Source organism: Streptococcus sp. M143 (assembly GCF_000162495.1).
Lineage (GTDB): Bacteria > Bacillota > Bacilli > Lactobacillales > Streptococcaceae > Streptococcus > Streptococcus dentisani.
The window spans coordinates 908350-966020 of the sequence record NZ_GG730097.1 but is presented as its reverse complement, the minus strand read 5'-3'; the positions used below and the strand labels follow the sequence as shown (position 1 = coordinate 966020).

The 57671-nt window shown below is 40.9% G+C and carries 57 protein-coding genes and 3 pseudogenes (2 of these 60 only partly in view); 33 read left to right on the top strand and 27 right to left on the bottom strand.

The features are described from left to right. The 12 genes from tet(M) to HMPREF0850_RS11300 all read right to left on the bottom strand — a co-directional run. A protein-coding gene (gene tet(M) / locus HMPREF0850_RS11355) for a tetracycline resistance ribosomal protection protein Tet(M) (protein ID WP_000691727.1) crosses the window boundary here: on the bottom strand, positions 1-736 show its start. Its footprint begins 1184 nt before the window's first position; 736 of the gene's 1920 nt are visible here — the first part of the coding sequence; the start codon lies at positions 734-736; its stop codon lies beyond the left edge, outside the window. Positions 737-1111: 375 nt separating this feature from the next. Next, the gene (locus tag HMPREF0850_RS11350) at positions 1112-2044 is read right to left on the bottom strand and encodes a conjugal transfer protein (RefSeq protein WP_001224319.1); all 933 of its coding nucleotides are present in this window, start codon (positions 2042-2044) and stop codon (positions 1112-1114) included. After that, the gene (locus HMPREF0850_RS11345; protein WP_000769868.1) at positions 2041-3042 is read right to left on the bottom strand and encodes a bifunctional lytic transglycosylase/C40 family peptidase; all 1002 of its coding nucleotides are present in this window, start codon (positions 3040-3042) and stop codon (positions 2041-2043) included. The genes HMPREF0850_RS11350 and HMPREF0850_RS11345 overlap by 4 nt, the downstream gene beginning before the upstream one ends. Beyond that, positions 3039-5216 (bottom strand): CD3337/EF1877 family mobilome membrane protein, encoded by a 2178-nt coding sequence (locus HMPREF0850_RS11340; RefSeq protein ID WP_009014083.1) that lies wholly within the window; start codon positions 5214-5216, stop codon positions 3039-3041. Before HMPREF0850_RS11340 ends, HMPREF0850_RS11345 begins: the two co-directional genes overlap by 4 nt. A 2-nt stretch (positions 5217-5218) precedes the next feature. Further along, positions 5219-7666, bottom strand: coding sequence for an ATP-binding protein (locus tag HMPREF0850_RS11335; protein WP_000331160.1), 2448 nt, complete (start codon positions 7664-7666; stop codon positions 5219-5221). Continuing rightward, complete coding sequence (locus tag HMPREF0850_RS11330; protein ID WP_000723888.1) at positions 7650-8042, bottom strand: conjugal transfer protein; 393 nt, start codon at positions 8040-8042, stop codon at positions 7650-7652. The genes HMPREF0850_RS11335 and HMPREF0850_RS11330 overlap by 17 nt, the downstream gene beginning before the upstream one ends. Before the next feature lie 88 nt (positions 8043-8130). After that, positions 8131-8628, bottom strand: a complete 498-nt coding sequence (locus HMPREF0850_RS11325; protein WP_000342539.1) for an antirestriction protein ArdA — start codon at positions 8626-8628, stop codon at positions 8131-8133. A 116-nt stretch (positions 8629-8744) separates the two neighbouring features. Beyond that, the gene (locus HMPREF0850_RS11320; RefSeq protein ID WP_001009056.1) at positions 8745-8966 is read right to left on the bottom strand and encodes a hypothetical protein; all 222 of its coding nucleotides are present in this window, start codon (positions 8964-8966) and stop codon (positions 8745-8747) included. A gap of 42 nt (positions 8967-9008) precedes the next feature. After that, positions 9009-10214, bottom strand: a complete 1206-nt coding sequence (gene mobT / locus HMPREF0850_RS11315) for a MobT family relaxase (RefSeq protein WP_000398284.1) — start codon at positions 10212-10214, stop codon at positions 9009-9011. 177 nt (positions 10215-10391) lie between these two features. Then, positions 10392-11777, bottom strand: a complete 1386-nt coding sequence (locus HMPREF0850_RS11310) for an FtsK/SpoIIIE domain-containing protein (protein ID WP_000813488.1) — start codon at positions 11775-11777, stop codon at positions 10392-10394. A 28-nt stretch (positions 11778-11805) separates the two neighbouring features. After that, on the bottom strand, positions 11806-12192 hold the full coding sequence (locus tag HMPREF0850_RS11305) for a YdcP family protein (RefSeq protein ID WP_000985015.1): 387 nt from the start codon (positions 12190-12192) through the stop codon (positions 11806-11808). Between the two features lie 15 nt (positions 12193-12207). After that, positions 12208-12522, bottom strand: coding sequence for a YdcP family protein (locus HMPREF0850_RS11300; RefSeq protein WP_000420682.1), 315 nt, complete (start codon positions 12520-12522; stop codon positions 12208-12210). A gap of 356 nt (positions 12523-12878) precedes the next feature. On the opposite strand from HMPREF0850_RS11300, the gene HMPREF0850_RS0103445 reads away from it, so the two are divergent. The 20 genes from HMPREF0850_RS0103445 (at position 12879) to dtd (ending at position 33986) form a co-directional block, all read left to right on the top strand. After that, positions 12879-13160, top strand: coding sequence for a hypothetical protein (locus HMPREF0850_RS0103445; protein ID WP_025168407.1), 282 nt, complete (start codon positions 12879-12881; stop codon positions 13158-13160). A gap of 474 nt (positions 13161-13634) precedes the next feature. After that, positions 13635-14672, top strand: coding sequence for a hypothetical protein (locus HMPREF0850_RS11295; protein ID WP_000524474.1), 1038 nt, complete (start codon positions 13635-13637; stop codon positions 14670-14672). Beyond that, the gene (locus HMPREF0850_RS11290; RefSeq protein WP_000042199.1) at positions 14665-15816 is read left to right on the top strand and encodes a restriction endonuclease subunit S; all 1152 of its coding nucleotides are present in this window, start codon (positions 14665-14667) and stop codon (positions 15814-15816) included. Before HMPREF0850_RS11295 ends, HMPREF0850_RS11290 begins: the two co-directional genes overlap by 8 nt. A gap of 53 nt (positions 15817-15869) precedes the next feature. Further along, on the top strand, positions 15870-17471 hold the full coding sequence (locus HMPREF0850_RS11285; protein ID WP_000450450.1) for a type I restriction-modification system subunit M: 1602 nt from the start codon (positions 15870-15872) through the stop codon (positions 17469-17471). Between the two features lie 80 nt (positions 17472-17551). Next, a complete protein-coding gene (locus HMPREF0850_RS11280; protein WP_000438473.1) occupies positions 17552-17956 on the top strand; it encodes a YbgA family protein in 405 nt (134 codons plus the stop codon). After that, a complete protein-coding gene (locus HMPREF0850_RS11275; protein ID WP_001241808.1) occupies positions 17940-18305 on the top strand; it encodes a TIGR02328 family protein in 366 nt (121 codons plus the stop codon). Before HMPREF0850_RS11280 ends, HMPREF0850_RS11275 begins: the two co-directional genes overlap by 17 nt. A 156-nt stretch (positions 18306-18461) precedes the next feature. Beyond that, positions 18462-18785 carry a type II toxin-antitoxin system RelE/ParE family toxin gene (locus tag HMPREF0850_RS11270; RefSeq protein WP_000556947.1) on the top strand — a complete coding sequence of 108 codons (324 nt, stop codon included), beginning with the start codon at positions 18462-18464 and terminating at the stop codon, positions 18783-18785. A gap of 31 nt (positions 18786-18816) precedes the next feature. Then, positions 18817-19110: a helix-turn-helix domain-containing protein gene (locus HMPREF0850_RS11265; protein ID WP_000797738.1), complete on the top strand. Its 294-nt coding sequence runs from the start codon at positions 18817-18819 to the stop codon at positions 19108-19110. A 352-nt stretch (positions 19111-19462) separates the two neighbouring features. Continuing rightward, positions 19463-21712 (top strand): 5-methyltetrahydropteroyltriglutamate--homocysteine S-methyltransferase, encoded by a 2250-nt coding sequence (gene metE, locus HMPREF0850_RS11260; protein ID WP_000108239.1) that lies wholly within the window; start codon positions 19463-19465, stop codon positions 21710-21712. 94 nt (positions 21713-21806) lie between these two features. Continuing rightward, a complete protein-coding gene (gene metF / locus HMPREF0850_RS11255; RefSeq protein WP_000089959.1) occupies positions 21807-22673 on the top strand; it encodes a methylenetetrahydrofolate reductase [NAD(P)H] in 867 nt (288 codons plus the stop codon). A gap of 366 nt (positions 22674-23039) precedes the next feature. Continuing rightward, on the top strand, positions 23040-25253 hold the full coding sequence (gene pnp, locus HMPREF0850_RS11250; protein ID WP_000166436.1) for a polyribonucleotide nucleotidyltransferase: 2214 nt from the start codon (positions 23040-23042) through the stop codon (positions 25251-25253). Positions 25254-25268: 15 nt separating this feature from the next. Continuing rightward, positions 25269-25886, top strand: a complete 618-nt coding sequence (gene cysE, locus HMPREF0850_RS11245) for a serine O-acetyltransferase (RefSeq protein WP_000539963.1) — start codon at positions 25269-25271, stop codon at positions 25884-25886. Positions 25887-26011: 125 nt separating this feature from the next. Then, positions 26012-26776, top strand: coding sequence for a nucleoside phosphorylase (locus HMPREF0850_RS11240; protein ID WP_000923411.1), 765 nt, complete (start codon positions 26012-26014; stop codon positions 26774-26776). Positions 26777-26784: 8 nt separating this feature from the next. Further along, positions 26785-27306: a dihydrofolate reductase family protein gene (locus HMPREF0850_RS11235; RefSeq protein ID WP_000301973.1), complete on the top strand. Its 522-nt coding sequence runs from the start codon at positions 26785-26787 to the stop codon at positions 27304-27306. Positions 27307-27323: 17 nt separating this feature from the next. Further along, positions 27324-28667 (top strand): cysteine--tRNA ligase, encoded by a 1344-nt coding sequence (gene cysS, locus HMPREF0850_RS11230; RefSeq protein WP_000591086.1) that lies wholly within the window; start codon positions 27324-27326, stop codon positions 28665-28667. Then, positions 28660-29046 (top strand): Mini-ribonuclease 3, encoded by a 387-nt coding sequence (locus tag HMPREF0850_RS11225; protein WP_000567902.1) that lies wholly within the window; start codon positions 28660-28662, stop codon positions 29044-29046. Before cysS ends, HMPREF0850_RS11225 begins: the two co-directional genes overlap by 8 nt. A gap of 3 nt (positions 29047-29049) precedes the next feature. Next, positions 29050-29919 (top strand): helix-turn-helix domain-containing protein, encoded by an 870-nt coding sequence (locus HMPREF0850_RS11220; protein ID WP_000560746.1) that lies wholly within the window; start codon positions 29050-29052, stop codon positions 29917-29919. A gap of 113 nt (positions 29920-30032) precedes the next feature. Beyond that, positions 30033-31163, top strand: coding sequence for an ABC transporter ATP-binding protein (locus HMPREF0850_RS11215; RefSeq protein WP_000229944.1), 1131 nt, complete (start codon positions 30033-30035; stop codon positions 31161-31163). 144 nt (positions 31164-31307) lie between these two features. After that, the gene (locus tag HMPREF0850_RS11210; protein WP_001123767.1) at positions 31308-33524 is read left to right on the top strand and encodes a RelA/SpoT family protein; all 2217 of its coding nucleotides are present in this window, start codon (positions 31308-31310) and stop codon (positions 33522-33524) included. 18 nt (positions 33525-33542) lie between these two features. Next, positions 33543-33986: a D-aminoacyl-tRNA deacylase gene (gene dtd, locus HMPREF0850_RS11205; RefSeq protein ID WP_000707053.1), complete on the top strand. Its 444-nt coding sequence runs from the start codon at positions 33543-33545 to the stop codon at positions 33984-33986. Between the two features lie 30 nt (positions 33987-34016). Here dtd and HMPREF0850_RS13200 read toward each other — a convergent pair whose 3' ends face one another. The 6 genes from HMPREF0850_RS13200 to HMPREF0850_RS11175 form a co-directional block, all read right to left on the bottom strand. Continuing rightward, entirely contained in the window at positions 34017-34430 is a 414-nt protein-coding gene (locus tag HMPREF0850_RS13200; RefSeq protein WP_000732780.1) for a hypothetical protein, read from the bottom strand. Between the two features lie 107 nt (positions 34431-34537). Then, a complete protein-coding gene (locus HMPREF0850_RS11195) occupies positions 34538-35188 on the bottom strand; it encodes a metal-dependent transcriptional regulator (RefSeq protein WP_000188535.1) in 651 nt (216 codons plus the stop codon). 83 nt (positions 35189-35271) lie between these two features. Beyond that, complete coding sequence (gene tpx, locus HMPREF0850_RS11190) at positions 35272-35766, bottom strand: thiol peroxidase (protein ID WP_000206536.1); 495 nt, start codon at positions 35764-35766, stop codon at positions 35272-35274. Positions 35767-35888: 122 nt separating this feature from the next. Continuing rightward, positions 35889-36821: a metal ABC transporter substrate-binding protein gene (locus tag HMPREF0850_RS11185; RefSeq protein ID WP_000733066.1), complete on the bottom strand. Its 933-nt coding sequence runs from the start codon at positions 36819-36821 to the stop codon at positions 35889-35891. A 27-nt stretch (positions 36822-36848) separates the two neighbouring features. Then, positions 36849-37697, bottom strand: a complete 849-nt coding sequence (locus HMPREF0850_RS11180) for a metal ABC transporter permease (protein ID WP_000559794.1) — start codon at positions 37695-37697, stop codon at positions 36849-36851. Further along, positions 37694-38416: a metal ABC transporter ATP-binding protein gene (locus HMPREF0850_RS11175; RefSeq protein ID WP_000618101.1), complete on the bottom strand. Its 723-nt coding sequence runs from the start codon at positions 38414-38416 to the stop codon at positions 37694-37696. The genes HMPREF0850_RS11180 and HMPREF0850_RS11175 overlap by 4 nt, the downstream gene beginning before the upstream one ends. A gap of 178 nt (positions 38417-38594) precedes the next feature. Here HMPREF0850_RS11175 and HMPREF0850_RS11170 point away from each other — a divergent pair, with 178 nt between their 5' ends. Continuing rightward, complete coding sequence (locus HMPREF0850_RS11170; RefSeq protein WP_000199233.1) at positions 38595-40487, top strand: M13 family metallopeptidase; 1893 nt, start codon at positions 38595-38597, stop codon at positions 40485-40487. Positions 40488-40523: 36 nt separating this feature from the next. Here HMPREF0850_RS11170 and HMPREF0850_RS11165 read toward each other — a convergent pair whose 3' ends face one another. The 4 genes from HMPREF0850_RS11165 to HMPREF0850_RS11155 all read right to left on the bottom strand — a co-directional run bounded on the left by HMPREF0850_RS11165 (position 40524) and on the right by HMPREF0850_RS11155 (position 43870). After that, a complete protein-coding gene (locus HMPREF0850_RS11165; RefSeq protein WP_000690826.1) occupies positions 40524-41153 on the bottom strand; it encodes an MBL fold metallo-hydrolase in 630 nt (209 codons plus the stop codon). An 83-nt stretch (positions 41154-41236) separates the two neighbouring features. Beyond that, complete coding sequence (locus HMPREF0850_RS11160; protein ID WP_001273843.1) at positions 41237-42310, bottom strand: DUF2974 domain-containing protein; 1074 nt, start codon at positions 42308-42310, stop codon at positions 41237-41239. Positions 42311-42436: 126 nt separating this feature from the next. After that, positions 42437-43213, bottom strand: coding sequence for a hypothetical protein (locus tag HMPREF0850_RS0103435; protein WP_000820262.1), 777 nt, complete (start codon positions 43211-43213; stop codon positions 42437-42439). Between the two features lie 87 nt (positions 43214-43300). Then, positions 43301-43870 carry a TetR/AcrR family transcriptional regulator gene (locus HMPREF0850_RS11155; protein WP_095045752.1) on the bottom strand — a complete coding sequence of 190 codons (570 nt, stop codon included), beginning with the start codon at positions 43868-43870 and terminating at the stop codon, positions 43301-43303. A 321-nt stretch (positions 43871-44191) separates the two neighbouring features. On the opposite strand from HMPREF0850_RS11155, the gene HMPREF0850_RS11150 reads away from it, so the two are divergent. The 5 genes and pseudogenes from HMPREF0850_RS11150 to HMPREF0850_RS11140 all read left to right on the top strand — a co-directional run bounded on the left by HMPREF0850_RS11150 (position 44192) and on the right by HMPREF0850_RS11140 (position 47627). Continuing rightward, the gene (locus HMPREF0850_RS11150) at positions 44192-44869 is read left to right on the top strand and encodes a response regulator transcription factor (protein ID WP_000548977.1); all 678 of its coding nucleotides are present in this window, start codon (positions 44192-44194) and stop codon (positions 44867-44869) included. Then, entirely contained in the window at positions 44862-45836 is a 975-nt protein-coding gene (locus HMPREF0850_RS11145; RefSeq protein ID WP_000887946.1) for a sensor histidine kinase, read from the top strand. Before HMPREF0850_RS11150 ends, HMPREF0850_RS11145 begins: the two co-directional genes overlap by 8 nt. 6 nt (positions 45837-45842) lie before the next feature. Beyond that, positions 45843-45941 (top strand): annotated as a pseudogene (locus HMPREF0850_RS13305) (peptide ABC transporter); the annotation flags it as partial. Between the two features lie 55 nt (positions 45942-45996). Continuing rightward, a pseudogene (locus HMPREF0850_RS12875) lies at positions 45997-46298 on the top strand (DUF898 family protein). A 279-nt stretch (positions 46299-46577) separates the two neighbouring features. After that, positions 46578-47627, top strand: a complete 1050-nt coding sequence (locus tag HMPREF0850_RS11140; protein ID WP_000147509.1) for a DUF389 domain-containing protein — start codon at positions 46578-46580, stop codon at positions 47625-47627. Between the two features lie 212 nt (positions 47628-47839). Here the strand turns inward: HMPREF0850_RS11140 and thrS are convergent, their stop codons facing one another. From thrS to HMPREF0850_RS13050, 3 genes are all read right to left on the bottom strand, one after another. Next, positions 47840-49783 (bottom strand): threonine--tRNA ligase, encoded by a 1944-nt coding sequence (gene thrS, locus HMPREF0850_RS11135; RefSeq protein ID WP_000591030.1) that lies wholly within the window; start codon positions 49781-49783, stop codon positions 47840-47842. Continuing rightward, positions 49776-50420 carry an ATPase AAA gene (locus HMPREF0850_RS11130; RefSeq protein ID WP_009014075.1) on the bottom strand — a complete coding sequence of 215 codons (645 nt, stop codon included), beginning with the start codon at positions 50418-50420 and terminating at the stop codon, positions 49776-49778. Before HMPREF0850_RS11130 ends, thrS begins: the two co-directional genes overlap by 8 nt. A 257-nt stretch (positions 50421-50677) precedes the next feature. After that, positions 50678-51052, bottom strand: a complete 375-nt coding sequence (locus HMPREF0850_RS13050) for a hypothetical protein (protein WP_001233901.1) — start codon at positions 51050-51052, stop codon at positions 50678-50680. 196 nt (positions 51053-51248) lie between these two features. Here HMPREF0850_RS13050 and HMPREF0850_RS11120 point away from each other — a divergent pair, with 196 nt between their 5' ends. The 3 genes from HMPREF0850_RS11120 to HMPREF0850_RS11110 all read left to right on the top strand — a co-directional run bounded on the left by HMPREF0850_RS11120 (position 51249) and on the right by HMPREF0850_RS11110 (position 53675). Further along, positions 51249-52091: a metallophosphoesterase family protein gene (locus HMPREF0850_RS11120; RefSeq protein ID WP_000161103.1), complete on the top strand. Its 843-nt coding sequence runs from the start codon at positions 51249-51251 to the stop codon at positions 52089-52091. 56 nt (positions 52092-52147) lie between these two features. Continuing rightward, entirely contained in the window at positions 52148-52585 is a 438-nt protein-coding gene (locus HMPREF0850_RS11115; RefSeq protein WP_001167385.1) for an Rrf2 family transcriptional regulator, read from the top strand. Between the two features lie 67 nt (positions 52586-52652). Then, positions 52653-53675, top strand: coding sequence for a YdcF family protein (locus HMPREF0850_RS11110; RefSeq protein ID WP_000273628.1), 1023 nt, complete (start codon positions 52653-52655; stop codon positions 53673-53675). A 285-nt stretch (positions 53676-53960) separates the two neighbouring features. Here the strand turns inward: HMPREF0850_RS11110 and HMPREF0850_RS11105 are convergent. After that, positions 53961-54662 (bottom strand): annotated as a pseudogene (locus HMPREF0850_RS11105) (DUF4037 domain-containing protein); the annotation flags it as partial. Between the two features lie 209 nt (positions 54663-54871). Here HMPREF0850_RS11105 and HMPREF0850_RS11100 point away from each other — a divergent pair. From HMPREF0850_RS11100 to HMPREF0850_RS13045, 4 genes are all read left to right on the top strand, one after another. Continuing rightward, positions 54872-55084: an AbrB/MazE/SpoVT family DNA-binding domain-containing protein gene (locus tag HMPREF0850_RS11100; RefSeq protein WP_000646904.1), complete on the top strand. Its 213-nt coding sequence runs from the start codon at positions 54872-54874 to the stop codon at positions 55082-55084. 1 nt (position 55085) lies between these two features. Further along, the gene (locus HMPREF0850_RS11095) at positions 55086-55820 is read left to right on the top strand and encodes an ABC transporter ATP-binding protein (RefSeq protein WP_025168406.1); all 735 of its coding nucleotides are present in this window, start codon (positions 55086-55088) and stop codon (positions 55818-55820) included. After that, entirely contained in the window at positions 55820-56470 is a 651-nt protein-coding gene (locus tag HMPREF0850_RS11090; protein ID WP_001228843.1) for an ABC-2 transporter permease, read from the top strand. Before HMPREF0850_RS11095 ends, HMPREF0850_RS11090 begins: the two co-directional genes overlap by 1 nt. A gap of 280 nt (positions 56471-56750) precedes the next feature. Continuing rightward, on the top strand, positions 56751-56960 hold the full coding sequence (locus HMPREF0850_RS13045; protein WP_198001848.1) for a GNAT family N-acetyltransferase: 210 nt from the start codon (positions 56751-56753) through the stop codon (positions 56958-56960). A 177-nt stretch (positions 56961-57137) separates the two neighbouring features. Here HMPREF0850_RS13045 and HMPREF0850_RS11080 read toward each other — a convergent pair whose 3' ends face one another. After that, positions 57138-57671, bottom strand: partial view of an amino acid ABC transporter permease gene (locus tag HMPREF0850_RS11080; RefSeq protein ID WP_000443856.1) — the 3' portion only. 126 nt of this gene lie beyond the right edge of the window; the window shows 534 of its 660 coding nt (coding positions 127-660); its start codon lies beyond the right edge, outside the window — the gene reads right to left on this strand; it ends in the stop codon at positions 57138-57140.

Below are 57671 nucleotides of genomic sequence, written 5' to 3'. Positions count from 1 at the left end.
GACCTCGATGTGTTGATGAATAAAATTTATTCGTAATCACTTCTATAAGGTTATCAATCCCTATATTGTTTTTTGCACTTCCGTGATAAACAGGGAACAGGGAACAATTATGAAATCTTATGCTTTCCTCTTGTTCGAGTTCCAATGCTTCTAATGATTTACCGGACATATATTTCTCTAAAAGGTCATCGTTTCCCTCTATTACCGTATCCCATTGTTCAGATTCGGTAAAGTTCGTCACACACATATTAGGATACAGTTCTACCTTCTGTTTGATTACAATTTCGGCAGAAAGTTTCTCTTTAATATCCTGATAAACCGTTGATAAATCAATTCCATTTTGGTCAATCTTATTGATAAAAAAGATTGTGGGAATCCCCATTTTCCTAAGTGCATGAAATAATATACGAGTTTGTGCTTGTACGCCATCTTTTGCAGAAATCAGTAGAATTGCCCCATCTAAAACTGATAATGAACGATATACTTCTGCTAAGAAATCCATATGTCCTGGCGTGTCTATGATGTTCACCTTCGTATTTTCCCACTGAAAAGAGGTTATTCCTGTCTGAATTGTAATTCCTCTCTGACGTTCTAAAAGCGTATTATCCGTCCTCGTTGTACCTTTGTCCACGCTTCCTAATTCTGTAATCGCTCCACTGTTATATAATAAGCTTTCTGTTAAGGTAGTTTTTCCTGCATCAACATGAGCTAAAACTCCAATATTAATAATTTTCATGTGATTTTCCTCCATTCAAAAACCCAAAAGGGCATAAAATCCCAGTGATAAATACTTTTATCACTGGGATTTTTATGCATAACCATAGGTATACAAAGCATACAGATATTCTCTGGATACTTTAGAATCACATGATAAAGGTATTCTTAAACTGGGTACAAAAAACTAAGCCCTCCTAAAAAAGGACATCTAATTATTTGTTCCCGCTATCAAATTGACAGTTTATTTAAGAATACCTTGCCGCATATTTATTAACTCCTTTTAAATAGTCACTTAAATAATAGCACGTAAGAGCATATTTGTAAAGGAATCTCCAATTTTTTATCAAAAAGAGTACATGATTACAAAGTATCTGTAATCATGTACCAATATTTGTTATTTTACAATCTTCCAATTACTCCCGTTCTTTTCAAGTACCAAATCAAATTGAGATACCTGCGTTGCTTTGGTCTGCTGGTCGATATACTCCACTGTCAGCGATACCGTGACTTGATTATCCTTACGATTGTGAATAGGATTTACCAGTTCTTGAAAGATGTACTCTTTTCCGATTGGTTTTAATATCCCGTCATTCACATAGTAGGAAAGTTCACTGGCTGTCGCTGTAGGATAGAGCTTGAAGAACGTCGTTAAAAACTCATTGATTTCATTGGTTGTAATGGAATCAACCGTCCCCTCACTTTCAATGGCTTTTGGTTTATAACTTGATTTCTTAGGTATGTTGGTAATGGTCGGATTCTTAACCAGTACCATATTTCCAGAACCATCTACATAGACACTCACTATATAAGCAGAGTGGACGGTCTTTGTATTTTCTCCCTCTGTAATGAGCTGGTCTACACTGTAGGTTACATTAAACTCATTGTCGCCAGTTGGCTCTACCGTCCATATCTGAAATCCTCTTACAGAAGACGATACAGGAATATCTTTGCGTACTGTATCAACATTGAGAGCTTGAAGTTCATCTGTCAGATAGCCTTTTAGACTTTCCATTCGATTATCAATGGACTTATCGGATTGCTCCCATGAATAGTAGACTTTCGCAAAGTTCTCTACAAAATTTTCTACATGATGAGTATCAACGTATTCCTTTTCTATGATAGTTGTTTCGTGAATAGTATGAGTATCTATAGCTGTAAAGTGCTTGAATATCGCAAAGCTGAAACTAAGCCCTAAAAGTACCCACAAGGCAATCACAACCTTTTTATGAGGATTGACCTTATAGACACGAGGTTTCTTTTCCTTTGGTATCTGTTTTTCTTTATTCTGATTTTTTCTAAATTTCATCATTAAATCTTCCTTTCTCATTGTTTGATTCGTCCTGCTCCCACTAAATGCTGTTGCCAGTAGGGGCTTGTTAAGTCGGCATAACCGATTGGGTCGCCTGCATGAAACATACGGTTATTGCCAAGGTATATCCCAACATGAGTAATATAAGAGCCAGCGTTATAGGTAGAATGAAAGAAAACCAAATCGCCAGCTTGTGCTTCCGATAGTGGGATATGCTGGGTCACATCATATTGCTGTTGTGCGGTTCGTGGTAAGTTAATTCCAGCTTTTCCATACGTCCATTGTGTCAGTCCGCTACAATCAAAAGAAGTAGTCGGGGAAGCTCCACCGTAAACGTATCGCCAGCCCTCATATTTCAGTGCTTCGTCCATGATGGCTTGTACCGTATCATCATCAAACTCTGTTGTGACAAGATACTGCGTTACCAGTTGCACATAAAACATATTGCCATAGTTGTATCGCCAGCCCCCATTGATAGGTATGGCTATGGGATTGGGGTAAGACACTTTTTCGCCACCTGAATACTCTTTTGAGAAACTTTGAGCCAGTTCAAAGGTATATTTATTTCCACGATTAGCCACATACCCTAAGAAACCACCACCATAATTGTAGGACTGGATAACCGATTCTAAATCTACACTGAGCCTTTCGCTACTGGCTAATAATTCACTGAAATACTTCACACCTTGCTTAATGGATTCTTCTGTACTCAATGAATTAGGTGGAAGACCGAGGGATTCCGAGGACTGCATAACATCTTCCGCAGTACCGCCCGATTCCACCTGTATAATCGCAAGAAGTATGTTGACATATTCTTCAACGCCATATTCTTTGGCATATTTTTCTACCATAGGCTTATGAGCCAGCACTTCTGCGGAAACATTCACACCTCCATAATGAATATTGGAAATTCCGCTGTCCTGTTCATCTGAAAATAAAATGGCAACAAACAGAAGCAGTGAGAAGACCATCAAGAATAATCCAGAACCACCAATCACTAAAGTTTTCAACTTCATGGTTTCTTACCGACTTTCTTAATGGTGGCGGTTTTGATTGGTGGTCTACTTCTTGTATTTTGTAGTGGTACTCTTTGAACAGTAGACGGACGTTCTTTTGTGATTGGACGTTGTGAAGTTCTATCTGCTGTAGTGGTTGAAGTTGCTGGCTTTTGAACGGTTTTTTCTTGAACGGTATTGCCTTGGCGTTCCACTTTTGGACTTGAAAAATCGGACTTAACTGCTGGACGCTCTTGTTTGGCTTGTTGAGATTCCTTATATGAAGTCTGAATATTAGACTGTTTTGAGGTCTGTTCATCATGATATTGTTCTTGTCTTGTAGTCGGTCTTTCATGAACAGAAGAAGCAGGCTGTTTTTTCTGTTTGACCTGTTCCATTTCAGAGCGACGCTTCGCAATGGTTTTTCGCCTTTGTTCCTGCTGTTCCTTGCGTCCACTGGCTCTGTCCGCTTTGGTTTGAGAAATACTACTGGTTAAATCACGGACATTCTCTTTTACTTTGGATTTTCCTTGATATACTGCATATCTTGCATTGGTCGGCAAATCTTTAACCTGTTCTTTCAAACCACTAGCAGTGTCTACCATTCTGTCTTTGGTATCAGCTACTGTACCGATGGTTTGACCGATACGTTTTCCAAGTGTTGATTTTTCCTTTCCGTCTGGTCGGGAGTGATCTGCTTGTGTCCTTGCAGAACTCCCCGAACCCGACTGTCCTTTTTTACCTGTAACAATGGCAGACCCAGCCCCTAGAGTAGTCATGGAACGTCCAAGTTTCCGCTGTAGACGGTGCATGTGAGCGTGCATAAGCATACGAGGTTTTCTCATCACACGACTTCCCACACTTTGAGAATCGTTACTCTGTAGAGAAAACATACTCATTAAATCGCCCAGCTTGAAGTAGATTCCTGCAAAGATCACAATCTGTAGAAAAGCAATCAAAAAGAACGGATAACCAGCCGATAAGGTATAGAGCATGGTTGAAATACTAAATGCTGTCGTAATAATCAATGTGATTCCAGCTCGTGTCAAAATGGTATTAAAGAGCTTTGTTATGGCTCGTTTTGACATACCATCAAATGATGGAATCATGCTTAAAATAAAGCTCACAGGCAGAAACATAGCATAGATGATAAAAAGTACCTGCGAGAAAATCATGATTCCTGTTAATAGGAATACAAATATGGAAATCCCAATATTGAAGACAAATAGGAAGAAGACTGTACCTAAACGGTTAATGGTCTTTGTAATGGTTAGATTGGTATTGCTTCTGTCTTCAATTTCTTCCGCAACAATTTTTTCTCTGTCTTCGCCATTGTTGGAATCTGGGCTGGTGGAGAGCAGGCTTTCCACACGGTCAATACCGATACTTTCAATGTCTGAACTGTTGTATTGAAGCAGTAGCCACGGTTGCTGAACCTGTATGGAAAACAGGCTATCTCTGATTAAGTCCACGCTGTCCTTGCCTTGACTATCGGAATGGGGCATGACAATCTTCGTGCCAAGTGATAAACTGGCATTACTGATGTCTGATGAAAAGTCATTGATTTTTTTAATGTAGTCGGGAGCGTAGGCAATAAAGGAAGCCGATAGGATAAACACCAGCACAAAATTCATAATGGCATGAATTGCCTTTGTGGTTTCTCTCTTTATCAGTCCCGTATAGGCAACATAAACCCCAAGAACCAAAATCAAGAGTAAGAGGAATCCAACATAGAAACCCTCTGTTGAAAATCCGTTTGCACTCACACCAGCTAAGGTCTGCATATTCTTACCAATGGAATCTGCTGTAGCGGAAATGAAGTCTAAGGAATAGGCTTCCTGTACTAAGTAACCTGTCGCATTGGAAACATACAAACTGATTGTCCAAATAAAATTGGTAATGGCATATAGTCCATACATGACCTGTTTTCCAATCCCGTCCGACCAGTTCCACGGAAGCCAGCCCCAGCTATTATCCACATAAAAATCCAGTTGATAGTTTTCAAGTGGGTATCGGCTGTATTCATTTGCCACATTGACCGTATCATCTACCAAGCCCGCAGCTTGAACCACCGTTCCCAGCATGGCTAAAAGAAAAATGGCAATCACAAGTGTGAAAGCCACTGTCATTGCCACTTTACCTAGACGTTTCAGCGTCCAGTTTGATTTTATTCTGTTTACTATTGATGGTTTCACATTTACACCTCTTTTCGCACAGGTGGTCTGGTATCAAAGGCATGGAGCAGTTCTTCAAATACAGGGTGGAACTGTATCACACCGACACGACCATATAAATCACTGATAAGGCATTGCCCGTTTTCCAAATCACGCAATCGCTTCTGATTGTTTTCGTCCTCTGGGTCTACACCAAAAAAGGCTAAGGTCTTTTTAATCTCGTTAAGGTCAGTGGAACGAAATGCAAATTTTAAGCCGAGGTTATTTTTCAGTTTTTCATCTAAGAGGTCGTCTGTATTTTGGGTCACGAAATATACCCCAGCGTTCATAGCACGACCAGCCCGAACCAGCTTCATAGATAGTGTTTTTCCTTGTGCTACCTGTAAAAAGCTCCATGCTTCGTCTAAATCTACAATCTTGAAAATGCTTCGGTCTGTATGGATAAAGTCTAAAGCAAAGGTACTAATGACAATCAGCATAGCAACGGATAAAAGCTCCATAGTGGTATATTCCTCAAAGGAAGTTTCCTTGTCGGGAAGTACCAAGTCCGCAACCTGTATAATGTTCAGTTGTTTTTCTAAGCTGATAGACTGCTCCACATAACCATTACTGAATAATAAATGTGCAAAGTCATAGTCTGTAAAACTTTCGATATGGTCGGCTATACTGGTACTTAGTGGCGTATTCTCAACCCGTAATTCCTCAATCACTTTCATCAACCCTCGTACTTCACTATTGGTTACTGCACGAATGGCTTTTCTAAGGATTGGGAAGCGTTCCCCATCACGAGAGGAAATCCCCGTAAGGAATGTCAGAATATCAATAGCCAGTGATTCAGAATCTTTGGGATTTTTCATAATCACATAAGGGTCAAGTAAGCCTTTGTTTTTCTCATCAGAAGTCAGAGTGACGATATTGATTTCATGGGAAATCTCTGGCAAGGTTTCTTTCCATCTGCCACGTTCTGCTTTTGGGTCTACAATCACTGCTTGTGCCCCATAAAGCACCGCATAATAGACGATAAGGTTATTCGCAAAGGATTTACCACCACCCAGCGAACCAACAAAAGCCGACGCTAACGCATTGGTTACTGAACCCTTAACCCCTTGACTGGCAAGAGCAGGTTTCAGATAGACATTGCGTCCAGTATCTAAGCTGTAGCCAACATAAATCCCCTCATTTTCCCCCAGCATTTGAGTAGCACCAAAACCTAAACCAGCGAGGAAATCAGAGGTCACGTATTGAATATAATCATTCATATAACGCTTGCTGGCAGGTAAAAATTCTTCATGTAAGCCGAGCATATCCCCAAATGGTCGTACCAGTTTTACGCTTAAATCGTCATAAAAATCTTTCACTTCATTACAACGACGTTTGAGTTCGTCAAGATCATTTGCTGATACCCTTACCACATAAGACAGCTTGTACATAGATTCCTTGCTTTGGTCTAAATTGGTTTCCAGCTCATTCACACTTTCCAGAGCTTCCGCCACATTGGAGCTGGTTTCATTATCACTTTGCCAAGCGTGGTTATCCAAGTCTTTCAGTTCTTTCTTTTTATTGCGGACAGTAGATAGGGCTTTACGATTCGCTACAATTTCCACATTCATTGACGTATCAATCGGGAATGTAAATTGCTGTTGCTGGTAGTAGAAGATTTCAGAGGACGGGAAGTCCAGTTCTCCGACAATGCTGTTAATGGTAAAGTAAGCTACATAGACGGTTTCATCTTCCTGCTGGATTTTCAAATATCGCTGTTTTTCTTCCACCAAACAGCGAGTAGGCTTAATCAAGTCATAGTATTTAATCAGCGTTTCATTATCCAGCTTTTTCTTTGATAGATGGTACTCATACTCTTCATAGGCAGTGCCTGTCTGTCCGTAAAGGTGTTCAATCAGATAGCCGAAGTCGTCCTTATCTAACCTGCGGATTTTGAAACGACGAGAGATTTTATTTTCTAAGAGCTTTTCCATCTTCTGAAAACGCAGGATTTCATCATTACTCATACTAACAAAATCGCCCATCAGCTTATGGTTCACATCATAGACAAAATCAGACAAAGCATTTTTTGCTTCAACGGTAAGACTTTTCATAGAAAACTCCTGATCGTTGAGAAGCAACTTAAAGCCGATAAAGAAACGGTAGTTCACTTGATTTTCGCCAATCATGGATATTAAAGCGTCTGTCTGTTGGTCGATTTTGTCATAGGCAACCGCTTTGAGCTTGCCAGTGACTTCATTTTTGGAACGCTCTTGTGCAGAACGTATGCTGGATTCTGTACTGATTTGTAAAGCATGAATTTTGCCATCACGATTTTGTGCGATAAGCTGTCTGAAAGAATCATGCACTTGTATTTTCTGTTCTGGACTTAGAAATGAGTAATTGTAAGGAACAAGCTCATAGTAAGCATAACATTCCCCGTCTTTATTCCAGACGAGATTGTTTTCAATGTATTTAATTGGATATGCCATAAAATTCACTCCTAACTGCTGTAATGGCTTCTTGTGGCTGGTTTCTGCCAAGCGTTACTTTTTTTCCTGCATAGGTCAGCTTTGGTCGCAGTGCATAAGCAATGACAGACTTCAAAAATCCATAAGGCTTTTTACCATCAAAAGTTTTTGTAGACATAAACCATGTGAAAGCCACAGGAATCCCAAAGTATTTGAGAAATGCTCCCTCTATCATGGAAAGAGGGGGCAAGTTGCCAAGTATCATCACTGCAAAGAGTGACACGACAAACCATGTCATTTGCGTAAAGGTTATGGGAAACGGAAGTCTAAAATCATTGATAGAATACAGTACCTTTTCCACAGACCAGATACTGGTATAGCTTCGTATTTTCTTCATGTAATCAATCCTTTCATAAAAAATAGGGGTAGCTGATTGAGCCACCCCGTAAAATAGAAAATCTGCCAGTAGTAATGTACCGACAGATTTAATAGACGATTTCAAAAATCCCATGATTGGTTGAGATAAACGTTCCTGAAAGGTCTAAATCCCGACCATAGGCTTGATAATCAATATAGTTTTGAAGACTAGCTGGTACTTCGCCTAAAGCACCCGTTTCTTCAATGTAGTAGCGTGCCACGTCATACATATCATCACAATCGGAATGAATGATAATATCCTCTTGATGTTCGCTTAGTTCTTCAATGCTTGAAAAATGAGTGAGCAGAGCAGATAGCTCCGATTGTAATTCTTCGGGTAATTCCGATACCATTTCCCATAGTCGATTGAGTTCGCCAATGGAAGTGTATTCGTCAACCGTAAAGGGTAACTCGTAGTCATGAATGGCGTATTCCTCATATTCATCATTCAAGCCGATTTTCTCTTTGACTTCCTCAAAGTCAATGGGAAAGGTAAACCACGCACCGACCAATTCGCCCTCATTGTATTTGCCTAAATTCGCAATATAGACTTGCATATCGTCCATATATTCACGTCCTTTCTTTGTAGAGATTCAAAAATCCCTACCGCACTTCGTTTGGTGTACCATTCCTTTGCGGAACATAAGAAAACCACTTATATTCCACAAAAGAACGGTTTTATTTAAGCACCAATAATGCGATTGAATAGCTCTAGTAAAATGTCTTTTACTCCAGCAGCGTTGAAGACTAAGCCAACCGCAATAATCGCAATAATTAAAAAGCCAATCAGTTTGCTAAACTCACGCTTGAAGCCAAGATACAAGCCAATCACAACGATTGCTAAAAGCACCAGTGATTGAGCGTTTGATAGAAACCAGTTATAAAGGTTTTGTCCAAAATTCATAAAAATGTTCTCCTCTCTATATTCAATGAATTTGTATTTGAGTTATTTTTTTGTTGTTATCACGTCCTGTTCTTTTACTGACTGTTGCTTCAAAATCTGCTTGTGTCGGTCTGTCAGTTTCGCATGGTCGAGAATGTCTTTTACAACCTGCGTCTGGTTGATTTCATCAAGTTTAATCGCAACCTTTAAGGTCGGGGCAACTTGATGAGATAGCCAGTTCAGCGTCCTTTGGAAGGAGTAAGGCTCTGGTTTTGTGGTTAGTTTTAATCGTTCACGATTGTTCCCAATAAACCAAGCCCATTCTTCATTCAGTTTCCAATCAGAACGAGGTTTGGAATCGTCTTTATCTACAAAACGGATATACCGATTGATAATTTTAAAGGCGGTATGCTCTGGATTGTCATAGACGAGTAAATCACGGACTGCATAATAGGCACGCTCATTTTTCAATCGAATCTCAAAACGGTTTTTTACTTCTGCGTCTTCAATGGGAATATCATTTTTCTTGTACTGCTCGTAGTCCTTTTCATAGATACAGAAATAAACTTCACTTTGTAATGAACCGATATAGAGGGTGTTTCCCATACATTCCTTTTCCTCTTTGCGTACCAGTTCGCCACTGCGATAGCTTTTAAAACTGCGGAAGACGGAGATACATTCTTCCTGTTGGCACTTTTCAGTGAGTACAGGGATATTTAAAATCCCTGTCTTATCGTTAATGGCAAGGTCAAGGCGTTTCATCACACCGCCAGCCACCAAAACGTCCATAAAGAACTCATACCAGCTTCTTTGTTGTGCCAGAAGATAGCTTTCAAATTGTCTGCACCCACGACCTTTCAATTCCACCAGAACTCCTTTGTCCAGTTCATGGGAGCAAAGGACGAATATGTCGCCTAAAGCATAATGCTCTGAATAAGAATAGAAACCATAGTCCTCATGAAGAAAATAGGACAGTTTCAGTTGTAAGATGTTTTCGACCACCTGCTGTACGTCTGTTGTCGGAAAGCGAATTCTTACATAATCAAACAGCATTTCAAGGGGAGCGTCGGGATTGAAGCGTTCCAGAGCTTCCCAAAGGGACTGCTGTAAATCCTCTGATGGCTTGACTTTTCCTGTTTCAATATCGCTTAGATACTGCCTTGTAATACCAGTCGCAACAGCTAAACGGTTTTGAGATAGTCCATAAGCCAAGCGTTTTTCTTTTAAATGCTGTAACCAAGTTTGTTCATTCAGTAAAAATCCCTCCAATCAAAAAGGCGTATGTCAACTTTTAAAGCCCATTTGACATACGCTGAAATTTTGTAAATCCCTTGTAACCAAAGGATTTTCTAATGTTTTTTTGACTGTTTCCTGTCGATTTGTACCCCCCTGTTAGATACGGGGGGTTAAGTGCTGGCGTGGCTATTGCCACACCAGCCAGCAAGATCAGTCCACACCTGCGACTTCCGCTTCGCACGTCGCCTGCGTGGACTGTCTGCTGTTGGATAACTTTTTAATTTCCTCCAAGAAATCATATCCTTTTGGTACAAGGGGAGTATAAAACTCTGATATGACACTTGTTCCTACATCAACATAGCCACGACCTTTGATTCGCTTTAAGAAGAAATCCTTTTGTACGTCACTGCCAAACATCATGCCATAGCCCATTTCAGACATACGACCTAAAGCCACTCTGAAATTAAACTGATCACGGATTCCGTCGCCTAAATATTTTGCGTCTGGACGTTGACAAGCCAGTATTAGAAAGAAGCCAGCTTGACGACCTAACATGACAATCTGTTTCAGCTTATTCATAACTGCGGTGTTTTCTTTTGTTCCCAGCATTTCCATGAAAGCGACGTATTCATCAAAGATTAAGAAGTGTGCCGGGAGACCTAAGTAAGCATAATTTTTGCCAGTCTTATAGTTCTTCATCTGCTTCATTTCCTCACTACGTTTCATCATTTCTTCATAGAATGTTTCAATGCAAGAAAGCAAGTCTTCTTTTCTATAGTAGACATTTGCCATCACAGAACCTAAGTCCGCAAGATCAGCATTTTTCGGGTCAAGAATATACAGTTTTGAATCTGTATGAAGCAAGGCTTCAATCAGTGTCAGTATAAAGTAAGTTTTACCGCCACCTGTACCACCAGCAATCAACATATGAGGGAGCTTATCATATTCCCACCATACGTTTTTCATTAAGCGAAGTTTACCATCTTTAGCTTCTACTTCATCAATAGAAATACGACTGGCTATGGTGTCATAGAGCAAAGTATATTCCACATAGGAATCCTTTAACTCTTTATCCGTCAGCTCACAGTACAAGCCACTCTCTAATTTCTTTTCCAAGTGTAAGAGTTGGTCTTGATATTTTCCCAGCGTGATTTCCACCCGTATCTGTATCAAGCCATTTTTAAGTCGATAATACATTTTAGGGAAGTAGGTTATCTTTTCCTTTGTACGACCAGCACTATCTTTAAAGAAACCCTCTGTTTTGACCTGTTCAGATTCATACCACTTGTTTTCAAGTATCATCTTTGCCAGTTTTTGACGGTGGTAAAGTTGTTTAACCGTATCATAGCGAACCCGTTTGAATACAAACGCTACCAGCAAGCAGATAAGAATTGCGACACTGAAACTGATAATTAAATAGGGAATGTCAATCTTATCTGCTTGTGATAGGTTAAAATCCTGCCAGTTGATCTGCTGGATTGTCTTCACATGAAACAGTCCGACAACCAGCAGGAAAACAGGCAGGAGTGACGCTATCGTAAAATGAAAGACTAAATCTTTACCAGATGGGCGAATCCTTTTACCACGCTGTTTCATGCGAAAAAGTCTCCTTTCTACCTAGCGACTATTTGTCTTGTGTCGGTTCTTTCTTTGCTTGTGGTTGAGCTTTGAATGAACTAGAATCCTTTGTCAGCACAATATCGTCTGCCTTGATATACCAGTCAACATCTGCTCCTTGATAGGTGGCAGTAGCAACGGTGTCCGCAATGGGATTGATAAGTTCCACCCGTGCGTTATAATCAAACTCTTTCAAAGGCACGCTGGCAGGAATACTTACTTGAATCATGCGTCCTTGTCCTTTGGATTTTAAGTCATAGGTACGTTCCTTGATTTCATCTGAAACCGACCCGTCTTCATTTTGGATTCTCACTTCACGACGTAGAGCAGAGAATTTCAATTCTCCAAAAGTCGTGTCTTTATCTAATACAATGCCATTTGCTAATCTCATCATTTTTCCTCTCTTTCTTTATTCTTTTATCATGTCGTCAGCATGTAAAAGGTAATTTGTAAAACCACGAGTGCCGATTTTGTAGCCCTCTGCGGTAATACGTGGATTGACTAACTTCACACGTTCCTCAAAGCCGAAATGTTTTTCGCCAGCTTCAGCAGGAAGCACCACCACAATATCATCTGCTCTTTGAACATCAGAATAGAGATTATAGCTTCTTGATAAGACAGTTAGCCGTCCGTTGATTCTTCGCTGAACGACTTTATCCTCGCCAGCAAATTCTAAATTGCCGAATGTTTTTTCCATGTTGGGAATCACAAATTTAAGTTCCATATTTTTACCTATCCTTTCTTTTTTATTGGCTGAATGAATGTTTGATGGTCTTAAAGAGTGGGGAACGACCTTTTGATTCTTGATTTTTTGTTTTCATAAGTTCACTTCCTTTCAAAATCGGGTAAAAAAATAGACACCTCATTTTTTGAAGTGTCTACCTATTAAATATTCAAATTTTATTGGAAGTATCTTTATATCTTCACTTTTCAAGGATAAATCGTCGTATCAAAGCTCATTCATAAGTAGTAAATTAGTAGTAAATTGAGTGGTTTTGACCTTGATAAAGTGTGATAAGTCCAGTTTTTATGCGGATAACTAGATTTTTATGCTATTTTTGAAATAAAAATAAGAAAATTTTGTTTGTTCAAACAGCATGGAGTAATATAAACCTTCAACGTCTCAATTATTATAGTCAGTCTTATTTTGAGAATATGCTTGAAGAAATAATAAAAAATGGAAAAAATATTTTGTATAAATCAAAATTAATTTATAAAACAAAAATTGATAAAATACCTATAGGTATTCAAATTCAAGCTATCTCTATTGATGAAGAACTGTCCATTAATGTTTTTATTCCAAATGTTTCTCCAGGAATATCAATTGATTATACAGAAGGTAAGATAACGAGGTTAGAATGATAATACAAGCAGATTTTCCAAGTATTATTTTTTCAAGATTCAATGAAGATTCGTCATGGAAATCAAAAAAATTTAAAGAATTATTAGACCCAACGGAGAGAATTAGACGAGATCCATTTGGTAGTGCTTTAAAAAAGAATATTTTGTTCAAGTGGCGAGTAAGTTGTTTATGAAGAGTAAAGTGGGACTTACTGCCTCTTTATGCGTTTATGCGCTACTGCGGAAGACTATCTTGAAAAGAAATAGTGACTCAACTACTCAATGACCTCAATAGCATTCGAGATAGCAAGTACCGTCTCATTTCTAGTAAGCAAGAAAGAAAAAGGTCAAACCAGAAGAATCAGCCCAGTATAAGGATATGGACAAACCCCTTAGAAAGGAATTGCTAAGGGGATTTTTGCTGGTTTCGTGGTATAATTTTAGTATGTAGAATTATTCTTAAAAAAAATAGAGTTTTAATTTAGAGAGGTTGAAATGGGTTTATCTAATATTGAAATAAAAAAGGAGTTATCTAGGCGGTTCCAAGAAGCTAGAAAGAAGTCTAGACCTCAGACATGTTTACTATGCAAGAAGCCACTTACTAAACTTTGCAACTCACATTCAGTTCCTCAATTTGTCTTAAAACATTTGGCTGAGAATGGAAAAATTATGCAGTCAAGTTCACTAATGTCTTTTGAAGATATAGATTTATTTGAAATTGAAAAAGGAGTGAACAATTCTGGAATCTTTAAATTTATATGTCATTCTTGTGATAATGAATTCTTTAATGACTATGAATCTGAAGAAGCATTGTTAGGGGAAATTTCAGATAAAATGTTAGCTGAAATTGCTCTGAAAAATGGATTGATGAATGTTTCAAAGCGAAGCCAAGAAGTAAAATTATATAGTTCTCTTCCAGAAAGAATAATTGGTATTGACGATATGATAGATTTGTATAGTTTAGATTTAAGAGATTTTCTTCAAGAAGTGGAAGTTCATAAGCGAGAAATTTTAAATAATACAAAAGGTGCATATCAAATCGTGTTTAAAGAGATTCTCCCATTTGTGGTTCCTATTGCTACACAAGTAGCTATTACACTACAAGATGATATGTATGGGTATCCCGTAAATGATGTTTTTAATCCTGATCCAAAAGTCAGTATGCAAGATCTGCATCTGGTCATTTTCCCTTTTAAAAAATCATCTCTTGTTTTAGCTTTTTATCATAAAAAAGACAAAAATTATAGAACTCTAAGACATCAGTTTAATAGCGAAAATTCTAAAAAAACCAAAGAATTTTTAAATTATCTTGTATTTGCCTACACAGAAAATTTTTTTATTTCAAAAACAATTTATGAAAAAATTCAAAATAATAAAAAACTAATCCAGCTAAGTCGTGAATTGTATCAGAAACCTAATCTTGGAAATTTAAGTATGTATGATTTTTTTAATTTGAAATATGAACCGGTAAAGCCAGACGAAATTCCCAATTTCTTAACAAAAGACTGGGCACTAGGAGAAAATAATGAGTAAAAACAGTATTCCCAAAATTAGGTTTAACAATTTTAAAGCTTTTTGGGTAGAAAAAAAAATTGCAGATATAGTCAAAATATCTGCTGGTGGTGATGTAGATAAAGAAAGATTGAAGCAAAGTGGAAAATATCCTGTTATTGCAAATGCTTTGACAAACAAAGGAATCGTTGGCTTTTATGACGATTATAAAGTGAAAGCTCCTGCAGTGACTGTTACAGGTCGTGGGGATGTTGGATATGCTGTAGCAAGACATGAAAATTTTACACCAGTTGTTAGACTTCTAACTCTTCAATCAGATAGTATTGATATGGACTATCTTGAAAATCAGATTAATTCTATGAAAATTTTAAATGAGTCTACGGGTGTTCCTCAATTGACAGCTCCTCAACTTGGGAACTATAAAGTGTATCGTCCTGAAATTGACGAACAATCCGCCATAGGTTCTCTTTTCCGCACCCTCGACGACCTTCTAGCGAGTTACAAGGACAATCTCACCAACTACCAATCTCTCAAGGCAACCATGCTCTCCAAGATGTTTCCCAAAGCTGGGCAGACTATTCCTGAGATTCGTTTAGATGGATTTGAAAGAAAATGGGAGAAAAAAAAGTTAATAGACTTAGTATCGCCAGTGTCCAGAAAAGTAAAAAAACCCTCCGATCCTTACTATAGGTTATCGATTCGCTCACATGCTAAAGGTACCTTTAAACAATTTGTTGATGATCCTAAGAAAATTGCAATGGATAATTTATTCGAAGTTAAAGAGAATGATTTGGTTGTAAATATTACATTTGCTTGGGAACATGCGATTGCTGTAGCTAGTAAAGAAGATGATGGTTTATTGGTTTCTCATAGGTTTCCGACATTTGTAATTGATAAATCTGATAAGAATTTCATTAATATTTATATTAAGAGAGAAGAGTTTAGACAAAAGTTGGATTTGCTATCACCGGGTGGAGCAGGACGAAACAGAGTTTTAAATGTAAAAGATTTTATTAAGATTCAAATGATAGTTCCAGAATTGGAAGAACAACAAGCCATCGGCTCCTATTTCTCAAACCTAGATAACCTCATCAACTCTTGCCAAGAAAAAATCACTCAGCTAGAAACTTTGAAAAAGAAACTCTTGCAGGATATGTTTATCTAGATGATTAGTGATAACTTTTAACAATTATATTTAAAAACTTAGAAAGAAACATTATGGAAACAACACAAACTTCCCAGTCGCTCTATCAAGCCCTGTGGAACTCAGCGGATGTTCTCCGCTCTAAGATGGATGCTAATGACTATAAGTCCTATCTTTTGGGTATGGTCTTTTATAAGTATCTGTCAGACAAGATGCTCTTTTTCGTGGCGGAGACTATGGAAGAGGGGAGTGAGAGCCTAGAGGCTGCCCTTGTGGTCTATCGCAACTACTATGAGGATGCGGACACCCACGAGGATCTTCTTGCAGTTATGAAGGACGAACTCAACTATAGTATCAAGCCTGACTTGACCTTTACGGCTCTTGTAGCACGTGTCAATGAGGGGACTTTCCAGCTGGAAGATTTGGCTCAGGGTTTTCGAGATATTGAGCAGAGTGACGAACTCTATGAAAATCTCTTTGAAGATATCGACCTCTACTCTAAAAAGCTAGGGGCAACTCCGCAAAAGCAAAACCAAACGGTGGCGGCGGTCATGAAAGAGTTGGCAGTGCTGGATGTGGCTGGTCATGCAGGCGATATGCTGGGGGATGCTTATGAGTATCTGATCGGTCAGTTTGCGACTGACTCGGGTAAGAAGGCTGGAGAGTTCTATACGCCGCAGCCTGTTGCCAAACTCATGACTCAGATTGCCTTTTTGGGTCGTGAGGACCAGCAAGGCTTTACCATCTATGATGCGACCATGGGATCTGGCTCTCTCTTGCTCAATGCCAAGAAATACTCTCATAAACCGCAGACAGTGGTCTACTTCGGTCAGGAGCTCAATACCTCGACCTATAACCTAGCTCGGATGAACATGATTCTACACGGTGTTCCAGTTGAGAATCAATTTCTACACAATGCCGATACACTGGATGAAGACTGGCCGACTCAAGAGCCGACCAACTTTGACGGTGTTCTCATGAACCCGCCGTATTCTGCTAAGTGGTCAGCAAGCTCTGGCTTTATGGCGGACCCTCGTTTCTCTCCTTTTGGGAAACTGGCGCCCCAGTCCAAGGCTGACTTTGCCTTTCTCTTGCATGGGTATTACCACCTCAAGCAGGATAATGGGGTTATGGCTATCGTCCTTCCTCACGGTGTTCTTTTCCGTGGAAATGCGGAGGGCACCATTCGTAAGGCCTTGCTAGAAGAAGGGGCCATTGATACGGTTATCGGTCTACCTGCCAATATCTTCTTTAATACCAGCATTCCGACCACGGTTATCATTCTCAAAAAGAATCGTACCAATCGTGATGTCTACTTTATCGATGCTTCTAAGGAGTTTGATAAAGGGAAAAACCAGAATATCATGACGGATGTTCATATCGAGAAGATTCTGGAAGCCTACAAGTCTCGTGAGGAGATTGATAAGTTTGCCCACCTAGCAAGCTATGAAGATATCGTCGAAAATGACTATAACCTCAATATCCCTCGCTATGTAGATACCTTTGAGGAAGAAGAAGTAGAGCCACTGACAGATATCGTCAGCAAGATTAACGAGACAAATAAAGCTATCGAAAGTCAAACAGCTTCTTTACTTGACATGCTGAACCAACTCCACGGAACCACACCAGAAGCCGATGCTGAACTTAAACAGTTTTTGGAAAAATTTAAAGGGTGATGGCGTAATCGATTCGCTCATTTTTTAGATACAACTTTGTTTCCATATTCCCTGGAAACTGATAGAAAGCAAGGAGAAACATGGAACAAACTAATCAAAAATCCCAGTGCCAACAACTCTGGGCTAGAAACAAATACCTCGTTTTGAGTCATTCCAGCAATATTTACAATGAGATTCGCGAGTATCTAAAGCAAGAAGTGGTGGAGGTGAGTGAAGTTCAAGTGATGATTGACCGTGCCTGCCAGATTCCAGAACACAGGGGTCAGGTTTGCAATGCCTTTCAGCATATTTGGGGCTATTTCAAAAAGAAAGCGACAGATACTGAGCGCAAAGACTACATGCTCTTGCTGGATCGCTACCGCTATGGTCAAGCTTCTAAGGAAGACTTGATCGCTAAAACTCGAGACTTGCTTGAACTCTATCCAAATAGCTACTTGCAACATTCGACTTTACTGAAAGGAGACTCCCATGAGACTTTGGCATGAGGCTTTGATTTCACAACTTCCCCGTCCTCAACTTTTGGGGCAACATCGAGAGTGCTGCGCCCTGCGTGGCAATGGTTGGGGCAGAAAGCATGCGACGGTGAACTATGTCTTTACCCACTCGCCCTATCGTCTCTATGCCTATCATCGCTTGATCATGGGGGAGATGGCTAACCGTGGCTATAATGTCAGTCCAGAGTGGCTGGACAAGAACTACCGTGGCAAGATCTGTCATCCTTATCAAGACTTGCCTGAGGAGAACCTAGGTAATCCCGTCTATAGTGAGCATGATGCAGAATACTATGAGGAGTGTCTGGCTAATCTCCGAGAGAAAGGCATTGAGCTGGAGTAAGAGTCAGGCTTAGCTCCACATTATAACTCTTCTCGTAATTTTTTCGAATAATAAAGATGAGACCTTTAGAGTTTTTCTAAGGTCTTCTTTTTATGGGTATTAGAATTTACTTTTAATAACTTTTGAGTTATAATTTAATTAGAAAGAGGCTACTTGGTGCATACGATTTACTTCTATAAGGACAAAAATGGAAATGAGCCAGTCTTAGATTATATGAGACAATTGGCTAGAAAGAAGAGTAAGGACAGTCGCATCAAACTCAATAAACTAAACGACTATATCGAGTTGCTTAGTCAGCATGGGACTAGAACTGGTGAACCCTATATCAAACATTTGGAAGATGAGATTTGGGAACTACGACCTCTTAAGGATAGGATTTTATTTGTAGCATGGGTTGATGGGAGTTTTGTTCTTTTACATCATTTTGTTAAAAAGACTCAGAAAACTCCTAGGAGAGAGATTGATAAAGCCAAGCGTTAACTGAAGGACATAAAAGAAAGAGGGTTAAGTGATGAAGAATAGTGCCATTGGAAGTAATTGGAAAGATATCCGATCTGAACTCTTTACCAAGGAGGAAATCCTTGAAAGTGATATGCGAGTGGCTATCATGAGCGAGTTGATTGAGGCTAGACGTGAGCAAGGGATCAGTCAGAAAAAACTAGAAGAACTCAGTGGAGTGAGCCAGCCTGTCATAGCTAGGATGGAGACAGGAAAGACTAGTCCTCAGTTGGATACGGTATTGAAAGTTCTAGCCAGTTTAGGAAAGACACTAGCAGTCGTCCCACTAGAACAGGAAAAAAATTGATAGAGATGAGATTATTTTGTTTGCTAAAATCGTCCACAGGATAATTTCACCTCCCGCCCGCACTTTTTAAGGGAAATATCAAAATTACCAAAGGATAACTAACCTATAGTCTTTTCTAATAACAAGCCATAGTCACTTATAAGAATTACTAATAACACGTTTGAGCATTCCAACTAAAACACAGCCTAAAACAAGCAATACAAAGGATTTGAGACGCTGGTCTCAAGTCTTTTTCTGTTGTCTAAAAGAGTGATATAGTTTCAAACTATATCAAAGCCTAATTATTTACAATTATACAGACAGTTTCTTTTCTGTTAAGATAGTTTCAACAACAAATTTTGGAGGACACATCATGTCAACTACGATCATCGGTTTCCCTCGTTTGGGCGAATTCCGCGAATTAAAATTTACAACTGAAAAATACTTTAGAAAAGAAATCTCAGAAGAAGAACTCTTGGCAGCAGCAAAAGAATTGCGCGCGAAACACTGGAACATTGTCAAAGAAAAAGGCATCACTGAAATTCCATCAAACGACTTTTCTCACTATGATAACTTCCTAGATGCAGCTTTCCTTTTCAACGTGGTACCTGCTTCAGTTCAAAACTTGGACTTGTCTGACCTTGAGCGCTACTTTGCTTTGGCGCGTGGGTACCAAGGAGAAAAAGGGGATGTTCGTGCCCTTCCGATGAAGAAATGGTTCAACACCAACTACCACTACATCGTGCCTAAATTTGAAAAAGACACTCAAGTCAAACTTGCAGGTCACAAGATCTTTGATGAGTTCCAAGAAGCCAAAGAACTTGGATTGAACACTCGTCCAGTCCTTGTAGGTCCATTCACTTTCCTTCAATTATCAGACTTTGAAGACGGCGTGAAAGCAGAAGACTTTGTAGACAGCTTAGTAGCTGCTTACCAAGAAGTTTTTGCAAAATTGGCTGAACTTGGTGCGACTCGCATCCAACTCGACGAAGCGGCTCTTGTCAAAGATTTGACAGCTGAAGAAAAGGCTCTTTTCTTGAACCTCTACAACAAACTCTTGGCTGACAAAAAAGGTCTTGAAGTCTTGCTTCAGACATACTTCGGTGACGTTCGTGATGTCTACGCTGACCTTGTGAACTTGCCAGTTGATGCCATTGGTCTTGACTTCGTTGAAGGTAAGAAAACTCTTGAACTCGTTAAAGGTGGTTTCCCAGCTGACAAGACTCTCTATGCAGGTATCGTCAATGGTAAAAACATCTGGCGCAACAACTACGAAAAGAGTTTGGCTGTTCTTGAGCAAATCCCAGCTGAAAACATTGTTTTGACAAGCTCATGCTCACTTCTTCATGTGCCATTTACAACTGCTAACGAAGAATTTGAACCAGCTATCTTGAACCACTTTGCTTTTGCAGTAGAAAAATTGGAAGAACTTCGTGATTTGGATGCTATCCGCAATGGTCAAGGTGCAGAAGCTCTTGCAGCTAACAAAGAACTCTTTGCGACTGAACGTGTTGGTGAAAATGCAGCACTTCGTGCGCGTATCGCTGGATTGACAGACGCTGACTACACTCGTTTGCCAGCCTTTGCTGAACGTGAAGCCATCCAAGAAGAAGCTTTTAAACTTCCAGCCCTTCCAACAACAACTATTGGTTCATTCCCTCAAACTAAGGAAGTTCGTGCCAAACGTTTGGCCTTCCGTAAGGGTGAATTGTCACAAGAAGAGTACGATGCCTTCCTTGCTGAAACTATCGACGAATGGATCAAATGGCAAGAAGAAGTTGGATTTGACGTGCTTGTACACGGTGAGTTCGAGCGTAACGACATGGTTGAGTACTTCGGTCAAAACTTGTCAGGTTACCTCTTCTCTAAGAATGGTTGGGTACAATCATACGGTATGCGTGGGGTGAAACCACCAATCATCTGGGGTGATGTCACTCGTCTCAACCCAATCACTGTTAAATGGTCTAGCTATGCACAAAGCCGTACTGACAAACCTGTTAAAGGTATGTTGACTGGACCGGTTACCATCCTCAACTGGTCATTCCCACGTGAAGACATCTCTATCAAGGACTCAACTCTTCAAATCGCTCTTGCCATCAAGGATGAAGTGCTTGACCTTGAAGCTGCTGGCGTGAAGATCATCCAAATCGACGAGGCTGCTCTCCGTGAGAAATTGCCACTCCGTCGTAGCGACTGGTACGAAGACTACCTTGACTGGGCAATTCCTGCCTTCCGCTTGGTACACTCAACAGTAGCGCCAGATACGCAAATCCACACACATATGTGTTACTCAGAATTTACAGATATCATCCCAGCTATCGACAACATGGATGCGGACGTTATTTCCTTTGAAGCAAGCCGTTCAAACCTTGAAATCTTGGACGAACTCAAAGCGAAAAACTTCCAAACAGAAGTGGGACCTGGGGTTTACGATATCCACTCACCTCGTGTGCCAAATGAAGGCGAAATCGACCACACAATCGATGCTATTCTTGCCAAAGTTCCAAGCAAGAAAGTTTGGATCAACCCTGACTGTGGTTTGAAAACACGTGGTATTCCAGAAACAAAAGAAAGCTTGATCCGCCTTGTCGAAGCAGCAAAAGCTGCGCGTGAGAAATTGTAAGATAGGATTTCTCTCTTGACGCTGACTGATCAAGGGACTGCTTAGCCTTAGCTGGCTCAGCAATCATGAAATCAAAAAGAAAAGGATAAGGACTATGTCACGCCAAACGCCGTCACTTTCATTTGAAGTGTTTCCTCCAAACCCAGCAGTGGGTAATGATAAAATTATTTCAGCCTTGCAGGATATGCGGGAGCTGACACCGCACTTTATTAGTGTGACTGCCAGCAATAATAAATTTAATATCAAGGAAACGACGGTTCGATTGGCTGACTTTATCCAGAATGACTTGGCGATTCCAACTATTGCCCACTTGCCAGCTATCTATCTAACCAAGGAAAAGGTTGCTGAAACCATTGCAGACTTGGACAAGGTAGGTGTACAGAAAATCTTGGCCTTGCGTGGGGATATTATCCCTGATGTGGAGCCACAAAAGGATTTCCGCTACGCAACGGATTTGATCGAGTTCATCAAAGAACAAGCCCCTCACTTTGATATTGTTGGTGCTTGCTACCCAGAGGGGCATCCTGACTCGCCAAACCAGATATTGGATATTCAAAATCTAAAGAAAAAAGTGGATGCAGGTTGCTCAAGTCTCGTAACTCAACTTTTCTTTGATAATGAGCGTTTCTATGATTTCCAAGATAAGTGTACCTTGGCAGGGATTGATGTTCCCATTCATGCGGGAATCATGCCTATTCTTAACCGTAACCAAGCGCTTCGTCTCTTGAAGACTTGTGAGAATATCCACCTTCCACGTAAATTTAAGGCCATCTTAGACAAGTATGAGCATGACCCTGAGTCGCTCAGAGCAGCAGGACTTGCCTATGCAGTGGATCAAATCGTGGACTTGGTAACCCAGGATGTTGCAGGTGTGCATCTCTACACCATGAACAATGCAGAAACAGCTAAATACATCCACCAAGCAACCCATGCCTTGTTTAATCATCAGTCTTTAGGATAATAAAAAGCAAACCATTCTTCTCAGGTGAGGGGAATGGTTCCTTTTTAATAGAAAAGCCCGCACTTTTTAAGAAAAATATGATAAAATAGACTCTGTACGTACTTGATACAAAGATGAGGGTATAAAAAGATTTTTAGCAATTTAAATCTAACAAAAATAGACAGATGCTAGAGAATATTATTCTTAGATGTTTCAAAGTATCTAGATAGTTGAACACGGGCTAAATCCCTAGTGAAAAAGATAGATTTCCCAGTGTGCATCGCACACTGCGTCAATCTCCTATTTTCATACGGGATTCTTTACGCCCTTTGTATCCTGATTTTTGTAGGCAAGGCGTATAATTTCATCAATCCAAAGGGGATTAAAATGACAAAACAAGTGTTTCAAACGACTTTTGCAGGTCGTGAGTTGGTTGTAGAGACTGGCCAGGTTGCTAAGCAAGCAAATGGCTCTGTTGTCGTGCGTTACGGTGAGTCAACTGTCTTGACTGCAGCCGTGATGTCTAAGAAAATGGCAACTGGGGATTTCTTCCCACTCCAAGTCAACTACGAGGAAAAAATGTATGCGGCTGGGAAGTTTCCTGGTGGCTTTATGAAACGTGAAGGACGTCCTTCAACAGATGCGACCTTGACAGCACGTTTGATTGACCGCCCAATCCGTCCTATGTTTGCGGAAGGTTTCCGTAACGAAGTGCAAGTGATCAACACCGTCCTTTCTTATGATGAAAATGCATCTGCACCAATGGCAGCTATGTTTGGTTCATCCTTGGCATTGTCTATCTCAGATATTCCGTTTGACGGACCAATTGCTGGGGTACAAGTGGGTTATGTAGATGGCCAAATCATCATTAACCCAACGCAAGAACAAGCTGAGCAATCGCTTCTTGAATTGACAGTTGCAGGTACCAAGCACGCTATCAACATGGTTGAGTCTGGTGCCAAAGAATTGTCAGAAGAAATCATGTTGGAAGCTCTCCTTAAAGGGCATGAAGCGGTTAAAGAATTGATTGCCTTCCAAGAAGAAATCGTTGCTGCTGTCGGTAAAGAAAAAGCAGAAGTGGAATTGCTTCATGTGGATGCTGAATTGCAGGCTGAAATCATCGCAGCCTACAACAGTGAGCTCCAAAAAGCGGTTCAAGTAGAAGAAAAATTGGCTCGTGAAGCTGCAACTCAAGCAGTTAAGGATCAAGTTACTGCAGTTTATCAAGAAAAATATGCGGACCATGAAGAATGTGACCGTATCATGCGAGATGTGGCTGAAATCTTGGAACAAATGGAACACGCTGAAGTGCGCCGTTTGATCACAGAAGACAAGGTTCGTCCTGATGGTCGTAAGGTTGATGAAATCCGTCCTTTGGATGCACAAGTGGACTATCTTCCTCGTGTGCATGGTTCCGGTCTCTTTACTCGTGGACAAACTCAGGCTCTTTCAGTCTTGACCTTAGCTCCGATGGGAGAAACTCAAATCATCGATGGTTTGGACCCAGAGTATAAGAAACGCTTTATGCATCACTATAACTTCCCTCAATACTCTGTAGGGGAAACAGGTCGTTATGGTGCGCCAGGTCGTCGTGAAATTGGTCACGGTGCTCTCGGTGAGCGTGCTCTTGCTCAAGTATTGCCAAGTTTGGAAGAATTCCCATATGCGATCCGCTTGGTAGCTGAAGTCTTAGAATCAAACGGTTCATCTTCTCAAGCCTCTATCTGTGCGGGAACGCTTGCCCTTATGGCTGGTGGTGTGCCAATCAAGGCGCCAGTAGCTGGTATTGCTATGGGTCTTATCTCAGATGGAAATAACTACACAGTATTGACAGATATCCAAGGTTTGGAAGATCACTTTGGAGACATGGACTTCAAGGTTGCAGGTACTCGTGACGGAATCACAGCCCTTCAAATGGATATCAAGATCCAAGGAATTACTGCAGAAATCTTGACTGAGGCTCTTGCTCAAGCCAAGAAAGCACGTTTTGAAATCCTTGATGTCATCGAAGCGACTATTCCAGAAGTTCGTCCAGAATTGGCTCCAACTGCACCGAAAATTGATACCATCAAGATTGATGTGGACAAGATTAAGATTGTCATCGGTAAAGGTGGAGAAACCATTGACAAGATTATCGCTGAAACAGGCGTTAAGATTGATATCGACGAAGAAGGTAATGTTTCTATCTACTCTAGCGATCAAGATGCCATTAACCGTACCAAAGAAATCATCGCTGGTTTGGTTCGTGAAGCCAAAGTGGATGAAGTCTACCATGCTAAAGTTGTTCGTATCGAGAAATTTGGTGCCTTTGTCAATCTCTTTGACAAGACAGATGCCCTCGTTCACATCTCAGAAATGGCTTGGACTCGTACCAACCGTGTCGAGGACTTGGTAGCTATCGGTGATGAAGTAGACGTTAAGGTTATCAAGATTGATGAAAAAGGCCGTATCGATGCCTCTATGAAAGCTCTTCTTCCTCGTCCGCCAAAACCTGAGCATGATGAAAAAGGCGAAAAGTCTGAGCGACCTCACCGTCCACGTCATCACAAGGACCACAAACCTAAGAAAGAAGTTACAGAAACACCAAAAGATTCAGAATAAGAAAAGGAGAAATGTATGGGATGGTGGCGCGAAACCATTGATATTGTAAAAGAAAATGATCCAGCGGCACGCAACAGTTTGGAAGTTTTGCTGACTTATCCAGGTGTCAAGGCCTTAGCGGCTCACCGTCTCTCGCATTTTCTATGGAAACACGGCTTCAAACTCCTGGCTCGAATGCACAGTCAGTTTTGGCGCTTCTGGACCCAAATCGAGATTCATCCGGGTGCCCAGATTGACTCAGGTGTTTTTATCGACCATGGTTCAGGTCTGGTGATTGGAGAGACGGCGATTGTTGAGACGGGAGTTCTCCTCTATCATGGTGTGACTCTTGGGGGAACAGGGAAAGACTGTGGCAAACGCCATCCGACTGTCCGTCGAGGCGCGCTCATCTCTGCTCATGCTCAAGTTATTGGCCCAGTGGAAATTGGCGAAAATGCCAAAGTTGGAGCGGGGGCAGTCGTCGTGGCGGATGTGCCTAGTGATGTGACCGTAGTTGGAATCCCTGCCAAGATTGTGCGCGTCCACGGTCAGAAAGACGAGCCGACCATCCACGAGGTGGAAGAACAGCGAGAATATTATCTGGACAAGCTGGAGCATGCCCGCGAAGCCAGCCACCATTCGTCGGAGCTCTAAGAAAGACTTGTTTTGAACAGTAACAAGACATCTTACGGAGGTCTTGTCAAGGAATGCTTTAGCAAACTGTAACCCAATAGAAAAGATGAAAGAGGCTTTGCTGAAGTCCTAAAGAAAGAGAAGTTATGTTATTAGAGGAATTCGAAGATGTAGCTGGGGTTGTTGAGCCAACAGATAGGCAGATTATGGACAAGGGTGAGGTTTGTGAAACTATCATCCTGTCCTTTAATGGCGAAATTCTGAAACGTTTGATTGAGTCAGAAAAAGTCTATCAAGGAGGCTATTTAAAAAATCTTAACGGTCAATTCCCTTGGTATGTATATAATTATGATGGAAATCAAGTTGCGGTCATGACTGCGCTTATTGGAGCTCCATCAGTGATTGGCCAACTGGAGGAGTTGGCGGCCAGAGGCTTCAAGAATTTCATCATTCTAGGTTCTTGTGGCGTTTTGGATCGCTCAATTGAGGCGGACAAGATTATCCTGCCGGCTGCTGCTTTGCGAGATGAAGGCACTAGCTACCACTATGCCCCACCGGGTGATGAAGTAGCCTATAACGAATCACTGTTGATTAAGTTGGAAGCCATCTTTGATAAGCACGATATCGAGCATATCCGCACCAAGTCTTGGACTACTGATGCCTTTTATCGAGAAACGCCTGATAAGGTCAAGCGTCGCTTGGCTGCTGGAGCCAAAGTGGTGGACATGGAAGCTTCAGCTATCATGGCTTGGAGTCAATTTCGCAAGAGTAAAGTCTATCAGTTCTTCTACACAGCTGACTATGTGGATCATCATAACCGAACCTGGGATGCCCGCCATGAAGAACGGACAGCTGATGCCATGACTTTTTTCACTATCGCTTTGACAATAGCAAAGGAACTAGAAAGGTAACTACAAGAATGGCAGTATATTTTTACGGCTGTATCACCATGGATGGCTACTTGGCAGACAGCCAGCACAGGATAGACTGGCTGCATCAGCTTGGTTCTGTAGAGGATACAGGCTATGATGACTTTTACAGGCAAATGGATATCACCATCATGGGCAAGCGGACCTTTGAGGAAATCCAAGATTTGCAAGATGTAGAAAGTTTTTATCAAGCTACGGAAAACTATGTCTTTACGCATGATAGGCACCTCCCTGTCAGCAATTACCAGCCAGTAGCTGGGGATGTGGTGGACTTTGTTCACCAGATTGACAAAGGCAAAAATGTCTTTGTGATTGGTGGTAATTCCTTGGTAGGACCGCTCTTGGATGCGGATCTTTTCGACCACCTCATTATTCAGATAGCGCCCCTTATCCTAGGAAAGGGGGTTCCCCTCTTTACCCAAGAGGAAGGGCAGTGCTTTTACCAACTGGATAGCCTCAGACAATTTGGCCCTTTTGCAGAGCTGGTTTTCAGCCGAAAAAGTCAGAAATAGAGAAGGGAGTGGACCGCATGATTAAAATTTACGACACCATGTCTCGTGATTTGCGAGAATTTGTCCCAATCGAGGACGGCAAGATCAAGATGTATGTTTGTGGGCCTACGGTATACAACTATATCCACGTGGGGAATGCCCGTTCAACAGTGGCTTTTGATACCATTCGTCGCTACTTTGAATACCGTGGTTATGAGGTTGCCTATATTTCCAATTTCACAGATGTGGATGATAAGATTATCAACCGTGCCAAGGAAGAAGGCATCACGCCTCAGGAGGTTGCGGACAAGTACATCGCTGCCTTTCGTGAGGATGTGACAGCTTTAGGCGTCAAACCTGCGACTCGCCATCCGCGTGTAGTGGAGTTTATGGCTGATATCATTCGTTTTGTGGAAGACTTAATTGAAAAAGGCTATGCTTATGAGAGTCAAGGGGATGTTTACTTCCGTGTGGAAAAATCCCACAACTATGCTAAATTGGCTAATAAAACCTTGGAAGATTTGGAGCTGGGTGCTTCAGGTCGTACCGATGAAGAAACAGCTCGCAAGGAAAATCCTGTAGACTTTGCTCTATGGAAAACAGCTAAAACAGGTGAGATTTCTTGGGACAGTCCTTGGGGAGCAGGCCGTCCGGGCTGGCATATCGAGTGTTCGGTCATGTCAACAGGGATTTTGGGAGATACCATTGATATTCACGGTGGTGGAGCTGACCTAGAGTTTCCGCATCATACCAACGAAATTGCCCAATCAGAAGCTAAAACAGGCAAGACTTTTGCCAACTACTGGATGCACAATGGCTTTGTCAATATCGACAATGTCAAGATGTCCAAGTCCTTGGGCAACTTTATCACTGTCCATGATGCCCTCAAAACCATCGATGGGCAAGTGCTTCGTTTTTTCTTTGCCACTCAGCATTACCGCAAGCCTATCAACTTTACAGAAAAAGCAGTGCGGGATGCAGAGACTAATCTCAAGTATCTGAAAAATACCTATGAACAACCATTTACTGGGACTGTCGATGCTCAAGAGTTACAAGACTTTAAAGATAAGTTTGTAGCGGCTATGGATGAGGACTTTAACGCTGCCAATGGTATCACAGTAGTCTTTGAAATGGCCAAATGGATTAACTCAGGTAACTATGATGCAAGTGTTAAGGAAGCTCTTGCGGCTATGTTAGAGGTCTTCGGAATTGTCTTTGTTGAGGAAGTTTTGGATGCAGAGATCGAAGCCTTGATCCAAAAACGACAAGAAGCGCGTGCTAATCGTGACTTTGCGACAGCAGACCAAATCCGTGACCAATTGGCTGCTCAAGGAATTAAACTACTGGATACAAAAGATGGAGTGAGGTGGACACGTGATTGATGTCAATCTCATTAACGGGATTGCGCTAGCTTTTGAGGGAGATGCGGTTTATTCCATGTATATCCGTCGCCATCTCATCCTCAAAGGCATGACCAAACCCAACAAGCTCCACCAAGAGGCGACCAAGTATGTCTCAGCCAAGGCTCAGGCTTGCTTGATTGCCCTCATGTTGGAGGAGCAAGTCTTGACGGATAAAGAAGAAGAAATCTACAAACGAGGTCGCAATACCAATAGCCATACAAAGGCTAAAAATGCTGATGTGGTGACCTACCGCATGTCTACAGGTTTTGAAGCAGTGATGGGCTATCTCCATCTGACTGAAAATCTGGAGCGTCTAGAGACCTTAATTTCTTGGTGCATCCAAAAAGTGGAGGAGTAGGATATGATTGCAAAAGAACTACAGGACTGGTTTCCTGAAGCTCAGATTTCAGATCAGCCAGTAGAGAAACCAGGCTATCTTACTCTCCCTTTAGCTTCTCAGCAGTGGATTATGCTGGAGGAAGCTGGGCTCAGCGAGCGTGAAAAGCAGCTGGTTGCCCTTTTGACCCAGCAAGATCAGGCACGTTCGCTCAATCCTTGGTATCCCTATCTGATCGAGGGGAAGGGGCAGGCACCGCAAACATTTAAAAAAATTCAGCTGGTTTATTGCCATCTTTCCTATTTCCAACAGGAAAATCTATCCTCTTGGCTAGATATGATGCAAACTCTCTTTCCCAACTGCCAGACAGTGCTACAGGTCGGTGCTCAGGATTATGTATTTGTGCTTCAACAAGATAAGTACACCTCTGTACGAGCTATTTTAAGTGATACGATTGAAGCAGTGGAGTATGACTTTGGTCTTCGTCTGTCTATCATGTTAGGGCAGGTTTGGTCACAGGCTGGGTATCAGGCTCTGTCAGATTTAATCCAAGCAGAGCGAGACTTGTTTAAGACTTGGTGGCGTCAGGGTCACCAAGGTGTTCATACCTTTTCACAACTCTATCTTTGGAGTATGGGAGAAAGGAGCGTGGACTTGAAGGTAATCAAGGAATGCCTGCACCAGATGATTTTGGAGCAGGATCAGATTCAGGAAATCATTCTCTCTCTTTGGGAAAATAGTGCCGTTCTCACTAAAACAGCCCAGCAACTCTATCTGCACCGCAACTCTCTCCAATACAAGATTGATAAATGGGAAGAATTGACAGGGCTACAGTTGAAGGAATTGACCGACCTGACCCTGTGTTATCAATTGATTTTACCAGATATTCTCTAAAGTTTTGTGCAAGTTGCACAGAACTTTTTAATTTTTTTGGTCACCTTGCCATAGAAATGTAAAGCGTTTTCATCTATAATAAAACTATCAAAAGACAAAAGGAGTTCACCTCGATGGTAGAATTAAATCTTAAAAATATTTACAAAAAATATCCAAACAGCGAACACTACTCAGTTGAAGACTTCAACTTGGACATCAAAGATAAAGAATTTATCGTTTTCGTAGGTCCTTCAGGATGTGGTAAATCAACAACTCTTCGTATGATTGCTGGTCTTGAAGATATCACAGAAGGTACTGCATCTATCGATGGCGTGGTTGTCAATGACGTAGCTCCAAAAGACCGTGACATCGCCATGGTTTTCCAAAACTACGCTCTTTACCCACACATGACTGTTTATGATAACATGGCTTTCGGTTTGAAATTGCGTAAGTACAGCAAAGAAGACATCGACAAACGTGTGCAAGAAGCTGCAGCAATCCTTGGTTTGAAAGAATTCTTGGATCGTAAACCAGCTGACCTTTCAGGTGGTCAACGTCAACGTGTTGCCATGGGTCGTGCAATCGTCCGTGATGCAAAAGTGTTCTTGATGGACGAACCTTTGTCAAACTTGGATGCCAAACTTCGTGTATCTATGCGTGCTGAAATCGCGAAAATCCACCGTCGTATCGGAGCTACAACTATCTACGTAACCCACGACCAAACAGAAGCGATGACTCTTGCAGACCGTATCGTTATCATGTCAGCAACTAAAAACCCAGCTGGTACAGGTACTATCGGACGTGTAGAACAAATCGGTACTCCTCAAGAAGTTTACAAAAACCCAGTTAACAAGTTTGTAGCAGGATTCATCGGAAGCCCAGCTATGAACTTCATCAACGTGAAATTGGTTGGTAGCGAAATTGTTTCTGACGGTTTCCGCTTGAAAGTTCCAGAAGGTGCTTTGAAAGTTCTTCGTGACAAAGGCTACGAAGGAAAAGAATTGATCTTCGGTATCCGTCCAGAAGATGTGAATGCAGAACCTGCTTTCCTTGAAACATTCCCAGAATCAGTTGTCAAAGCTACGATCTCAGTATCTGAGTTGCTTGGTTCAGAATCTCACCTTTACTGCCAAGTTGGTAAAGACGAATTTGTTGCAAAAGTGGATGCTCGTGACTACTTGCAAACAGGTGCAACAGTTGAACTTGGATTTGACTTGAACAAAGCACACTTCTTCGATGTAGAAACTGAAAAAACAGTTTACTAAGATAAATAAAATAACAAAGCACTGCAGAGTCTCTCTTGCAGTGTTTTTTCTTTTAATTGCTTAGGCTAGGCATGAAAACAGGCTTTTCTAGTTTTAATATTCTTAAAAAAGTGATAAAATGGTAGGAAGAATTGGAGAGAATAAATGCCGAAAGAAGTGAATTTGTCGGGCGATGAGGTTGTCGCTTTAACGCAAAAATATTTATCGAAAGAAGATGTTGCTTTTGTACATAAAGCCTTAGTTTACGCAGTTGAATGCCATAGTGGTCAATACCGTAAATCTGGCGAGCCCTATATTATTCATCCCATTCAGGTGGCAGGGATTTTAGCTAAGCTTAAGCTAGATGCCGTGACAGTTGCCTGTGGTTTTTTGCATGATGTGGTTGAAGATACGGATGCGACATTGGATGATTTAGAGCAAGAGTTTGGTCATGAAGTTCGCATTATTGTTGATGGAGTGACTAAGCTTGGTAAGGTTGAGTACAAATCACTCGAGGAACAATTGGCTGAAAATCACCGCAAGATGCTTATGGCCATGTCTGAGGATATCCGTGTTATCTTGGTTAAATTATCGGACCGTTTGCACAATATGCGGACTCTCAAACACTTGCGAAAGGACAAGCAAGAACGTATCTCCAGAGAAACCATGGAAATTTACGCACCACTTGCTCATCGTCTAGGGATTTCCAGTGTCAAGTGGGAGTTGGAAGATCTATCTTTCCGTTACCTCAATCCAACTGAGTTTTACAAAATCACCCACATGATGAAGGAAAAACGCAGAGAACGTGAGGCTTTGGTCGACGAAGTCGTAACAAAGTTAGAGGAATACACTTCCGAACGCAATCTAAAAGGGAAAATCTATGGTCGTCCTAAGCATATCTATTCAATCTATCGCAAGATGCAGGATAAGAAGAAACGCTTTGAGGAGATTTATGACCTGATTGCCATTCGCTGTATCTTGGATACCCAGAGTGATGTCTATGCCATGCTGGGCTATGTTCATGAACTTTGGAAACCTATGCCAGGCCGCTTCAAAGACTATATCGCTAACCGCAAGGCCAACGGTTACCAGTCTATCCATACGACCGTCTATGGGCCAAAAGGACCGATTGAATTCCAGATTCGGACCAAGGAAATGCACGAAGTGGCTGAGTACGGGGTTGCGGCTCACTGGGCCTATAAGAAAGGCATTAAAGGGCAGGTCAACAGCAAAGAGTCTGCGATTGGTATGAACTGGATCAAGGAAATGATGGAATTGCAGGACCAGGCTGACGATGCCAAGGAATTTGTCGAGTCTGTTAAGGAAGAGTATCTGGCGGAGGAGATTTACGTCTTTACTCCAGATGGTGCAGTTCGTTCCCTTCCAAAAGATTCAGGCCCGATTGACTTTGCCTATGAAATTCATACCAAAGTCGGTGAAAAAGCAACTGGTGCCAAGGTCAATGGCCGTATGGTTCCGCTGACAACCAAGCTCAAAACTGGGGATCAGGTCGAAATTGTAACCAACCCCAATTCTTTTGGCCCGAGTCGTGACTGGCTCAACATGGTTAAGACCAGCAAGGCACGTAACAAGATTCGTCAGTTCTTTAAAAACCAAGACAAGGAATTGTCTGTTAACAAGGGCCGTGAACTGCTGATTAATCAGCTCCAAGAGAATGGCTATGTGGCTAATAAGTATATGGACAAGCGGCACATGGACCAAGTCCTTCAAAAGACCAGCTACAAGACAGAAGACTCCCTCTTTGCTGCTATCGGTTTTGGAGAAATCAGTGCTACTACCGTCTTTAACCGTCTGACTGAAAAGGAACGCCGTGAAGAGGAACGTGCCAAAGCTAGGGCAGAGGCTGATGAGTTAGTTAAGGGTGGCGAGGTTAAGGTTGAGAATAAGGAGAAGCTCAAGGTCAAGCATGAGGGCGGTGTGGTCATTGAAGGCGCCTCAGGTCTCCTAGTTCGGATTGCTAAGTGTTGTAATCCAGTGCCGGGTGACAACATTGTCGGCTACATTACCAAGGGGCGTGGTGTGGCCATTCACCGTGTGGACTGTATGAACCTTCGCGCCCAAGAAAACTACGAACAACGCCTCCTTGATGTGGAATGGGAAGATCAATTCTCAAGCAAGGAATATATTGCCCACATCGATATCTACGGCCTCAACCGTACAGGTCTCTTAAATGATGTTCTGCAAGTTCTTTCCAACACAGCTAAGAATATCTCAACCGTTAACGCCCAACCAACCAAGGATATGAAATTTGCTAATATCCATGTGTCCTTTGGAATCTCAAATCTCTCAACTCTAACGACAGTAGTTGATAAGATTAAAAGTGTGCCAGAAGTCTACTCTGTCAAACGAACCAATGGCTAAGATCTAGAAAGGATTTTTATGAAAATCGTCGTTCAACGAGTTAAGAAAGCTCAAGTGAGTATTGAAGGTCAGGTTCAGGGAAGAATCAATCAAGGGCTTTTATTGCTGGTCGGTGTAGGCCCAGAGGACCAAGAGGAAGATCTGGATTATGCTGTCCGAAAGCTCGTCAATATGCGGATCTTTTCAGACGCAGAAGGCAGGATGAACCTGTCTGTTAAGGATATTGAGGGCGCAATTCTTTCTATTTCTCAGTTTACCCTCTTTGCAGATACTAAGAAGGGGAATCGTCCAGCTTTTATAGGAGCAGCCAAGCCGGATATGGCATCAGATTTCTATGATGCTCTTAATCAAAAGCTAGCGCAAGAAGTGCCCGTTCAGACAGGTATCTTTGGAGCGGATATGCAGGTGGAGTTGGTCAATGATGGGCCAGTTACCATTATCCTTGATACTAAAAATAGATAAGAAAACCAAGTCAGCCGGCTTGGTTTTTGTTTATAGACACTCCCAGAAAGAGGTATGTTTGTTGTAAAAGTCTGGATAGTTTTCTCTTAGGTGGCTAGCCGTCATATAATATAAAGTAGAATGACAGGAAGTAAAGACTGGAGTAAGAGAGTAGAAATATTGAGGGCCAGTGATTGCTAAAAAGACAAATAATAGAAAATCGCTGATGAGCACCCCTAAATAGTAGAGGCGAATTTTTTTGTTCATCTGAGGATAAATCTCAGAGAAATGTTTTTTGAGTCGGAAGACCAAGCAAGATAGCAGTAGTCCCTGAGCAAGGATGAAAATGAAGCAAAAAAACAGGCCTCTCTCCAAAGAAAGTTCGTATCGGGGTCTGAAAGTTACCAACAGTAGCAAATCGCTGACTGCAATGGCTGCAAAATGGATTCTAAAGAGCTTTTTCATAGGAAAACCTCCCTCTTTTATCTAGCTTCATTCTACACCAAATGAATGGGACTTACAAGCAAAATAATAAAAAATCCCTGAAAGGAACTTCTTTCAGGAATAAGGGGTTAGTTGATTTTTTCGACATAGAGTTGTTTAGCGATATCGATGCTAACTTGGAGGTCTTCACCTTTGTTGACCAGTGTAAAAGTATTGGAAAAATTATCAAACTGCTTAACTTGGAGTTGGTCACCAATATGAATCTCATGCTTTTCTAAGTATTTGAGTAGATCAAAGCTATCATGAACCCGAGTCAGGAGATAGGTTCCAGCCTCTTTGGTATCTGCTAGAGGTAGGTTGTTGATCTCAACCAAGAGTTCTCCTTTAACAGGAATAGTTCCACCGTGGGGACAGGTTTGAGGGAAGCCAAGCAGTTTATCCAATCTCTCCACAAAGAGGTCAGAGACAGTGTGTTCTAGAACCTCAGCTTCCTCATGGATTTGATCGCTGGTATAGTCGAGATGGTGAACTAGAAAGACTTCAATCAACCGATGCTTGCGATAGAGCTCAGAGACCAGTTCGAGGCCGATATCTGTCAATAGATAGCCGTTCTCCTTGTCCTTGAGAATGAGATTTTCACTTTTCATGCGTTTGATCATCTCTGTTACGGCAGGTGGAGAGACCTGCATACGGGCAGCAATTTCTTTATTGGTGATTTTTTGCATTTCCGTACCGATTTCATAAATACATTTTAGGTAGTCTTCTTTATTTGGCGTCATTCGTTCCCTCTTGTCTTTTCTCTCCATCTAGTATATCAAAAAAAGCTAGATTTCTCTAGCCTTCAGCCCTAATGGCTTTGATTTTAGTCCAGTTCTTTCACTGCAGCAATAGCAGCTTCAAAGTCTGGTTCCGTGTTGATGTTGTCAACGTATTCCACATAACGGATGATATTGTTAGCATCGAGAACAAAGACGGCACGTGCAAGGAGATGCCATTCGTTGATCAAGAGGGCATAATCACGCCCGAAAGAATGGTCAAAGTAGTCTGAAAGCATGATGGCATTGTCAAGACCCTCAGCCCCACACCAGCGTCCTTGGGCAAATGGTAGGTCCATAGAAACGGTAAGAACGACGGTGTTGTCAAGGTTGGCAAGTTCCTGGTTGAATCGACGTGTTTGCGTTGAGCAGATTCCAGTATCGATAGAAGGGACAACACTCAAGACTTTTTTCTTTCCATCAAAGTCAGCTAGCGTTTTTTTAGAGAGATCGGTTGTCGTAAGAGAAAAGTCAAGTGCCTTGTCTCCGACTTGCAGTTGTTTACCTGTAAAGGTTACAGGATTTCCGAGAAAAGTGGTCATGAAACTACTCCATTCTTTTTTCTTTTATTTTACCGAGAATTGTCAGATTTTTCCAATGATTTGACTGGAAATTAAAAGATAAAAAAACGCCTGTTCATGTGAGAACGACGTTTTTTAATGGATTATTTTGACAAACCTTCAGCAATCTTGTCAAGGTTGTATTTCATCATGCTGTAGTAGCTGTCGCCTTCTTTGCCTTCTTCAGCGATTGAGTCAGTAAAGATTTGTGCGTAAATTGGAATATTTGTGTCTTGTGAAACAGTCTTCATTGGACGGTCATCGACACTTGATTCAACAAAGAGTGATGGAACTTTTGTTTGGCGAAGTTTTTCAACCAAGGTCTTGATTTGTTCAGGTGTTCCTTCCTCTTCCGTGTTGATTTCCCAGATGTAGGCACTTGGAACTCCGTAAGCCTTAGAGAAGTATTTGAAGCATCCTTCGCTGGTTACGATGAGTTTCTTCTCAGCAGGGATATTGTTAAATTTCTCTTTGGCTTCCTTGTCCAGTTTGTCTAGTTTTTCAGTGTAGTCTTTGAGATTTTTTTCATAGAATTCCTTGTTGCTAGGATCCTTAGCGATCAGCTGTTTAGCGATATTTTTAGCATAAATCATCCCATTTTCAAGGTTGAGCCAAGCGTGTGGATCTTCTTTGCCTTTTTCGTTTTGACCTTCGAGGTAGATGATGTCTACGCCGTCACTAACTGCAAAGTAGTCTTTGTTTTCAGTTTTCTTGGCATTTTCTACCAATTTGGTAAACCAAGCATTGCCACCTGTTTCAAGGTTGATACCGTTATAGAAAATCAAATCAGCTTGAGAAGTTTTCTTAACGTCTTCAGGAAGTGGTTCGTACTCGTGTGGATCTTGACCAACAGGAACGATACTGTGAAGATCAATCTTGTCACCAGCGATATTCTTAGTAATATCAGCGATGATTGAGTTAGTCGCTACAACCTTTAGTTTTTGGTTTGTAGATGCTGTATCTTTTTTCCCACTAGCACAGGCAGCTAATCCAATGATAGAAAGAAAAAGAACGAGCAATGTACCTAATTTTTTCATTAGATTCCTCCAGAAAGGGTTTCCCCGTTATTTAATGATTTTTTTGTTTTTTAGTTTCAAGTATCGTTGCTTAGGAGAGATAAAGAAACTGATTAAAAAGAAGCTGGCGGATGTGAGCACGATGCTGGATCCTGCTGCGAGATTGAAACTATAACCGATAAAGAGCCCTACAACAGAAGCCAGAGCTCCTAGGCCTGATGAAAGAAAAATCATGCTCTTTAGGCTATTAGCATAAAGGTAAGCCGTCGCAGCTGGGGTGATCAACATGGCTACGATAAGAATAGTTCCAACACTTTGCATGGCGGTGACTGACACAAGGGTCAAGAGCACCATGAGCAGATAGTGGTAGAAATTGACGGGCATTCCCATGGCTTTAGCCAAAAGCTCGTCAAAGGATGTAATCAATAGTTGTTTAAAGAAAATCCCGATAATCAAGAGAATCAATGCCCCCACACCAATGGTGATCCACATGTCCGTATCTTGGACAGCGAGGATATTCCCAAAAAGGATATGGAAGAGGTCTGTCGAACTCTTGGCAACACTAATCAAGATGACACCTAAGGCTAAGAAAGATGAAAAGGTAATACCAATGGCAGTGTCACTCTTGATGATAGAGTTCCCCTTGATGTAGGTAATGATGATGGAAGCCATCAAGCCAAAGATGATCGCTCCAATAAAGAAATCAATTCCCAGGATAAAGGAAAGGGCTACGCCAGGCAAAACTGCGTGAGAGATGGCATCTCCCATGAGAGACATTCCACGCAGGATGATAAAACATCCCACAGCTCCAGCAACGACTCCGATGACAATAGCTGTAATCAAGGCGTTTTGTAGGAAATGGAAATTTTGCAATCCATCGATAAATTCTGCTATCATAGGTCACCTCCATTAAAGAAGAGTTTGCTACCATAAGCTTTTTTGAGATTGGCTTCGGTAAAGGTTTCTTCAGTTGGACCAATAGCTACCAATTCTCGATTGAGAAGTAAAACTTGGTCGAAATATTGGGGAACTTTACTGAGGTCATGATGGACGATGAGAACGGTTTTACCAGCTTTTTTAAGATCTCTCAGCGTATTCATGATAATCTCTTCACTGATCGAGTCAATCCCAACAAAAGGCTCATCTAAAAAGATGTAGTCAGCTTCCTGCACTAAGCAGCGGGCAATCAAAACACGTTGGAATTGTCCTCCTGAGAGCTGACTGATTTGGCGTTCAGCATAGTCTGAGAGTCCAACGATTTCAAGTGCATCCGCCACTTTTTTCCAGTGGCTGGTCTTTAAAGTGTGAAAGAGCGGGATAGATGGATAGAGTCCCAGTGAGACACATTCCTTGACTTTGATAGGGAAATTGTAGTCGATATGGATTTTTTGCTCGACATAGGCAACTCGATGTAAAGATTTTTTGACTTCTTTGTCATCGAGAAAGGCCTGACCTTCATGTGGGATAATTCCCAACATACTTTTTAATAAAGTTGATTTTCCAGCACCATTTGGACCAATAATTCCGGTAATAGTTGGTCCTTGGAGCACTAGTGAAATATCCTTTAGTGCCAACGTTTCTTTGTAGGAGACACTGAGGTGTTCAATACGTATCATAACAAATTCCTCCCTCCTGTATTTAATATACATTAAAAAAAAATTAAGTCAAGTTAATTTTTAAAAAATTTAATAAAATAACTGAAAAATGAAACCGACAAGAAGTTCATTTTTAATTGCATTCCCAAGTGTTTTTTGCTAAGCTAAGAATAAGTGAAAAAATGAAAGCGAGAACAAGATGACACGTTATCAAGACGATTTTTATGATGCAATCAATGGTGAATGGGAAAAAACAGCTGTCATTCCAGCTGATAAATCTCGAACAGGTGGTTTTATTGACCTTGATGAGGAAATTGAAGAGTTGATGTTGGCAACTACGGACAAGTGGTTAGCAGGTGAGGATGTCCCAGAGGATGTAATCCTCGCAAATTTTGTTAAGTACCATCGTATGGTACGTGATTTTGATAAGAGGGAAGCAGATGGGATCAAACCTGTCCTTCCTCTACTCGAGGAATACCAAGACTTAGAAAGTTTTGCAGATTTTACCAGCAAACTAGCCGAGTTTGAACTAGCTGGTAAACCAAACTTCCTTCCATTTGGAGTATCACCTGACTTTATGGATGCCAGAACCAATGTTCTCTGGGCCAGCGCTCCAGGGACGATTTTGCCAGATACAACCTACTATGCTGAAGACCATCCTCAACGTGAGGAGCTCTTGACGCTTTGGAAGGAAAGTAGCGCAAATCTTCTCAAAGCCTACGATTTTTCAGATGAGGAAATTGCAGATTTGCTAGAGAAGAGATTGGAATTGGACCGTCGAGTTGCAGCTGTGGTACTTTCTAATGAAGAAAGTTCAGAATATGCCAAACTCTATCATCCATACGCTTATGAAGATTTCAAGAAATTTGCCCCTGCCCTACCTCTAGATGACTTCTTCCAAGCTGTTCTTGGGCAAGTGCCTGACAAGGTTATCGTAGATGAAGAACGTTTCTGGCAAGCAGCAGACCAATTTTATAGTGAAGAAGCTTGGCCTTTGCTTAAGGCAACCTTGATTTTGGCTGCGGTGAATCTTTCAACCAGCTATCTCACAGACGAGATTCGTGTCTTGTCAGGTGCCTACGCGCGAGCTCTTTCAGGTGTTCCAGAAGCTCAGGACAAGGTCAAGGCGGCTTATCACTTGGCTCAAGCTCCCTTTAAGCAAGCCCTCGGTCTCTGGTATGCGCATGAAAAATTCTCTCCAGAAGCCAAGGCGGATGTAGAGAAAAAAGTGGCGACCATGATTGATGTTTACAAGGAACGTTTGGCTAAGAATGACTGGCTCACACCTGAAACGCGTGACAAGGCCATTGTCAAACTCAATGTCATCAAGCCTTATATTGGTTATCCAGAAGAGCTGCCAGCCCGCTACAAGGACAAGGTAGTGAATGAATCTGCCAGCCTCTTTGAGAATGCCCTAGCCTTTGCGCGTGTTGAGATCAAGCACAGTTGGAGAAAGTGGAACCAGCCGGTTGACTACAAGGAGTGGGGAATGCCTGCTCATATGGTTAATGCCTACTACAATCCACAAAAGAACTTGATCGTCTTTCCGGCAGCTATTTTACAGGCGCCATTCTATGACTTGCATCAGTCATCTTCTGCCAACTATGGTGGTATCGGAGCGGTTATCGCCCATGAAATTTCTCACGCCTTTGATACAAATGGGGCTTCCTTTGATGAAAATGGTAGCCTCAAAGACTGGTGGACTGAGAATGACTATGCTGCCTTCAAAGAAAAAACTCAGAAAGTTATCGACCAGTTTGACGGTCAAGAATCCTACGGCGCAAGAATCAACGGAAAACTAACCGTATCAGAAAATGTTGCCGACTTGGGAGGGATTGCAGCAGCGCTTGAAGCTGCCAAGAGAGAGCCAGACTTCTCTGCTGAAGAATTCTTCCACAATTTTGCTCGTATCTGGCGTATGAAAGGTCGACCAGAGTTGATGAAACTCATGGCCAGTGTCGATGTCCACGCGCCTGCTAAACTCCGTGTCAATATCCAAGTACCAAACTTCGATGACTTCTTTACGACTTATGATGTCAAAGAAGGCGACGGCATGTGGCGTTCACCAGAGGATCGTGTGATTATTTGGTAAGACAAAAACCAAGGATTGTCCTTGGTTTTTTGCTTGCTAGAAAAAGGGATTAAAGGTCTTTTCGTGAGCGATGGTCGTAGCTGGACCATGCCCTGGATAGACATCGTAGTTAGGAAGGGTAAAGAGTTGAGTTTGGATACTATGGAGGAGTTGTTCCATGCTACCTGTAGGAAGGTCGGTCCGTCCGATAGTTTCGCGGAAAAGAGCATCTCCGGTCAAGACTAGATGGGCATCAGGAAAGACCAAGGAAACACCACCGATAGAGTGTCCAGGAGTAGGAAGTACAGTAAAGCGGAACTCTTCGATCTGGTATTCTTCATGAAAGACATAGGTGTGTTCAGCAGGTTTTGTGACCACATCTTCCATGTCATCATGTCGAGGGAGACCAGAGAGATTATCTACAGGTGTATAAAGCCAAGATGCTTCACTCTCTGCTACATAAACTGGAGGATTTCCAAAAGTCTCACGCACCAAGTCGAGACTCATAATATGGTCGTAGTGGGTGTGGGTCAGCAGAATCGCGCATACTGGTTTGTCGATTTTTTCGATAGTCTTGCGGATAGCTTCCCAATGGCTACCAGGGTCAACCACAATCAGGTGATGGTCTCCCTCTATGTAGTAGGTGTTTTCATAGGCAACAGGATTGACAGTTTTATGGATTTTCATAGGATTTCCTCTCTCAAAGAATGTACTGATATCAGTATAACACAGAAGAGAATGCTTAGGGTATCAGAAAGTATTTTTCTACCTTAACGATTTTTCCAAGCTTGGTAGCGGGTGTCGATCAAGAGTTGGGTTAGTCGTCCCATGGTTTCTCTTTCTTCGGGAGTGAGGGATTGAGCTTGGACAAAGAGATGGTGAATGTGTTCAATAACCTTGAAGGAAGAAAGATCGTTGATAGAGGAGATGCCTGCATCAAGAATGATTCCAAAAAAGAGGTCGAAGTAGAGCTGCAGTTCTTCGTCAGGAACTGTTTCAACCCATTCTTTAAAGGTTGTATCGACTTGCTGACTGTCACTATTGGTCTCATCCAGTTGGACAAAGTGTTTGTCTTCAACCTGCCAACTAAAGGTGTCGTGCTGGGCGATGCCACCTAAGGCAGTGCTTCGAACGACGATTTTCTTATCAGGGATTTCCAGCATCATCCCGATGATAGAACCTTGTGGGACAAATACTTTTGTTCTTTCCATCATGTTTTGATAGCCAGCTGTTTTGGTCAGTTCCTTGTGAAGTCCAGGGGCATCAAATGTATAGACGGCGACGATGTTTTTTTGTAAAAGTGGGTCGAGTTGACTGGCAGCATAGACAGCTAGGTTGCCTCCTTTTGAGTGTCCAGCAAGAATAACCTTTTGATTGGGATGTTGAGCAAAAAAGTCCTTTAAATACTGAAGGGCATGTTTTTGAGCTGGAATTTCCTTCATATAGGTCATATGGAAATCTTCTTTCCAACCGATGATACTATCATCCGTCCCACGAAAAACAAGCAAATAAGTATCGAGACTGATACGATAAGTCATAGCCGCAAACTGTTTTTGCAATTCAGGATCGATATCATTGATAAAGTTTGAGAGCTTGCAATTTTTAAACCGTTTGTGTTGAGCGAGCTGATCCAATAACTGGAGACGGTTTTTGCTGGTCAGCATCGTCGTGTCTCTAGGGATTTGAGCTGCTAGATCTATGAGACGCTGGGGTTCTTGGGTGACTACACCATCAAAAGCAAGGTAGGTTAATTCAGTCAAGGCAAGAACGTCTAACTCATTCACGGGAAGGTCATAAAAGGAATCGTATGCTACATCATTCAAGTAGTCAAAAATATTGGCCATAAAAGCTCCTTTCTCTATGTTTATCCTACCACATTTACAGAGAATTAGCTAGTAGGCTTGCTTAGTCCCTCTCCATAATGAACTAGTAGTTAGGTTTGATTCAGAGATACAGAAGACAGAATGCTTTTATTTCAATCCTCTAAACGAGCTAACTTGGATATTATTGCTATCAATTCCATTTTCCTTTAAAAAATTCTTCATCTCATTTACATCATCAGGCTGTCCTGTGATAAGATAGCTGGCTTGATTGCCGTATTCATCAATAGCACGTTTTAAAAATGCTTGACTTTGAGAAAATTCATCGCTAGTTTTATAAGTAAAATTCGATGTTTTTTGAGCCAGTTCCTTCATCTCATTATCGAAAATAGTAACTCCTTTGTCCAAATGGTTGAGAATAATTGGAGCTTTTCCAGCCCATTCTTTGATAAGGGGACGTAAAGCAGAAATTCCAACATCAGATGCAAAACAAACTAGTGGCTGATTCGTATCTTTAACGGTTAAAGAGGAATCCAGCCAACTCATCTCAATCTCACTGCCAGCAGATAAATGTGTTAAGGTTTCCTTAAAGTGGCTACCACTATTATGCGTTAAAATGAGGATCTCATCTTCATCAGGTGTGGAGGCAATGGTTAGCCATCGACTGGTCTGCTCTCCCTTAGCTTCGTTTTTCCTAGAAGCGGACGACGTATCAGGGAGTGTAAACTTAGCATAAGCCCCAGCTTTCCAGATTTGATGACTCGGCTTTGTGATATGAATTAAATACAAATCTCCGCTGGGATTTTCGATGGATTTTATCGATAATGTTTGACTCCGTCCAAGATAGGCGATGGCACCCCAAGTTATAAGGGCTAGTAATCCAAGTGTTGAAAGAATGATAATAAACATTTTTTTACCTCTTTTCATTTTTTTATGACTCCTATTCTTAATTGTTGAATGAACTATAATTAAATTCATTCACAAATTTCCAAAAAATAAAGAAAACCATTTTCTTTATTTTAGAACTCCTTTTATGAAGTTGGTTGCAAGTATTTCGACAGTTTTGCCAATATCTGGAAAATCTTTTTCCGTGATATGCATATCCATGTAGTAAAAAAGGTTGTAAACTTGTAAAATCTCTTGAATCTTTTCTGGAGAATACCCTTCAGACTGCATACGATTTGTAAAGGTTTTAACTAGAAACTGATGAAATGGATTTGCGACTTTGCCTTCTTCTGAGGAATAGTAGCTATGCAACTCATCTGCTATGGCAGGATTGTACCATTCTGCAAGGATTTTATTGGAAGAAACGAGTGCTCTGGACTGAGCAAAGAGTTGACTAATAAGATCAATCATATCAATTTCCCAATCCAGTTCTTCAATCATAGCTTGGCGAACACGGTTGTTTTCATCTATATAGATATCTAGAAAAATGGCTTCTTTACTCTCGTAATAGTTATAAAAAGAGCCGACTGCTACACCAGCTTGCCTAGCAATTTCTGAAATTCCTGTCGCCTTGTAACCTTTTTTCGAAAAAACTTCATAGGCCGCTGTCTTTAAAGCTTGTTTTTTGTCCAATCTGATTTAACCTCCTTTGTTTAATGAATGAATAAGTTGATTTGTTCATTCATATTCTAACAAATCATGGCTAGCTTGTCAATAAGAAGGCTAGATCTATTAAATAAGTGAAAGAAACGCTAACCAAATGAACACAAAAAGGAAAATATAGGATAAGGCTGGAACTATACTTAAAAATAAGGTATGATATCAGTGGGAATGTTCTCTATATAGCATCTGTTTACTGATCTGGATTTGGGAAATAGGCTGCTAAACAGTATGAGACACTGATCCGTAGATTTGATATGAAGGGTTTTGATGCTTTGAGTAATAGCAAAGGAGGAGCGCATGCACAAGATTTTACTAGTAGAGGATGACCAAGTCATTCGGCAACAAGTGGGGAAATTGCTTTCTGAATGGGGCTTTGAGGTTATTTTGGTAGAGGATTTTATGGAAGTATTGACTCTCTTTGTCCAGTCAGAACCTAATTTGGTCCTCATGGATATTGGTCTGCCTCTTTTTAATGGTTACCACTGGTGCCAGGAGATTCGCAAGATTTCCAAGGTGCCCATCATGTTTCTCTCTTCGAGAGACCAGGCTATGGATATCGTCATGGCGATCAATATGGGAGCAGATGACTTTGTGACCAAGCCTTTTGACCAGCAGGTGCTCCTTGCCAAGGTTCAGGGCTTGTTGCGCCGTTCCTATGAGTTTGGGCGGGATGAAAGTTTGCTAGAGTATGCGGGTGTGATCCTCAATACCAAGTCTATGGACTTGCACTATCAGGGGGAAGTTCTGAGTTTGACTAAGAATGAATTTCAAATTTTGCGAGTGCTGTTTGAACATGCTGGCAATATCGTGGCGCGTGATGACTTGATGAGAGAACTCTGGAATAGCGACTTTTTCATTGATGACAACACCTTGTCTGTCAACGTTGCTCGCCTGCGTAAAAAGTTGGAGGAGCAAGGTTTAGCAGGGTTTATCGAAACCAAGAAAGGGATAGGATACGGACTGAAACATGCTTGATTGGAAACAATTTTTTCTAGCCTATCTGCGTTCTCGTAGTCGCATCTTTGTCTATATTTTTTCATTGGGCTTTCTCGTCCTTCTCTTTCAGTTTTTATTTGCTAGTCTAGGAACTTATTTTCTTTATTTCTTTCTGCTCAGTAGTTTTTTGACCTTCTTATTTTTGGCTTGGGATATGTTTGCAGAGGCTCAGGTTTACCGACAGGCAGTTCTCTATGCTGAGAGAAATCCCAAGTCTCCTCTGGAATGTGCGTTGGCAGAGAAACTCGAAGAGCGGGAGTCTGAATTGTATCAAAAGAAGTCGGAAGCCCAAAGCAAGCTGACGGATTTGCTTGATTACTACACCTTATGGGTTCACCAGATCAAGACACCCATTGCGGCAAGCCGTCTCTTGGTAGCAGAAGTTTCTGATCGTGAGGTCAAGCAGCAACTGGAACAGGAAATCTTTAAGATTGACTCCTATACCAATCTGGTGTTGCAGTATCTTCGTTTAGAGAGCTTCCATGATGATTTGGTATTTGAAAAGGTTCAAGTGGAGGATCTGGTGAAGGAAGTGGTTCGCAAGTATGCTCTTTTCTTTATCCAGAAGGGGTTGACGGTCAATCTGCATGACCTTGACAAAATCATCGTGACCGATAAGAAGTGGTTGTTGGTCGTCATTGAACAAATCCTCTCAAACAGCCTCAAATACACCAGGGAAGGCGGTTTGGAGATTTATATGGAGGGCCAGGAGCTTTGTATCAAGGATACGGGAATCGGGATAAAAAATAGCGATGTACTCCGAGTCTTTGAACGTGGCTTTTCAGGCTACAATGGGCGTTTGACCCAGCAGTCATCTGGACTGGGTCTCTACCTATCCAAGAAAATTTCTGAAGAACTTGGCCACCAGATTCGTATCGAGTCTGAGATCGGGACAGGAACAACTGTTCGCATCAAGTTTTCCAATATGAATCTGATGATTGAGTGAGCATAGTTGATGATAACCTTATCCATCTGTGGAATTTTTGTTCTAGTCTATATCTCTATTTTCATGATAACGTCTAGAAGTTACTATAAGATTGTCCAGATGTAAAAAATGTTACACTAGGAAACGACTAGAATATAGTCAAAAAATAAAAGAGGCAAAAATGAAAGAAAGTTATTTTGACGGAGGAATCCTAGATTATATTGGATATTCTATCTTAGTAGCCATAATTTTCGGGCATACCTTGGGGATCGCAACACCTTGGGCGGTTTGCATGATGCAAAATTGAAAACCAAACATACGGTAGTGGATGGTCAACGTCTATACTTTGACGGGACTGGAACACAACTGTTCGGTAACTGGATCAAGTGGTTTCTTCTAACTATCATCACATTTGGGATCTATGGCTTCTGGTTGAAAATAAAAATGGAGCAATGGATTGTCAAACACACTCATCATGTTTAAACATTAAAACGGCATCTTCTTTCAGAGGAGATACCGTTTTTTTCTTTTTCGTATAAGGAAACAAAAATTTCTTCCTTTCTCTATCTTTTAAATTGATATATTTTTCCAGAGAAAGACTGTAAAATTTTTGATATAATGTTAAGGATAGACTGACGGAGGCTTAAAGGATAATTTTCAAAAAAATAACAGGTGAGAATTAAAAATATGTAAGATTGAACAGAAGTCTCTCTGCCGTCATCCAAGCAGAAACAAGATTATATGAAATAAAAGGAGTAACCAATGACCGGAAACTATTCAACACGTGAATACCGTGAGAAATTATATGATGATCTTCATGTTCGATTAAGAGATACAGTGATTTTGATGTGTGCGATTTTTATTGCCTCTATAGGTTTAAATATGAATTCAACAGCTGTCATTATTGGAGCCATGCTGATTTCCCCTCTTATGACATCGATTGTTGGACTCGGATTTGGTTTAGCTATTTTTGATACGCGTTTAATCAAGCAATCTCTAGAGGTTTTATTTACTCAAGTATTGGTCAGCTTGTTTGTCTCGACTTTGTATTTCTGGATTTCTCCCTTATCTTATGCAAGTAACGAACTGATTGCACGAACCTCTCCAACCATTTGGGATGTTCTCATTGCTATTGCTGGTGGGATAGCAGGTGTAATTGGGTCAAGGAAAAAAGAAGCAAACAATATCGTGCCAGGAGTAGCCATTGCAACAGCTCTGATGCCACCTATCTGTACTGCAGGATATGGTTTAGCTAACGGAAATGTACGATTTTTATTTGGGGCTCTCTATCTTTTCTTGATCAACTGTATCTTTATCATGCTAGCCAACATTGTTGGAACAAGAATTTTGATGAGAAAATCTCCCTTAAGTTCATTTAAAGAGCTAAACATTAAAATGAAAATTGGCTTGACATCCTTGATTGTATTATTGGTTCTTCCAGCCAGTTATTCAGCAGTCACTCTGACGATAGATCAAGCGCGAAAAGAAGGAATCAAACAGTTTGTAGCAAAAGAGTTCGCCAATCACACGGTCATTAATCAAGTCTACAAGTCAAGGAACAATGAATTGGTCTTGACGGTTGTTGGAGATCCGATTTCAGAAGAAGAATTAGAAACGCTCCATCAAAAACAAGCCTCTTACGGTATTCAATCTGTTCAATTAAAAGTCAATCAAGTTCATAATTCGACAAAATTAGATAGTGAGATGACCAAGGAATTTTATGAAAACATTAACAAGTATATCGATCAAAAACTCTCTGAAAAGGATTCGCAAAAAGATCTCGTAAAAGAAAATGAGGCAGACAAGGATTGAGGATATTGAACTTATCTAACTCATGGAAGCAAATTTTGGGAGGATATCCTATATCCAACAGTTAGTGGATAGAAAGGATTGTTTATGAGGATACCATTTATGGTGGTTTAACCAATCACTACTAGCTCAGGTTAAATAAAATATAAAAAAGCAACAACTATTTCAGTTGTTGCTTTTTCTTACTGAAAAATGTTTCTCAGACAGTGATCGTTTTATTTTTCTACACGAGATTTGTTGGCGATATCAGCAAGGATTGCTGATACAAACTCATCTACTGGGACAGTGTTTGTTTCTTTTTGGCCGTAGCGACGAACGTTGACAGTTCCGTCTTCCATTTCCTTGTCACCAACGATGAGCTGATAAGGAATTTTGCTAGTTTGTGAAGCACGAATTTTGAATTGCATTTTTTCATTGCGCTCATCCACATCGGCACGGACACCGCGGTCACGGAGTTTCTTAGCTACTTCCCAAGCGTAGTCCACGTGTTTTTCGTTAGATACTGGGATGAGGGTTACTTGGTGTGGTGCCAACCATGTTGGGAAGGCACCCTTGTAGTTCTCAATCAAGATAGCTGTGAAGCGTTCCATGGTTGAAATAACCCCACGGTGAATCATAACTGGACGGTGCTCTTCACCATCAGCTCCGATGTATTTGAGGTCGAAGCGTTCTGGAAGCAAGAAGTCAAGCTGGATAGTAGAAAGGGTTTCTTCTTTTCCGAGAGCTGTCTTAACTTGGATATCCAATTTTGGTCCGTAGAAGGCTGCTTCACCTTCAGCTTCAAAGTAGTCAACACCCATTTCATCAAGTGCTGCACGAAGCATGGTTTGGGCATTTTCCCACATCTCATCGTTGTCAAAGTACTTGTGAGTATCTTGAGGGTCACGAAGAGAGAGACGGAAGCGGTATTCAGTCAAGTTGAAGTCTTCATAAACATCGATAATCAACTGAAGGGCACGTTGGAATTCTTCTTGGATTTGTTCTGGAGTAACAAAGAGGTGTCCGTCGTTGAGAGACATTTCACGCACACGTTGAAGACCAGTGAGGGCACCAGATTTCTCGTAGCGGTGCATCATACCGATTTCAGCGATACGGATTGGCAATTCACGGTAAGAGTGAACATGGTGTTTGAAGACTTGGATGTGGTGAGGGCAGTTCATTGGACGAAGGACAAATTCTTCCCCATCACCCATGTCCATAGTTGGGAACATATCTTCACGGTAGTGATCCCAGTGACCAGAAGTTTTATAGAGTTCCACTGAGGCAATTGGTGGAGTGTAAACGTGTTGGTAGCCTGCAGCTATTTCCTTATCGACAATGTAGCGTTCCAATTCACGACGGATTGTCGCACCATTTGGCAACCAGAATGGCAAACCTTGTCCAACTTCTTGAGAAATCATGAAGAGGTCAAGCTCTTTACCAAGTTTACGGTGGTCACGTTCTTTGGCCTCTTCACGCATTTGAAGGTAGTTCTTCAAGTCTTTCTTGTCAAACCAAGCTGTACCGTAGATCCGTTGCATCATGGCATTGTCGCTATTTCCACGCCAGTAAGCACCAGCTACATGGAGAAGGTGGAAGATTTGGATGCGACCTGTTGACGGAACGTGTGGGCCACGGCAAAGGTCCACGTATTCGCCTTGACGGTAGATAGTTAAACCGCCTTCGTCTTCAGAGTGTTCTTCAATCAATTCCAACTTGTAAGGGTCGTTCTTAAAGATTTCACGCGCCTCGTCTTTCGTCACTTCTTCACGGATTGATGGGAAGTTTTCTTTGACGATTTTTTGCATTTCTTCTTCGATACGAGGAAGGTCTTCGTTAGAAATTTGACCAGCTTGATTATCCGTATCGTAGTAGAAACCATCCTCGATAGCTGGACCAACACCCAAGTGAATATCTGGGAAAAGGCGACGAGCTGCTTGGGCGAACAAGTGAGCCGCTGAGTGGCGCAAGATTGGAAGGGCATCTTCGTGATCAGGTGTCACGATTTCGATGCTTCCATCTTCAGTGATAGCACGAGTCGTGTCAATGAGTTTACCGTTGAATTTACCAGCCAAGGCTTTTTTAGCTAGGGAATTGCTGATAGATTGGGCAATTTCAAAAGTTGTCACGCCAGATTCGAATTCACGAACAGCGCCATCTGGGAAAGTAATCTTAATCATGGTTTTCTCCTTTGATATTTATTCTATTTTTGTTGGGCAATTTTAAGAGCCGAGCAACTTCTTCCGCAGTCTGCTTTTCTGACTGACTACCATCTGTTATGAGGCTAGGATAGCCTAATCTCACCGCTTCCTTCCGAACCATTTGGGCAAAAAGAATGTCTCGCTGCATCCAGTTTTCAAAAGCTTGCTCAGAGTTGGTTGTTCCCTCTAAGACAAAAGGAACCCATTCTCTCTGTCTATAATGCTTTTTTTGAAAATCAGCTGTCGGAGTCAAGCATAGATAGGAAGATGCTGGGCATTCAAGCTCCTTTACCAAGTGAGGCAAAAGTCCTGCCCCCTCCACCAAGAGAGGTCTATCTTGATTTTTTATCAAGTAATATCTTACATAAGGAAAAATCTCTTCATAAAAGCGCCATTCTTCATCTGCCATCTCTTCTGGACTTCTCATCCAGATTTGTTCTGGACTTCTATCCTGTCTAAGAAGGCAAATCGGCTGTGAGTCTGCACTTGCTTGACTCATCATCTCGTCTACCAAATCATCCAATTTGATATGAAGTAGCTGATACTGTCTAGCAAGAAGTGAAGCAACTGTTGACTTCCCACTACAAGGCGATCCGCCAATCATATAAAGCATCATTCTTCCTCCTTCTGACAAAATAAAAACGACATCCTCAAAAGGACGTCGTAACGTGGTTCCACCTTCATTTATGCAAGTCAAAAAGACCTACACCTCTGATTGGCTTTAACGTGGCCACCGTTTTATGTTTTCATAAAAGTCAGTAGAGTAGTATCAGTTTAGGCTCTCTATGCGTTTCCAGCAACCACGCACTCTCTAGTAGAAAGGGACTAAGTGACTTGTCTCTATGCATTATTATAGCATGATTGCGAGAATTTTCAAGGATTTTGTGAAAGTTTTTTATTTTTTCCTTGCTGGAGCATGTATTTGATACCTGAACCTGAAGCCATACCAAGTAGGGCAAAGAGTTCATAAGCTAGGAAATAAACGAGAATGAATTCATTGAAAGTGATGATGGTAAAGCAATAGAGAAGAGCAATACCGAGCAGCCACCACAGTGAGAATTGGAAACGGTAGCTATAAAGAAGGGACACGATGAAGGTTGCCAAAGGTGAAAAGAGGATGATGTTGTAAATGTAAAGCCCTTTCAGCGTATAAGGATCAGATATCAGCAGCAAAAGCAACTCATAGAGGGGCCAGTAAAAGAAGAATAGGACAAGGTAGTATGGAATATACTTAAGATATTTCCGCATGGCAATAGTCCTCCAATCTGAAAAAATAGAGAAATGTTGAAGACCACATGATCCTAAATGAAGGGGAACTCTCTACCTATATTATAGCACGATTTGCAACCCCTTACAAGGTGCTATGATAGGCAGAAATAATAAGCTTTATGAATTTTTTTGTTATAATACTAGCATAAGAAGTAAGAAAAATTGAGGAGAAAGAATGACCAAAATAGCAGTTCTTTCAGACATACATGGAAACACGACTGCCTTGGAAGCTGTACTGGCTGATGCTAAAGTGGCAAAGGTGGATGAGTACTGGCTTTTGGGGGATATTCTTATGCCTGGAACAGGACGTAGAAGGATTTTGGATCTCTTGGCTGATTTGCCCATCACTGCTAGAGTGCTGGGAAATTGGGAGGATAGTCTCTGGCGTGGTTTGCATCGCAAGCTAGATCTAACAAAAGCTAGTCATCGCTATCTCCTACGCCAATGCCAGTATATCTTAGAAGAGATTAGCCCTGAAGAAATCGAAGACCTCCACAATCAACCCATGCAAGTTCACCGTCGGTTCGGTAATTTGACGGTGGGAATCACTCACCATCTCCCTGATAAAAACTGGGGTAGAGAGTTGATTCATACGGGAAAACAAGAAGATTTTGATAGATTAGTGACGGAACCGCATGCCTCTATCGCAGTATATGGGCATATTCATCAACAGTTGCTTCGTTATGGAAGTGACGGACAGTTGATCCTTAATCCAGGATCCATTGGGCAACCCTTCTTTTTAGATGCGAAATTGCGTAAGGACCTGCGTGCCCAGTATATGATTTTAGAGTTTGATGAGACAGGTTTGGCTGATGTTGATTTTCGTCGAGTGGATTATGATGTAGAGGCTGAGTTGCAGCTGGCTAAGGATTTAAAGCTTCCTTATTTTCAGGTCTATTATGAAAGTTTGGTAAATGGGATTCACCACACTCATAACCAGGAACTTCTGTATGAAATTGCCCAAGAACAAGGGCATGATGCCGAGTTGGATGCATGGCTAGATAGTGGTAATAATTGACATTACAACGTAAAAGGGTATAATGAGTATCAGATAGGATGTGAAAGGAGAAGGAGATGCAAATTTCAAGTCGATTTACGATTGCAACGCATATGTTGATTATCATCGCTCTAGAAGGGAAGAAAACAAAAGTTACCAGTGATTTTTTGGCTGCTAGTGTTGGGGTCAATCCAGTTATTATCCGTAAAACCTTGTCCCAACTCAAAAATGCAGAGCTGATATCGGTTGCGCGTGGAACGGGCGGTACCGAGATTCTCAAAGACTTACAAGATATTAGTCTTTTTGATGTTTATCAGGCAGTTGAATGTTTAGGAAAATCTGGTAAACTCTTTAGTTTCCATGATAATCCCAACCCCAACTGTCCAGTAGGGGCCAATATTCATGAAGTTTTGGATCAAAAACTACTAGATATCCAAGAAGCGATGGAAAACCAACTCCGTCAGACGAGTCTGGCTCAGGTTGTGGCAGATGCAGAAGCAAGAATAGCAAAATAAGAGGACTAGGCTCCTCTTTTTCTATTACCATAATTATGGTACAATGTAGTCATCAAAGGAGGAGACTATGTACTTTATTACAGGATTTTTCGTCCTACTTTTTTTGATTTCATTTTTTAGGGACAATCGCAGTCTCTGGAATCCAGCTCTCTTGCTTTTATCTCTGCTCTTTTCTTACCTGTCTATTGCCAATCTTTTTTATGAAGCTGGACAGGAAGAAGTGCACATGATTTTCTTTGCAGTGATTTTTCTCTTGCTCCCTTTTTTAGTTTTTCTAAGTGGCTTTTTCCTGATTTATAATGGATTTGTGTTATTGAGAAAAGAAGGGAAATCCAAGGCAAATTATTTGTCTCTGGGGCTAGGGTGCGTGATTCTGTTCTTTTTTGTGATCATGGCGATTCGAATGAGCGATACCAATGGCTTGTTCTACACCAATCATCTAGTGAATATTTTCTTTTTCTTTCTGATCTACTCGTATTTGATTTTCGGCTTTGCCTTTGCAGGATTTCTACTTTATTCTATTCTGTATCTTTTTATTCCTAAGAAAAAACATTATGATTTTATTATTATTCACGGTGCAGGCTTATTGAATGGAGAAAAAGTAACTCCCTTACTTAAGAACCGTATTGACAAAGCCGTAGAGGCTTATCGTCAGTCGTCCAATCCCAACGTTAAACTCATTGCCAGTGGAGGTCGAGGTGGGGATGAGAAGATTTCTGAAGCTCAGGCAATTTGTAATTATTTGCTGGAAGAAACGGATGTTCCGAGAGAAGCCATTCTCCTAGAGGAAAGCTCGACAACGACCTATGAGAATCTTCTCTTCTCAAAAGAAATGGGAGAGAAACTGGTGGCTAGTCCACGTTTTCTCTTTGTGACCAATGACTATCATGTTTTTCGGACAAGTACCTATGCTAGACAACTCCGTATGAAAGGAGATGGCTTGGGTTGTCGGACAGCTGGTTATTATATTCCCTCAGCCTTTATCCGTGAGTATGTAGCTCTTTGTGTAAAAATGAAATGGCTCTTTGTTGCCTTTTATATTTTATTAATTTTAGCTCTGATTTTCTCTTATAGAGGTGTTCTATGGTAATATGTAAAATTCATATTGTAATTCTTGTTAGAATCTCTAAAAAATCTTGTAGTAACCCTAAGGGCAAAATTGTCACTAGTAATGAAAGAGCAGGGTAAGTGATTGTTAGTGCGGTTTTTGTAACGACTTCATGATTGCTCGTCAATCAATTGAACAATTTCTAACCTAGTTGCAGATTTTCAGAGAGAGTCAAAAATAGGCAACTGAATATGAGTAGACTAGAATTTTACAGTCAACGACAAATAAAAATGTGAACAGCAACAGAGGTTCACATTTTATTTTTGTCTATGGCAAAATGGCTTTTAGTTCCTTCAGGATAGTTTGCAAGGTTACGATCGCTTGTTCTCCTTGTTGTGGTTGATAGAGTAGTTGGAAATACTTGCGAATAGTTTCTTCAAATTGCTTAGGGAGGAGAGTACAATGGGCCTTTGCGTACTCCAGCATCCGTTTTTCACCAGGATGGGTTTGCTCATTGAGCGCAAACAACAAGTCAAAGTAGGAAGCAAAAAATTCACTTGAGCGGTGATTCATACTGAGAAAATCTTGGCGTTTGATAGCTTTTTCTATTTGGTGAGAGAAGGCAGGCATGGCTTGTTCTAGCAAAAGGAGTTGCCTTTCAATGATCTGTTTTTTGAGTTCCTGTGGATAGGGAATCTGGTAAGTTCTTTGGAGCGAAGCATAGTGTCCATTTGGATCGTATAGAATCTTGCTGTGGAGTAGATTGTGCCACATACAGGTTGTATAAGAGTTTTGGGCTTGATGCTGAAAAACAGTTGAGTTTAGTTCTTGTTCAAACGACTCCAGCGAACGATAAATTAACTCGATTTGGATACCGTTGTTTAGTACACAGTCGTCCTCTAATTCCCAAAACTGGTTTCCAATTTCCATATAGGAGCAATAGTTGCTAAGAATGATTTGACGAGTTTTCTCGTCAATAGGTGAGTTAAGATAGACATAGACATCATAGTCAGAATTTTGTTTGTAGTCACATATTTTCTAGAGAGAGTAGTTAATGAATAAGCACCACTTACAAAGAGTTAGGGTTAGGTGTCTAAGATTCTTAGTTTTGGGATGAGTGGTACATATTTTTACGAGCATTTTATTATGATGGTAAATGGATGTAGTCTGCACTTGTATTATTTAGGATAAGTGGTATAATTAGTTATACAAATCATACCACAAAGGGGGTAATAGTTGTGAAAGCACCAAAAGGTAAATATGCTTGGACGGCTACAGTTGGAGAAAAAGGTCAAATAGTAATACCAAAACAGGCGCGCGATGTCTTTAATATCAAACCTGGCGATACGATTCTGCTTCTTGGTGATGAAAAGCGTGGAATTGCCATACCGCCGAAGGGAGCCTTTGTACACTTGATGGAAATTGCTTTTGAAGAGAAGGAGGATGAATAAAATGAAGTATGTTTTAGAGGTAAATGATATTACAAAAAAATATTCAGCATTTGAATTGAAACCTATAAGTTTTCATATTAAATCAGGTGAGGTTATGGGATTTATCGGTAGGAATGGAGCAGGTAAGACTACAGCGATTAAATCCATTCTAAATCTTGTTCATCCTGATGCAGGGAATGTCCGTATTCTTGGAATGGATTATCTGGATAATGAAGATGAAATCAAACAACGAATTGGTTATGCAGTGGGAGGAACCAATTATTATAAAAGAAAAAAATTAAAGGATATTGTCGCCATTACTCGTATTTTTTATGATAACTGGGATGATGAATCGTATCGTCATTATCTTGATGCATTTAAACTTGATGAAAATAAGAAAATTATGGAACTGTCTGAGGGGATGAAAGTAAAATTTTATCTTACTTTAGCTCTTTCTCATCATGCTAAGCTTTTGATTTTAGATGAGCCAACTAGTGGACTTGATCCAGTATCTAGAGATGAGATGAATGAAATCTTTCGAAAACTAGCAGAAAAAGGGGTAGCAATCTTGTTTTCTACTCATATTACTAGTGATTTAGAGAAGTGTGCAGATACTATTACTTATATAAAAAATGGTGAATTGCTTTTATCTGAGAGAAAAGAGGATTTTATCAGTCATTACACGAAAGAAATAGGGCAGAAATCCACACTTGAAGATATTATGGTGCATATTGAAAGGGAAGAGGTGAATTTGTGATGAGAAAACTTCTCTATAAAGAAATGAAACTAACAGCAAATCCTTTGAGTTATTGGTTTATAACTTTTTCAGCTATTACGATGATTCCAAGGTATCCTATTCTTGTCAGTTCCTTTTTTATCTGTCTTGGTATTTTTTATACTTATCAACAAGTCCGAGAATGTGATGACATCACCTACACGGTCATGTTGCCAGTTAGAAAACAAGATGTGGTTACGGCTAAATATTTATTTGTTTTATCTATCGAGTGCATAGCTTTCATATTATGTCTTTTTCTGACGATTATTCGGATGAGACTCTTAGGAGATGCCACACTGTATGTGACAAATCCGTTGATGAATGCAAATGCTGCATATCTTGGCTATATAATGCTTGTATTTGCAACCTTTAACAGTGTTTTTCTCGGAGGCTTTTTTAAAACAGCTTATAAGATTGGGAAGCCTTTTATCCTATTCTGCGCAGTCGCAACTGCCATAATATTCATGGGAGAGATATTACACCATATTCCTAGATTAGAAAGTTTGAATGATTCTTCAAATTTGAACTTACCACAGATAGTAATATTACTTTTTGGTGTTGCCATATTTAACTTATGCACCTGGTTTTCTTATCAGAAAGCTATAAAAGACTTCGAAAGAATTGATTTATAAAATTGAATACATTAAGTGACCGTATTTTGTCGGAGAAAATCCAATAGAAAATGGTACTGATAAAGAATTAAAAGTTGTGGAGCTGTTAGAACAGTGTTTCATATGGAAAAAATGTATGGGAAATACCAAAATTGTAGGTATCAGAGTAGCAAAATAAATTTTTATTTCCGTTTGGTACCTATGATGGTGAAATTCCTGTTGGATTTATTATGATTGGCTATAATGTTGACGATTATTGGGACAATCCGCCTGATATAGCAAGAGGAAACTATAACCTTTGATGTTTAAGTATCAGAAAAAAGGTTTTGGAAGGGAAGCCATTGCTTTTGGCTTGAATTTTATTAAATCTTTTCCCTGTGGGAAAGCAAAGTATTGCTGGCTATCATATGAATCCGAAAATAAAGTAGCTTGTAAATTATATCATTCATTTGGTTTTACTGAAACTGGAGATATGGAAGGAAATGAGATTATTGCAATACTGGAGCTCTGAGATATTTTAATAATTTGAATATTAAAACATATATTGCAACAAAATCAGTTAAATGATAGAGTAGTATAGTAGGATTGAGCAAAAATGAGTTAAAATTGACCAGTACACACAAGAAAGTATCTCTACTTATGAAAATATAAAAATGTGAACCCTTGTTTCGAGTTCACATTTCTTTTTTTATTCTGCTGCTTGTTGCCAACGTTTGGCTAGCATGCGAGACAGGCTAGAGATTGCTAGGTTAAAGCTGAAGTAGATGAGGGCAATCAGGATATAAAGACTGAAGACCTGCTCTGGTTCGAAATAGCGTCCCATGAGAATTTGGCTAGCGCCAAAGAGTTCTTGTAGGGCGATAACCGAGTAGAGGAGACTGGTATCCTTAATCACGGTTACAAACTGAGAAATGATAGCTGGTAGCATTTTACGGATCGCTTGTGGGAGAATGATATGGTAGAGGATTTGCACAGAGGTAAATCCTTGCGACATTCCTGCTTCGTATTGTCCCTTGTCTACGGCATTGAGACCACCACGGATAATCTCAGCCAAGGCTGCTGATGTAAAGAGAGTAAAGGCAGTGATACCAGCTGGTGTGGACTTCATCTTAAACACCAAAAAGATGGTGAAAATCCAGAGGAGGTTGGGAACATTACGCACAAATTCGATGTAAATACTGGAGATGATTCGCAAGACAGGATTTTTCCCATTCCTCATGAC

Excerpts from the sequence above, each read along its gene's own strand:
- HMPREF0850_RS11115 (WP_001167385.1), top strand. The coding sequence starts at position 52,148 with ATGCAAATTTCAAGTCGATTTACGATTGCAACGCATATGTTGATTATC.
- HMPREF0850_RS11275 (WP_001241808.1), top strand. The coding sequence starts at position 17,940 with ATGAGACTTTGGCATGAGGCTTTGATTTCACAACTTCCCCGTCCTCAA.
- HMPREF0850_RS13045 (WP_198001848.1), top strand. The coding sequence starts at position 56,751 with ATGTTTAAGTATCAGAAAAAAGGTTTTGGAAGGGAAGCCATTGCTTTT.
- HMPREF0850_RS13050 (WP_001233901.1), bottom strand. The coding sequence starts at position 51,052 with ATGCGGAAATATCTTAAGTATATTCCATACTACCTTGTCCTATTCTTC.
- tpx (WP_000206536.1), bottom strand. The coding sequence starts at position 35,766 with ATGACCACTTTTCTCGGAAATCCTGTAACCTTTACAGGTAAACAACTG.
- dtd (WP_000707053.1), top strand. The coding sequence starts at position 33,543 with ATGAAAATCGTCGTTCAACGAGTTAAGAAAGCTCAAGTGAGTATTGAA.
- HMPREF0850_RS11180 (WP_000559794.1), bottom strand. The coding sequence starts at position 37,697 with ATGATAGCAGAATTTATCGATGGATTGCAAAATTTCCATTTCCTACAA.
- cysE (WP_000539963.1), top strand. The coding sequence starts at position 25,269 with ATGGGATGGTGGCGCGAAACCATTGATATTGTAAAAGAAAATGATCCA.
- HMPREF0850_RS11150 (WP_000548977.1), top strand. The coding sequence starts at position 44,192 with ATGCACAAGATTTTACTAGTAGAGGATGACCAAGTCATTCGGCAACAA.
- HMPREF0850_RS11290 (WP_000042199.1), top strand. The coding sequence starts at position 14,665 with ATGAGTAAAAACAGTATTCCCAAAATTAGGTTTAACAATTTTAAAGCT.
- HMPREF0850_RS11325 (WP_000342539.1), bottom strand. The coding sequence starts at position 8,628 with ATGGACGATATGCAAGTCTATATTGCGAATTTAGGCAAATACAATGAG.
- HMPREF0850_RS11300 (WP_000420682.1), bottom strand. The coding sequence starts at position 12,522 with ATGGAACTTAAATTTGTGATTCCCAACATGGAAAAAACATTCGGCAAT.
- HMPREF0850_RS0103435 (WP_000820262.1), bottom strand. The coding sequence starts at position 43,213 with ATGAAAAGAGGTAAAAAAATGTTTATTATCATTCTTTCAACACTTGGA.
- HMPREF0850_RS13200 (WP_000732780.1), bottom strand. The coding sequence starts at position 34,430 with ATGAAAAAGCTCTTTAGAATCCATTTTGCAGCCATTGCAGTCAGCGAT.
- metF (WP_000089959.1), top strand. The coding sequence starts at position 21,807 with ATGTCACGCCAAACGCCGTCACTTTCATTTGAAGTGTTTCCTCCAAAC.
- HMPREF0850_RS11345 (WP_000769868.1), bottom strand. The coding sequence starts at position 3,042 with ATGAAGTTGAAAACTTTAGTGATTGGTGGTTCTGGATTATTCTTGATG.
- metE (WP_000108239.1), top strand. The coding sequence starts at position 19,463 with ATGTCAACTACGATCATCGGTTTCCCTCGTTTGGGCGAATTCCGCGAA.
- HMPREF0850_RS11240 (WP_000923411.1), top strand. The coding sequence starts at position 26,012 with ATGTTATTAGAGGAATTCGAAGATGTAGCTGGGGTTGTTGAGCCAACA.
- HMPREF0850_RS11120 (WP_000161103.1), top strand. The coding sequence starts at position 51,249 with ATGACCAAAATAGCAGTTCTTTCAGACATACATGGAAACACGACTGCC.
- HMPREF0850_RS11285 (WP_000450450.1), top strand. The coding sequence starts at position 15,870 with ATGGAAACAACACAAACTTCCCAGTCGCTCTATCAAGCCCTGTGGAAC.
- HMPREF0850_RS11110 (WP_000273628.1), top strand. The coding sequence starts at position 52,653 with ATGTACTTTATTACAGGATTTTTCGTCCTACTTTTTTTGATTTCATTT.
- HMPREF0850_RS11335 (WP_000331160.1), bottom strand. The coding sequence starts at position 7,666 with ATGGCATATCCAATTAAATACATTGAAAACAATCTCGTCTGGAATAAA.
- HMPREF0850_RS11145 (WP_000887946.1), top strand. The coding sequence starts at position 44,862 with ATGCTTGATTGGAAACAATTTTTTCTAGCCTATCTGCGTTCTCGTAGT.
- HMPREF0850_RS11280 (WP_000438473.1), top strand. The coding sequence starts at position 17,552 with ATGGAACAAACTAATCAAAAATCCCAGTGCCAACAACTCTGGGCTAGA.
- HMPREF0850_RS11095 (WP_025168406.1), top strand. The coding sequence starts at position 55,086 with ATGAAGTATGTTTTAGAGGTAAATGATATTACAAAAAAATATTCAGCA.
- HMPREF0850_RS11310 (WP_000813488.1), bottom strand. The coding sequence starts at position 11,777 with ATGAAACAGCGTGGTAAAAGGATTCGCCCATCTGGTAAAGATTTAGTC.
- HMPREF0850_RS11140 (WP_000147509.1), top strand. The coding sequence starts at position 46,578 with ATGACCGGAAACTATTCAACACGTGAATACCGTGAGAAATTATATGAT.
- HMPREF0850_RS11330 (WP_000723888.1), bottom strand. The coding sequence starts at position 8,042 with ATGAAGAAAATACGAAGCTATACCAGTATCTGGTCTGTGGAAAAGGTA.
- HMPREF0850_RS11170 (WP_000199233.1), top strand. The coding sequence starts at position 38,595 with ATGACACGTTATCAAGACGATTTTTATGATGCAATCAATGGTGAATGG.
- pnp (WP_000166436.1), top strand. The coding sequence starts at position 23,040 with ATGACAAAACAAGTGTTTCAAACGACTTTTGCAGGTCGTGAGTTGGTT.
- HMPREF0850_RS11320 (WP_001009056.1), bottom strand. The coding sequence starts at position 8,966 with ATGAATTTTGGACAAAACCTTTATAACTGGTTTCTATCAAACGCTCAA.
- HMPREF0850_RS11265 (WP_000797738.1), top strand. The coding sequence starts at position 18,817 with ATGAAGAATAGTGCCATTGGAAGTAATTGGAAAGATATCCGATCTGAA.
- HMPREF0850_RS11235 (WP_000301973.1), top strand. The coding sequence starts at position 26,785 with ATGGCAGTATATTTTTACGGCTGTATCACCATGGATGGCTACTTGGCA.
- HMPREF0850_RS11165 (WP_000690826.1), bottom strand. The coding sequence starts at position 41,153 with ATGAAAATCCATAAAACTGTCAATCCTGTTGCCTATGAAAACACCTAC.
- HMPREF0850_RS11160 (WP_001273843.1), bottom strand. The coding sequence starts at position 42,310 with ATGGCCAATATTTTTGACTACTTGAATGATGTAGCATACGATTCCTTT.
- HMPREF0850_RS11130 (WP_009014075.1), bottom strand. The coding sequence starts at position 50,420 with ATGATGCTTTATATGATTGGCGGATCGCCTTGTAGTGGGAAGTCAACA.
- HMPREF0850_RS11185 (WP_000733066.1), bottom strand. The coding sequence starts at position 36,821 with ATGAAAAAATTAGGTACATTGCTCGTTCTTTTTCTTTCTATCATTGGA.
- HMPREF0850_RS11220 (WP_000560746.1), top strand. The coding sequence starts at position 29,050 with ATGATTGCAAAAGAACTACAGGACTGGTTTCCTGAAGCTCAGATTTCA.
- HMPREF0850_RS11090 (WP_001228843.1), top strand. The coding sequence starts at position 55,820 with ATGAGAAAACTTCTCTATAAAGAAATGAAACTAACAGCAAATCCTTTG.
- HMPREF0850_RS11195 (WP_000188535.1), bottom strand. The coding sequence starts at position 35,188 with ATGACGCCAAATAAAGAAGACTACCTAAAATGTATTTATGAAATCGGT.
- HMPREF0850_RS11210 (WP_001123767.1), top strand. The coding sequence starts at position 31,308 with ATGCCGAAAGAAGTGAATTTGTCGGGCGATGAGGTTGTCGCTTTAACG.
- HMPREF0850_RS11295 (WP_000524474.1), top strand. The coding sequence starts at position 13,635 with ATGGGTTTATCTAATATTGAAATAAAAAAGGAGTTATCTAGGCGGTTC.
- HMPREF0850_RS11215 (WP_000229944.1), top strand. The coding sequence starts at position 30,033 with ATGGTAGAATTAAATCTTAAAAATATTTACAAAAAATATCCAAACAGC.
- HMPREF0850_RS11305 (WP_000985015.1), bottom strand. The coding sequence starts at position 12,192 with ATGATGAGATTAGCAAATGGCATTGTATTAGATAAAGACACGACTTTT.
- HMPREF0850_RS11175 (WP_000618101.1), bottom strand. The coding sequence starts at position 38,416 with ATGATACGTATTGAACACCTCAGTGTCTCCTACAAAGAAACGTTGGCA.
- HMPREF0850_RS11350 (WP_001224319.1), bottom strand. The coding sequence starts at position 2,044 with ATGAGAAAGGAAGATTTAATGATGAAATTTAGAAAAAATCAGAATAAA.
- cysS (WP_000591086.1), top strand. The coding sequence starts at position 27,324 with ATGATTAAAATTTACGACACCATGTCTCGTGATTTGCGAGAATTTGTC.
- thrS (WP_000591030.1), bottom strand. The coding sequence starts at position 49,783 with ATGATTAAGATTACTTTCCCAGATGGCGCTGTTCGTGAATTCGAATCT.